This window comes from Nonomuraea sp. 10N515B (assembly GCF_052245915.1).
Taxonomy (GTDB): domain Bacteria; phylum Actinomycetota; class Actinomycetes; order Streptosporangiales; family Streptosporangiaceae; genus Nonomuraea.
In genome coordinates, this window is the sequence record NZ_JBQQBQ010000013.1 from 209,676 (window position 1) to 263,343 (window position 53,668).

Genomic DNA, 53,668 nt, shown 5'->3' on the forward strand with positions numbered 1-53,668 from the left:
AGCCGGTCGCCCCGGTGACGAACGCGTGCCTGTTGAGCGTGGCCAGCGGCACCCGGAACGTCCCGACGCCCCTGTCCTGCCCATCGAGGATCTCCCCCAGCTCCAGCTCGCCGCCCTCGGCCTCGGAGGTCACGTCGAAGAAGCCCGAGTCGAGGACGCGTACGCCGGGCACCTCCCGCCTGGGCAGCCCGGCCAGCGCCGCGAGCGCTCCCGCGGTGGCGGCGAACGGGGCGGCGGCGCCGTCGGCGGGGTCCTGCATGGTGATCGCGAGGGCCTCCGACAGCGAGTAGACCGCGCCGTGCGAGCTCCGCAGCCGGTATGGGTGGTGGCTCATCTCCACCGAGCCGACCAGCACGGGCGCGATCTGCCGCAGCTCGTCGGCGGTGGCCCCGCCGGCCAGCACCCGCACGTTCCAGAGCCCCGCCTCCCTGAACGCGTCCAGCTCCTGCATGCGCCGCTCGGCCCGCTCGGCGTCGAAGCGGGAGCGCTCGGAGGCGTCGCCGTACTGCCTGAGCACGTTGAGCTGGGTACGCAGGTGCGCCACCTCGGCGTCCAGCAGGTCCGTCGGCTCGGCCACCACCAGCCACGCGAACGGCCGGGACATGAGCGTGACCAGCGTCGCCTCGAAGAGCGTCGGCCGCGTCAGCTCGTCGGGGTCGCCCTTCTCCCGGCTGCCCAGCGGCGGCGCCTGGCGCCCCGGGCACGGCGTCCATACCAGGTCGGCGAGGTCGGCCAGGTATTCGTCCGACAGCTGCACGCCCCGGGCCCCGCCGGGGAACAGCAGCGGCTGCGGCCCGCTCGGGTTGCCTGGCGTGTCGGTGGCCCGGCGCGGCTGGCGCGGCGGCGACAGCGGGCCCGCGTTGGTGATGAGCTCGAGCGGCGCCCCGGAACCCCGTGACAGCCAGCCGATGACGAACGGCCGGTCGCGCTGCGCCGCCGACAACACGGCGGGCAGCACGGTGACGAAATCCCACTCCGCCGACGAGCTTCGCGAGGGCGCGGCGATGGACTGGATCCGGTACCAGGGCCCGCTCAGCGAGACGCTCGGCTGCATATTTCAATCCCCCACAGACGGTTTCTTTGTCAAACTCCGCCAACCGTCAGCTCGCCACGTCGTCATTGACCATGTCATTACCTGTCCTTTCGCCAGTCCAGGCGTGGCGGTGGTGGCCCGAGGTTCGGCGGTGGCTCCCCGTCGGCGTCCCGCGCGTCGGGGTCGAGCGCCAGCACCGCCTCGCGTACGTCCTCGAGCTCGCCCAGCGTGGTCTTGGGGAAGGTGAGGATGGCGGGGTTGGCGTCGGCGAGGCGGACGCGCCTGCCCTGGGCCGTGGCGTCCGTGACGATCACCGAGGTGGTGGGCAGCTGCTGGAGCTGGTGCGGCTCGACGAGGAACTCGCGCGAGCGCTGCAGCACCCGCTCCTTCTCCGCGATCTTGTCGGCGCTCCTGCCCCACTCGGTGGACGCCGTGATGTCCTCGGCGAGGTCGGCGCTGCCCTCCTCCCGCTCCTCCCTGGCATCGTCCACCTGCGAGATCGTCGAGGTGTAGCCGCCGTCGAGGCCCGGCAGCGAGTCGCTGATCGTCTCGGTGAGCTGGGCCAGCTCCAGGCGGTGCTCGGTCCCGACGTGCTCGCTGGCGACCCGCGCGTCCTCGGCGTTGCCCAGCCGCATGAACGCCACCGCCGCGTGCCCCCGGCCCAGACGCTCCCGCACGGTGGGAGTGAGCGACCGATAAGTCAGGACAAGTCCGGTACGGGAGGTCTCGCAGGCATCCATCAGCCGGTCGAGCACGTCGCCCCTGAGCTTGTCCGCGCCCGCCACGATGATCGTGTGATACCAGGGCCGGTCGGAGGCCGGCGACTGGCGCAGGATGTGGGTGAGCGCGGTGGCCACGTACGTGCCGAGCACGCGGTTGCCGAACACGCCCGCCTGCCGATCCATGCTCACCACCCGCAGCCGCGCGGGCGGCAGGCGTACGGCCTGCGTGCCGAGCGTTTCCAGCTTGCGCAGCTGGGACTCCAGCGCCCAGGCCCGCTCGATCACCACCCGGTCGCTCACCCCGCGCCCGAACAACGTCCCGATGCGCTCGAGCTGCGTCGCGGTGATAAGCCCGAACCGCAGGTCGTCCCGCGGGTCGCCCACCTGCGCCAGCGCCCGCAGCGCGGCCGTGACCTGGCTGATCGTGGCGTTGTCCCCGAGGACCTCCAGCACCCGCTCGAGGATGGCGTTGTCGAAGCTGAGGTCGCGGGTCGTGCGGTGCTCCTCGCTCACGCTCACCACATGCGCCAGCACGTCCGCGAACGCCTCAGGCTTCAGCGTGGCGCCCAAATCGAGCCGGGGTAAGTCGACCGGCAGCACCCAGACCAGCGGATCGTCACCGCCCTTGCGGGCCAGCTCGATCAGGTCCTTGGCGATCGCCCCCTCGGACAGGTCCAGCACGGTCAGGTGCCCGCCGCTGTAGAGCCGCGTGGCGCCGAGCAGGGTGACCAGCGCCGACCAGCCGGGCAATGTGCCGCCGGCCACGTCGATGCGGTCGATCTCGTGCGGTACGGCCACCGCGTACCACGTGAGCTGCTTGTCGTAACGCTCCTTGGACTCCTGCCACTCGCGGTAGCGCTTGGCGTGCTCCTCCTGGGCGCGGAACAGCTCCTTGTCACGTTCCTGGCGCTGGCGCTGATCCCTGGCCTGCTGCTCCAGCACCCGGTATTTGACCGCCCGATCACCCTGCAGCAGCGCATAACTGCAGATCCCCGCCACCCCACCGGCCGCGGCCAGCGCGACGAGCGCGAACGGCCAGGCGAGGTAGCCGGCGACGGCCACGGCCAGGATGAGCACGCTCAGCGCCAGCATGAACAGCCGGAAGATCCGTACCGGCCGGTTGAGCAGATCCTCCTGGAGCCGCTCGCGGCGCATCAGCTCGATCTCGGCGGGGTCGGGCTCGGCGGCGGCCGGCTCGTCGGCCGGTGAGGGGCGTTTGGGCGGCGGTCCCGGGTCGGCGTGCAGCAAGATGTACTGCCAGCCCAGGTAGATGCGGTCCGCCTGCAGCTGGGCATGATCGGGATGCACGTCTGTCACGTGACCCTCCGGCCGCGATATGTCGTTAGGTGTAGGGGCCAGCCCTTATCCGCTCCGTGACAGCGTATGAGCTTCAAGCCCTGAAGCGGCAGGGTTATCGGCAATTTCGACCAGCCCGATGGGAGCATTGCGGCAGATGGGACAAGCGATACCTACTACCATCCTTTGCCATGACGGAACCCTCCGGCGGCAGCACTGACAAGCCAAGACGCCCGGTAGTGGTGCCCGCACTGGCTCTGGTGGCGTTCACGGCCGTCGGCATCACCGCTCTCCTGGGCGGACTCAACGAACGACCCGATCCCCCACCAAAAGCGCTCAATCCAGGGCAGACGCTCGACCAGGGGCAGTTCGACACCCAGGTCGTGGAGTCGAAGGTCATTGTGGAAAAGGCGGAGAACCAGTTCGCCGAGGACAAGCGCTACCTCGACGTGGTGTTCAAAGTGACGAACAAGACCGACCAGACCGTCAGCGTGGGCGCCCTGCCCCACGACAAGAGCAGCGGCTTCTTTTTCGGCAGCACGTTGCTGAAGATGACCCCGCAGATCAAGACCGAGTTCGGCCCCGACTTGTTCGTCCTGTCCAAGGGCGTCACCTCCCGCCAGCTGCATCCGGGCATTCAATCCACGGTGGTCGCCCGCTACGAGCTCGACGCGGCCACGCAACCGCCGAAGCAGGTGAGCTATGACATGGGCGCCATGGAGCACCTCGAGAACCCGCTCACCGGCGTCAGCAATTGGTTCCTGGTCAGCGAGCCGGAGCTGCTCACCAACAAGCTAGAGAACAAGGTGGTCGCCAAGATCACCCTGTCCGTCGAGCCTCAGGGGGCGTGATGACGGCCACCCAGCAGCGCGCCGCGGCCCCGCGCCGCAACCACAACCGCAGGCAGGGCGCTCGTCGCGGCGGCTCGGGCTCCCGTGTCGTGCACATCGTCGCGGGCCTGATCCTGGTCGCCGGGGCGGTGGCGATCCAGTCGCTCGCGCTGTCGGCGGAGGACATGGGCATGCCGCTCACCTACACCGGTGCCAAGGGCCAGGACGTGGACGCGGGGCGGTTCTCCGTGCGCGTGCAGAAGGTCTCCTCGGCCAAGGCGCTCAAGGTCGAGAACAAGAACGTCCCGACCGAGCAGCTGTTCCTGGTGGTGGAGGCCGCGGCCACGGTGCCCGCCGAACCCGTGCACCTGGGCATGCCGAGCCTGCTCGCGGCCGACGGCAAGGTGTACGCCGCGAGCGACAAGATCGACAAATCCAAGACGCTCGCCAACCCGTGGATCCAGCCGGGCTGGTGGAGCACGGGCCGATTCGTGTTCGAGGTGCCGGCCTCGGCTCTGCCGGGCGCGCAGGCCGTGTTCCAGCTCCCGGTCTCCGGCCTCTACAGCGAGCCGCTGCCTCCGGAGGCGCAGATCGACCTCGGCATCGACGACGCCACCGCCAAACAGCTCACGACCGCGCCCGCAGCCGTCTTCGACCTGGACGAGAAGAAGAAGTAAGGCCATGACCAGGAACGACCCGAGCCGCGACTGGTTCGCCCCACCTCCCGGCCAGCCCGACCAACCGCCCGAGCCCGACCAACCGCCACAGCCCGACCGACCGGCCGACTCCGGCCGGCACCACCAGCAGGCACCGCCGCCGTACGGCCGGTCGGCGCACTCTGGGCAACAACCGAGCCACGGCCAGCCTCCCCCAGCGGGGCCGCCATCCCAGCACGACGACCATGGGCATCCGCCGCCATACGGCCAGCCCTCGCAGCATGGGCAACACCCGCAGTATGGGCAACCTTCACAGCAGGGGCGGCCGCCCCAATACGGCCAGCCACCGCAATACGGGCAACCCGCCCAGCACGGCCAGCCACCGCAGCATGCACGGCCACCGCAGTACGGCCAGCCACCAGAGCATGCGCGGGAGCCGCAGTTCGGTCAGCCGCCACAGCACGGAGAGCCGCCCCAGTACGGCCAGCCACCACAGCACGGACAGCCGCCCCAGTACGGCCAGCCACCACAGCACGGGCAGCCGCCACAGCAGGGGGAGCCTCCGCAGCACGGGCAGGCCCAGTACGGCCAGCCTCCGCAGCACGGACAGCCGGCCCAGTACGGCCAGCCTCCGCAGCACGGACAGCGGCCGCAGGGCGGCAGCCCCTCACACCCTCAGCCGCGCCACGGCCAACACCGGCAGCCGCCGGCTCCCGGCCCCAGGATGCCGCCGCGCCGCGGCCCCGATGCCTTCCCGGACCAGCAGGTGTGGCCCCCGGCGTCGCAGTCCGACCCCGTCGGCGGCGCCACGCAGCCCTTGCCCGTCGTCCCCGGTGGACCCGGGAATCCGTACGCCGCGCCCGGCGGGCCCGCGAATCCACCCTCCGCCTCCGGCGTGACGGCGCACCCCTCAGCCGCGCCTGGCGGAGGCGCGCCCCCAACTGTGCCGTCCCCCGCGTTCACGCCGCCGCAGCCGCCGGAAGCCCCCTCTCCGGCCGCGGAGGAGCCCGCGCCGCGCAAGCCGCGCACCCTGCTCCTCGGCGTGAGCGCGCTCGTGGCCTTCGTGCTGGCCTTGGGCATACCGACCGGTGACCATTATCTCTTCTTCAAGAGCGGCCAGCCCGACGACATCGTGCACGAGGTCCCCAAGGGGCAGGAGAAGGCCTTCGAGCACGTGTCATGGAAGACCTCGATCGAGCCCATGGTGCCCGCGCCGAGCAACACCACGCCCGACAAGCAGTGGCTCAAGATCACCATCACCAGGAAGGCCCTCGACGACACCGGCAAGGTGCTCACCGCCAAGCCGGAGCTGTTCCTGCGGGACAAGCAGGAGCGCACCTGGCAGGTGGAGGTCATGGACGACAACACCCCGGTGGGCGAGGACGGTGTGGTCGGCAAGCCGTACTCGTACACAGCAGGGGCCGTCGTGCCCAAAACGGTGGCCGGCGAGGTGGAGCTGCACCTGAGACCGAACACCACCTACCGCTCCGACACCCCCACGGACAAGCTCCTGGAGATCAAGCCGGAGGAAGAGGAGAAGGCCAAGCACAAGGACGTGCTGGTGTTCAAGCGGTGATGTCCTCGCCCTGCAGCCGCGCCCGGGTGGCCGCGATGTCGAACGTCGCGGCCAGCACGGAGTAGGCCAGGACGGTCACCACCAGATCCTTGACGAACTCGACGGGCCGGCTGACCACGAGCCACATGTACGGCACGTCGGAGCCGATGAGCGTGTTGACCACCCGCTCCAGGTAGTCCGCGCCCACGTGCAGCCCGACATACAGCAGGCACATGAGCCCGAACATCGTGATGCCGCCCTTGACGGTGATCCTGAAGGCGTTGACCACGGGCACCCAGCGCTCCTGGAAACCGCCGATCAGCCGGTCCGTGGCCCGCTGGGTGAGGTCGTGGCTGCCCTCCAGCCGGTCCATGCCCCGCTCCAGCCGGGTGCCGCGCAGCGCCCTGCGGGTGTCGTCAACCGTGCCCCCGAAGACCAGCACCGCGATCGCCAGCCAGGTGAGCGGCACGGCCAGCGCCTCGATGACGTGCGGCCAGACCTCGCCCGCCCATTTCCAGAAGGCTTCCCAGCCGGGCACGTTCTCCTTGGCGTGCTCCCACGCCTCGCTCGCGCCTCCTACGACCGCCCGATGGGAGGCCCAGTCCTCGCGTGCCTTGGTGACGGTGAAGATGGCGTTCAGGCCGCAGAACACGAACGCGAACTCCGAGAACGCCGCGGCGATGCCGGAGAACCTGCCCTTGCTCTTCTCGACGAGGTGGCCGAAGAGCATGCGCAGGCCGAAGGTCACGACCATGGCGCCGAGCGAGACCCGCCAGTCGAGGCCGACCAGCCCCATCCCGTACGTGACCTCTTCGTCGGTCCCGTTGGCCAGGTTGTTGAGGATGGGTGTGTAGAAGTTGTCGTCCAGGTTGTGGAACTGGTCCATCGACAGGAAGTCGGAGGCGTCCTTGAGGTAGAGCTCCCAGGCCAGGTAGACGAGCGCGAAGGAAGGGGCGATCCGGTTGAGCGACGCCCAGAACGGCTCGTCCTCCTGCCCATCCTGCTGACGCGCCCGCGTCTCCCAGAGCACCCGGCGCAGCGACAGGAACATGCCCGTGATGACGGTCATGGAGATCAGGATCACCACGGTCATCAGCGCCAGGGTCACGATCAGGCGGACTTGCCTGGCGCTCCCGTGCGAGATCTCCGTGGCCGCGTAGAGGAGCGCCCAGCGGGTCAGCTCGCCCGCTGAGAACCACAGGATCAGCGGCAGCGCGCACTTCCCCGCGAGGCGTAGTGCGTGCAGGGGCAGCGAGTACGGCGAGGGCATCCGCTGAGCCGGCGTGGGCCCTGGTTGGGGCGGCGCCATCACACCTGTCGAACCGGACATCTGTGGAATCGTATCGGTCTGTCCCTCGCGTCGCAGCCGCAACCCAAGAAAGCCGTATGGACCGTCCACGTCCCTGAGCAGTGACAAAAGAATTATCGGGAGGAGAATGCCCGCGACGCGGCGCGCCGTCTGTTGCACCATGACGGGTATGGAGCCGCTGCCCGCCTTAGACGCCGACCCTCGCGTGATGGGAGACCGGCTGCGGCGGCTGCGGCAGGAGCGCGGGGTCTCGCTGTCCGAGCTCGCCAAGCGGGCCGGCATCGGCAAGGCCACCCTGTCCGGGGTCGAGACGGGCACGCTCAGCCCGACCCTGGAGACGCTCTGGGCGATCACCGCTCAGCTCGGCGTGCCGATCGGGGCCATTCTCGAACCGCCGCCCGAGCCGCGGATCATGCGGGGCACAGCGATGGAGGCCGAGCTGCTCGAGGTGTTCGAGGACGACAGAGTCACGTACGAGCTCTACCGCGTACGCGTCCCGCCCGGCCTCACGCAGACCTCGCCCGCGCACCACGAGGGCGTCACCGAGCACGTGACGGTCTTCAGCGGCACGCTGAGCGCCGGCCCGATCAAGGAGCCGCTGACGGCCGGGCCCGGGGATCACATCTCGTGGCGCTCAGACGTGCCGCACGGCTACCGCGCGCACGGCCCCGACATCGTCCGCGCCACGCTGCTGATGCGTTACCCCGCCAAACCCTGAGACCCGGCCAGCCCCTGGGCGGGCCGGCAAGTGCGGCAGGGGCGGTAGCCGGCGGCCCTGGCCTGGGCGAGAGTGCGGAAGCCGTGCCGGTGTGCGGGCGTGATGCGCCTGGCGTTGTGGCAGGTCGGGAAGCAGACGATGCCCGTGGTGTCGCTGGCCAGGTAGAACACCCGCTCCCCGGCCAGGCGCCGCAGCCGCTCGAGATCGACGCCCTCGGCCAGCAGCAGCCGTTCCTTGGCCGCCGCACCGAAGACGTAGTCGCCTGCCACGCCGTCCGACCTGGTGACCCGGTGGCACGGGACCAGCAGCGGCACCGGGTTGGTCGCCAGGGCCGTGCCCACCGCGCGCACGGCCCTGGGCCGGCCGATTCGTGCGGCGATCCACGCGTAGGGGCGTACCTCGCCCCGGGGGATCGTGCGCGCCGCCTCCAGCACGTCGCGCTGGAAGTCGCTCACCCCGCGCAGATCCAGCCGCACCCCGGAGGCACGGCCGGTACGCAACGCGGGCAGCAGCCCGGCGGGCGGCCTGGCGCGAGCTCCGGCAGGCAGCAGCGGCCGGGCGAAGCTCGCGAACCGGGCTCTGTACGCCTCCGCGAAGCCAGGGCCCGCGTGCACATAGGCGACACCCTGATCGGTGAACGCGACGCTCAGCTCGCCCAGGGGACCCGGCACGCGCACCCAGCGGGCGGCGATCCTGCCGAGCAGCCCGTCCGGCGCGTCGACGGCCAGCGCCGCCAGCCCGGCCAGCAAGCGGTCCTCGGTCGACGGGCCGACGGGCCGACGGTCCTCGGTGGACGGGCCGACGGACATGTGGTCCTCGGTCATTGGGCACCTCCCATGGCGCGCAGCCGCCGCAGTCCTCGGGACACGTGCGACTTGACCGTGCCCTGCGGGATCTTGAGCACGGTGGCGATCTCGCTGACGGGCAGGTCGACGACGTGCCTGAGCACCACCGCGGCCCGCTGCTCCTCGGGCAACTGACGCAGCAACTCGGCCAGCTCGTCGCCGGTCTCGTGGCGCACCGCGGCCGCCTCGACGTCCTGGCCGGGATCGACGGCCTCCACCGGCTCGTCGCGCAGGTCGGGCGGTGGCGTGCGGGCCTTGGTCCGCGCCCAGTTACGCCAGAGGTTCATCAGCACCGTCATCAGCCACGGCCGCGGCTGCAGCGCGGCGATGCGGTCGCGGTCGTAGCCGGCCAGCGCCCGGTACGCCCGCAGGAACGCCTCCGCCGTCAGGTCCTCGGCGCAGGCCCACCGCCCGCTCAACCGCAACGCGGTCGAGAAGACGAGGGTGCGGTAAGCGGCGTACATCTCGGCGAACCCCTCGTCGAGGTCGTCGAGGAGCGCCTTGCACACCGGATCTATCGAGCTCACGTAACGTACAACACCGCCCAGCCCCGATCGGTTGCACGCGAAAGGGCCCGCGTCCGAAAAACGCGGGCCCTCACGATGCCGGTGGCGGTCAGACGGCGACGGCGAGCTGGGCGACCTCACCCAGCTTGGCCTCCACCTGGATGTCCCTGGTGACGCCGCCGCCCGCGATGATGCGGACGGTCCAGTCGCCGGGAGCGGCGAAGAAGCGGAAGACGCCGTCCTCGGACACGACGACCTCGCCGGTGAACTCGCCCGAGTGGTCGAGCAGCCGCGCGTAGGCGGTGCCCGCGCCGGTCACCACGCCCTGGATCACGGCCTGGTTGGACAGATCGATTCCGGCCGGCAGCGCAATGGTCTGCTCCGGCGCTCCGCAACCCTGTGCAGTCATTAGCGGGCCTCCCCCAGCTCGATCGGCACGCCCACGAGCGAGCCGTATTCGGTCCACGAACCGTCGTAGTTCTTGACGTTGTCCTGCTCGAGCAGCTCGTGCAGCACGAACCACGTGTGCGCCGAGCGCTCGCCGATGCGGCAGTAGGCGATGGTGTCCTTGCCGAAGTCGACCCCGGCCTCCTGGTAGAGGGTGCGCAGGTCGTCGTCGGACTTGAACGTCCCGTCGTCGTTGGCCGCCTTGGACCACGGGATGTTGCGGGCGGTCGGCACGTGGCCCGCGCGCTGCGCCTGCTCCTGCGGCAGGTGAGCGGGGGCGAGCAGCTTGCCGGTGAACTCGTCGGGCGAGCGCACGTCGACCAGGTTGAGCTTGCCGATGGCGCCGACCACGTCGTCGCGGAAGGCGCGGATCGCCGGGTCCTGCTCCTGGGCGACATACTGCGTCTTGGGCCGCTGCGGCACGTCCTTGACCAGCTCGCGCGAGTCGAGCTCCCACTTCTTGCGGCCGCCGTCGAGCAGCTTCACGTTCTCGTGGCCGTAGAGCTTGAAGTACCAGTACGCATAAGAGGCGAACCAGTTGTTGTTGCCGCCGTAAAGCACGACGGTGTCATCGTTGGAGATGCCGCGGTCGGACAGCAGGGCCTCGAAACCGGTCTTGTCCACGAAATCGCGGCGGACCGGGTCCTGCAGGTCCTGCCGCCAGTCAACCTTCACGGCGCCACGGATGTGGCCCTTGTCGTAGGCGCTGACGTCCTCGTCGACCTCGACGAGAACGACGCCGGGTGTGTCGAGGTTGGCCTCGACCCAGTCAGCGTCCACCAGGGCGGCGGAGCGGCTCATTTGGGTACCTCCATGTTGGCAGCGGGCAGTAGTCGGCGAATGAGCAGGTACATCTCGCAGCCAAGGCAGAATCCGAAGGCTGCGTTGAGGAAAGCGGCGAGGAGAGCCGCGGCCGTGGCCACGAGGGCCAGCGGCATGATCCCGGCGACATATCCGGCCAGGCCCGCGACCGCGAAGATCAGCCCCACCCCCTGCGCGAACCGCGGCGGGCGGGCGTCCTCGGTCTCCTTCGGAGCACTCTTGACGAGCGCCTTGAAGAGCATCGTGTACGGCGAGCGCCCCGCGACTCCGAGCGCGAAGACCACCGCCTGAGCGGCGAACAGCCAGGCACTCTGGGTCACCAGGACGAAGACGAGGACCACGGTTGTGATGGCCGCGCCGAAGCGCAGCGCTCTAGGATCGGCACGCATCGTGGGATGCTCCTGAAGGGGTCGATTTGGGGCGGATCCAGTCCGCGCGAGATCGTCCTCAGGCAGCGCGACAGAGCGAGGTGGTCACGCGGCAGAAATCAACCGCGCGCCGCTTCGTGAGCAGCTCTGTCGTTGGGTTCATGCGGATGACACTACTCGGCGTCTCGTCATCTGTCACATCTGGTCCGATTGATGAGACAACTCGTGAGACAACCGTTGCCGTCACGAGCCTGGTACGGCCGCCGCGAGCGCCGCCAGCACGTCGGTCTTGCGCGGCTGGCCGGAGGCCCTTTTCACGATATTCCCTGCGGCGTCGAGCACCAGGACGGTCGGCGTGCGCATGACGTCCAGCCGGCGCACCAGGTCCAGCCGCGACTCGGCGTCGATCTCGATGTGACTCACCCCCGGCACGAGCTCACTGACGTCGGCGAGGATCCGCCTGGTCGCCCGGCACGGCTGGCAGAACGCGGTCGAGAACTGCACCAGCGTCGCCCGCTCCCCCAACCCGGCCCCGAGATCGCCCGCGGACAGCCGATCCTGCGCGGAGCCCGTGTCACGCACTCGTCCGTTGCGGCGCAGGAACACCACCCCGATCACCGTTCCGAGCGCCAGCGTCACCAGCGCAACCCACAAACCCGTCACGCATGGTGCAACCGCCCACGGCCGCGGTTACTTCCCGGCGACCTTGACTCTGACGAGCAACGTGCCCGCCTGGTCGACGACGTCGAACCTCGCGATGTTCTTCATGGCCAGCGTGGTCGTGCTCTTGAACGGGGCATTGTCCGCGTAGGCCTCGCGGCTGAGAGTCCAGCTGTCCGTGAAGTCCTCGCGCCCGTCCTTGCCCACGACGCGCACGCGGCAGGTGGTGTCGACCGGCACGCCGATGACCTGGATGCCGAGCTCCGTGCCGCCGCCGCTGAGCGGCCAGGCCATCACGATGGCGTAGTACTTCTTGGCCTCGTTCTCCCCGGTGAACTCCTGGCCGGCCACCGCCTTCTTGGGTGTCGCCGGAGCCTTGGCCGATGCCCTGGGGCTGGCATCCCGCTGGGCATTGGTCGCCTCATCGCTTTCCATAGCCGCGTAGGGGTCAACCTTCTGCATCGGCGACGGGGTGGCCGAGGGCGCCTCGGCCGCCGACATCTGCGGCCGGTTCTCAGTCTCCTGAATGACCGTCCAGACCGTGCCGCCGAGCCCGAGCAGTGCGACGGAGGCCGCGGCCACCAGCAGCAGGCGGCCGCGCCTACTCCGCTTGGCACGGTCGTTGAGCAGCCGGTCGAGCACCTGGCGCGGGGGGCTGGCCACCAGCTCGACGTCGCGTTCTGACACTTTTCCCAGGAACGAGGCCACGCCGTCCAGCTCCAGCAGCTCGGCGCCGCACGCCTCACAGGTCGCCAGGTGGGTGTCGACCTCCAGCGCCTCGTCAGGCTCGAGCGCGCCCAGAGCGTGCGCGCCCAGGGCCAGGCGTACCTCCTCACACGTCATCACGGCGCCAGCCCCCGCTCCTCGAGCGCGAGCTTGAGCGCGCGTAGCGCGTAGTAGGTGCGCGACTTGACCGTGCCCGGCGGAATGCCCAGCGTCGCCGACGCCTCCTTCACCGATCTCCCCCGGTAGTAGACCTCCAACAGCACCTCGCGGTGCTCCGGCCGCAGCGCGGCCAGCGCCTCGGCCACCGCCCACGACTCGACCGCGCGCTCCAGATCGTCCTCGGCGGGCAGGACCGCCAGCGCCTCGTCACCGGTCTCCGGCGGCCTGGCCTTCTTGGCGCGAGCCTGGTCGACGACGAGGTTGCGGGCCACCGTGAACAGCCACGCGCGGATCGGCCGATCGGCGAGCGCGTCGGGGTGTCGCCAGGCCCGGAGCAGCGTCTCCTGCACGACATCCTCCGCCCGTCCCGAGTCACCGGTCAGTCGCAGCACGTATCCGTAGAGTGGCCCCGCGTGCTCGTCGAAGAGGGTCCTCACGAGTTCCTCGTCGGCGGTGCCCGCTGAGTTCACACCCCCATCACGTACGCCCGGGCGCCCCGGTTCAACCTCATCCACGAATCGGCACGTCAGACGCTTCGGCCGAGAACTCCAATCCTTCGGCCACGCTCTTCACCCCGGTCACCTTCACGTCGAAGGGCAGCTCCCCCTTGAACTGGATCGTGTAGGAAACGAACTGCGCGAGCTGGCTGGGCACGCCCTCGATCTTCTCGGCCTGGAGCCTGATGCCCCCGTTGGCCACCTCGACCCGCATCTCCGCGTTGAACTGCACTTTCTTCACCCCTACCGTCACCTCGCCCGACGCCGTGAGTCTCTGTCCGTTGCCGCCGATCTTGACGCCGCGGGGGGCGTATTTGTCGATCGTGGCCCTGGTGAGGGTCCCGCTGATGGTCACCCGACCGGCCCGGGCGGTGGCTCTGTTCTGGAGGACGTCGGCCAGGGGTGCTGTGACGTCGTAGGCCGCGCCCCGCAGGTTCTTGACCGGCACGCCGCCGTAGGAGAACGTGCCGAGATTGAACCGTACCTCCGGATAGCGCCCCGCGACGGCCTGCGTGAGAAAGGGGATGCCCTCAATGGTCACGGTGGGCGTTCCGGACAGGTCGGCGGCGGCGGCGATCCGGTTGGCCAGGTCGCGTTCCACTCCGGCCGCGGCGACCCTGTCCACGGCGACAAGGAGAATGACCAGCACGATCAGGAAAACGATCAGCTTGCGCATGGAGCTCCCTGTCTAGGAGGGGGTCAAGAGCCTATCGACTCCTTCCCCGGGAAGACGTCCGATCACCCGCCGGCGAACGGCGGGAGCACTTCCACGGTCGCGCCGTCACCGAGGATGATCTCGTCGTGGGGGCGTTTGCCGACAGGAGAACCGTCCACGAGGAACGAGCAGCGCCGCACCACGCGTGCCAAATCTGCACGATTTTGTGTGATTTTCGTCATTAGTTCGCCAAGTGTGACCGCTTCGTACGCTTCCTCCGCGACACCCGCCGCTTCCTTGGCTGCGGCCCAATACCGTATTTTTCCTGTGGCCATGCGATCCTCACCATCTTCCCTGGTCTATTGTGCGTCGCCCTTAACGATGTTGTTTCAAGAGACGCGCTGTTCACCTGCTGGACGCGCAATGGACGCGACGTACTCGTGGGATATCCTCACCTACAGGACCTGGGCGACGTAGCCCCCGGGTCCTTGCGCGTTTGAGGAGGCCGTAATGAGCAACCTGCTCCTGCTGACCAACGCCCTCGAGCCATCAGCCGAGGTGCTGCCGGCGCTCGGGTTGCTGCTCCACTCGGTCCGCGTCGCTCCAGCGGAGGCGTCCGCACTGATCGACGCACCCCCCGCCGACGCCGTCCTCGTTGACGCGCGCAAGGAGCTCGTGCAGGCCAAGAGCCTGTGCCGGTTGATCCGGACGACCGGCATCGACTGCCCGCTGCTGGTGATCGTGACCGAGGGCGGGCTGGCCGGGATGACCGCGGAGTGGGGCGCCGACGACGTGCTGCTCGACAGCGCGGGGCCGGCCGAGGTCGAGGCGCGGCTGCGGATGGCGACCGGCCGCATCTCGCAGGCCGGCGCGGAGGACGTGCCCGACGAGATCCGCAGCGGCGACCTGGCGATCGACGAGGCCACCTACACCGCCAGACTGCGCGGCCGGGTGCTCGACCTGACGTTCAAGGAGTTCGAGCTGCTGAAATACCTCGCCCAGCACCCGGGCAGGGTCTTCACCCGCGCCCAGCTGCTGCAGGAGGTCTGGGGCTACGACTACTTCGGCGGCACCAGGACGGTCGACGTGCACGTGCGGCGCCTGCGCGCCAAGCTCGGCACCGAATACGAGTCCCTGATCGGAACGGTCCGCAACGTCGGCTACCGCTTCGTCCCCGACCGCTCCGACACCGCCAACGTCTGATCTCTGATCTGGCAGGGTCCGAGCCGATGTGACACATTGGGTGTTCGGTTCGTTTGCATCTGTCAGGTCGAGGACACCGCCGTCCGTAGGGGGATGGTGTCGGGGTGGATTCGTTCAGGTCACTGGTGGATGAGGGCGCCCGCCCGCGCGTTTTCCGGCGTAACGAGACCATTTGCTCCCCATTGCGGCCGGCCAGCCGTGTTTACGTCATCGACTACGGCTACGCCCGCGAGTACACCCCGGCCGGCGAGCGCGAGGCCATCCACGACCTGCGCGGCGACGGCGACCTCATCGGCGAGCTGGCCTTCTGGAGCCCGGGCGATCGGGTCAGGGTGGACGCGCTGACCGAGCTGCGGGCCTGGCCCATCGACCTGCGGCGGCTGCGCGAGCACGCCTCGGCCAGCCCGGCCGTGGCCACGGCCCTGGTGCAGGAGCTGTTCGCCAGAAACATGGCCGCCCGCAGGCACGAGGCGCTCGCCCGCGCTCCCGTCGCCGCCCGCCTGGCCGTGTGGCTGCTGCACCTCGACGAGCGGTACGGACTGGCCGCGGAGTCCGCGCCGCCGCTGTCCATGGAGACCCTGGCCGACCTGGTAGGCAGCTCTCCTGACGTGGTGCAGCGCCAGCTCCAGCAGTGGGTCCAGCGCGGCCTGCTGGTACGCCCCGGCTACCGGCGGCTGCGCATCGAGGACCCGCCCGCGCTGCGTGCCGCCGCGGGCGACTGGGAGCAACTGTCGGCGCCCTGGACGGGCCGGGTGACGCCGTTCCTCACCCGCCCCGGCGCGCCGGCGGACCCGCTGCCGGTCGGCGAGCTGCCCAAACCCCGCCAGTTGCCTGCGGACGTGCCGGACTTCACCGGGCGGCAGCAGAGCCTCGACCTGCTCACCGCCTGGCTGGACCGGCCCCGCAGGACCAACACCATGGTCGTGCAGGGCTTACCGGGTGTGGGCAAGACCGCGCTGGTGACGCACTGGGGCCACCTGCACGCCGACCGGTTCCCCGACGGCCAGATCGTGATCGACCTGCGGGGCCAGTCGCCGAGCCAGCCCCCGATGAACACCGTCGAGGCGCTCGGCCAGATCCTGCGCTCGCTGGGCGTCGGCGAGCCCGCCTCCGACGAGGCCGAGCTGATGCTCCTTTACCGCAGCAGGATCGCCGGGCGCAGGCTGCTGCTCATCCTCGACAACGCCGCCGACCCCGGCCAGGTGCGGCCGCTGCTGCCGGGCAGCAAGGACTGCGTGGTGCTGGTGACCAGCCGGACGCGGATGGCGCCGCTGCGGGCCACCGGTCACGCCGACCTCATGGACGTGCCGGTGCTCGATCCGGGCAACGCGGTGGCGCTGCTGGTGGCGGTGCTCGGGGAGGGCTCGCGGCGGGCCGCCGACCGGGACGCGCTGGCCGAGCTGGCCAGGGTGTGCTCCTACCATCCGTTCGCGTTGCGGATCTCGGCGGCCAAGCTGGCCGAGAACCCCGGGCTCAGCGTGCGGTCGCGGGTTCAGGAGCTGCGCAGGCCCGATCGGCTGCTGGTGGGCGATCCCGAGGAGGCGTTCAGGTCAGCGCTGGACCTGGCGTACGAGTCGCTGAGCCCGGGGCAGCGGCGGGCGTTCCGGCACGTGGGGCTGCTGCCCGGGCGGGACTTCACGCCTGAGGTGCTGGCCGCGGCCCTGGGCGTGCCGGTGAGCGAGGCCGTGGTCGCGGTGGAGGGGCTGCACCGCGCCTACCTGGTCGAGCCGCTGCCCGGGCCGCGTTACCGGGTGCACGACCTGGTCAAGCGGCTGGCCAGGGAGCTGGGCAGGCACGCGGAGGCCGGCGTGCGCGAGGCCAGGGCACGGCTGCTCGACCACTACCTGGCGGTCGCAGCCGACGCCGAGACGCCGCGGGAGTGGTTCGAGGCCGAGCGGCGCTCGCTGGTGTCGGCGGTGCGGCTGGCCGAGGAGAGCGGCGCGCACGGGATGGCCTGGCGCCTGGCAGAGGCGGTGTTCGAGCCGTTCAGGCGGCTGCGTTTCTACGAGAACAACCTGGAGATCCAGCAGGCCGGGCTGACCTCGGCCATGCAGGTCGGCAACCGGCGGGCGATCGCGCTCATGCGCGGCAACCTGGGCTCCATCCACCGGGACATCGGGCCGTCGACGCTGGCGGCCAGGTTCATCGGCGAGGCGCTGGCCGACTACACCGAGCTCGGCGACAGTGTGGGGCGCGCCCGCGCGCTCAACGATCTGGCCGAGGTCCACGGCATCGCGGGCAACAGCGAGGAGGCGCTCACCTGCGCGGGCGAGGCGCTGGAGCTCTACCGGGAGATCGGCGACCTGACCGGGGTGGCCGGCTGCCTGCACACGCTCTCCCGGCTGCACCTGTCCCAGGAACGGTACGAGCTGGCGCTGCACTACGCCGGCCAGGCCCTGGATGTACGCGAGGAGCTCGGCGACCGCAGGGGCACCGCGCAGAGCCTGATCATCCTGGCCCGGGTCCAGCAGAACCTGGGCCAGCCCAACGCGGCCCTGGAGGAGGGCCTGGAGGCGCTGTCGATCTGCCACGAGCTGGGCGACGAGCACGCCGAGGCCGAGACCCTGCTCTGCCTGGCCGAGATCTACGACTTGCTGCGGCTGCAGCACGACGCGCAGCGCGACGCCGAGCGGGCGCTGGCCGGCTACACCGCCACCGGTGACCAGCACGGCTGCGGCCGGGCCCTGTGCGCGCTCGGGCGCATCGCACGCAACGGCTCCCGGTACGACGAGGCTCTCGCCTACTACGAGCAGGCCCTGGCCGTGCAGGTCGAGCTCCACCACGAGCAGGGCAAGGCCGAGACGCTCGGCGACATCGGCCTGGTGCACTGGAGGCTGTCGGACTACCTGCGTGCCGACGACTACCTGAACCAGGCGCTGACGATCAGCCGGGTGATCCACGACGAGCCCGTCGAGGCCCGCATGCTCAACAGGCTCGCCAGGGTGCGGCGCCGGCAGGGAATGCTGCAGGTGGCGTTCGTGTACGCGCTGGAGGCCCTCGACATCGTGCAGGGCATGGGTAACCGGCGGGCCGAGGCGGACGTGCAGGAGTCGCTGGCGTACACGTACCTGTCGCTCGGGATGCACAAGCCCGCCCTGCGGGCGGCGAAGGCGTCGTTGGCGATCAGGGAGGAGCTGCGCGACAACCGGGCCAGCGCGTTGTTGTCGATCGCGCAGGCGCTGCACACGGCGGGCCGGCCGGCCGCGGCGCTCGCGCCGGCCAGGGAGACGGTCGAGCTGCAGAACGAGACCGGCACCAGGGACCGGTGGGCGGCGGCGCTCACGACGCTGGCCATGGTGCTGCTGGACCTGGAACGTGTCGAGGAGGCGCTGGTCTACGCGCGGCAGGCCAGAGACGTGCACCTGGAGTGCGGGACCAGGCGGGACCTCGGGTGCGCGCTGCGGGCGCTCGGGCTGATCTCGGCCAGGCTGGGCAACCAGGGCGCGGCCGTCACCTATTTGACCGAGGCGGTGCGCACGCTCGAAGAGGTGGGCGACATCGTCGAGGTGCAGCGGGTGACGGAAGAGCTGCGGGAATTGGCGTGAAACGCCGCTAAAAGTCGTGAATTTTCGGGTGTAAGGTCGCAGATCTTCTCCGGATCCTCCCGTTAGCTGGTGCTACCAGCTCATCCACTCGGAGGTGATCCGGATGCTCAAGAGTCAAGTACGGCGAGATCTGAAGTGGCTCAAGCGACAGGCTCGCAAGGACAGACGGATCACCGTCGCACTGCTCGTCGGCGTGGTGGCCTTCTGGACCCGGCAACTGCCCTTCGACGAGGCGCCCGGCGACATTCTGCGCGGGCTGTCGTACGGGCTGGTCGCCGCCTCGGCGCTCACCTGGCTGGCGTCCGCGCTCCTCGCGGCCAGGACCGTCCGGACGCCGCAGGAGCCGGTGGCGGGGCTTCGCTGGGTGTCCAGGATCCAGCGGAGCAAGGAGTGGGCGTTCTGGTCGGCCGGCGCCTACGTGGCCTGGCACGTGCTGCAGTTCGTCACGGCTCTGGTGCTCGGCTGACCTCGGGCGGCGGCGGGGTGTCACCCAGGAATGGGGCCGGGTGACACCCCGCCGCTCTCTTCGCCCATCCCTGACCTCCTCGCCCGGGCGGAGGTCGCGGCACGCGGCCAGGGTGTACGGGCCGGTCCACCACAGGTTCGGGTCGCAGCTGTGGTTGCTCTTACCGATCGGCCGGCCCGGCGGCAGGACCAGATGGAGGTCGCCGTGCGCGGCGATGGTGTCGACATATGGGACCGCGGGGTCGGCGAACAGGTCTTGCAGCTCGCGCCACGTGACCAACCGCCCGCCGAGTCGCGACACGACGGTCCCGGCCGGGATCGCGGCGGTGGCGAACAGGCCGTCGCCGGCGATGGGTGAGGGCCTGACCTCGAGGTGCGGGTGCGACCAGCAGTCGGGCTCCGGTTCCACGCGCATGAGGCCAGGGTAGATCTGGGCTTACGGGGGTAGCGGCACGGCAGTGGGGGGAGGTGTGTCACGTGGCCGGCGATCTGATCATTCCTGATGCCGCTCAGGGGGTCGTGGTGTTCGTGCACGGCAGCGGGAGCAGCCGGTTCAGCCCGCGCAACCGTTATGTGGCCGGCGCGCTCAATCAGGCGGGGCTGGGCACGTTGCTGTTCGACCTGCTCACGCCGGAGGAGGAGTCCGATCGGGCGAACGTGTTCGACATCGGGCTGCTGGCCGAGCGGTTGCTGGAGCGGACGAGCTGGGTGCGGGAGCAGCCGGAGGCGGCGGGGCTGCCGGTCGGGTATTTCGGCGCGAGCACGGGGGCCGCCGCGGCGCTGTGGGCGGCCGCCGAGCCGGACAATTCGATCGCCGCGATCGTCTCGCGGGGCGGGCGTCCCGACCTGGCCGGGCCGCGGCTGGCCGCCGTACGGGCGCCGACGCTGCTCATCGTGGGCGGCAGGGACCCGGTGGTGGTGGAGCTGAACGAGGAGGCGCAGCGGCGCCTGCGGGCCGAGAGCCGGCTGACCGTCGTGCCCGGCGCCACCCACCTGTTCGAGGAGCCGGGGGCACTGGAGGCGGTGGCCGGGCACGCCCGCGACTGGTTCAGCACCCATTTCGCCGCGCCTCAGAAGCCAGAGTGAACCTCAAGCCGGTCTGAGCCTCAGAAGCCCGGCTGAGCCTCAGAAGCCCGGCTGAGCCTCAGAAGCCCGGCTGAGCCTCAGAAGCCCGGCTGAGCCTCAGAAGCCCGGCTGAGCCTCAGAAGCCCGGGTGAGGTGACGTGACGGGCGTCGCGCCGGTCGCCTCAGCCACCAGGCGTTCGTAGACCTCCGGCGCCGTCGTCTCGCAGCCCAGCCGGTGGCCGGTCAGCTCGCCGTGGTCGTCGCTCGACCCGGTCACCGCCAGCCCCAGCTCCCCCGCCAGTCTCCGTACGTGGACACGGGCGGGCGCTTCGTGGTCCTGATGATCAGCCTCGATCCCGAACAGTCCGGCCCTCGCCAACTCGGCGATCCACTCGTCCGGCACGACCGTGCCGCGCTTGGCCGCCTTCGGATGGGCGAGCACCGGGACCCCGCCCGCGGTGCGTACCAGGCGGACCGCCCTCTCGGGGTCCAGCGCGTAACGGGAGACGTACGCGCGGCCGCCCGTCCCGATCCATTCCGGTGTGAACGCCAGCTCCGGCACGGCGATCACGCCGGCGGCGACCATGGCCTGGGCGATGTGCGGCCGCCCCACCGGGCTACCCGCGGCCAGCGCGGACACCTGCTCCCAGGTGACTGGCGCACCCAGCTCCACCAGCCGCTCCACGGTCTCCTGCCCGCGCAGCTCGCGGGCCTCCCTGATGCGTACGCACTCGGCCGCCAAATCCGGCTCCAGCGGGTCGAACAGGTAGGCGAGGAGGTGGATGCTCTGCCCGGCGCGCCGGCACGACAGCTCCATGCCCGGCACGAACGTCAGCCCGGCAGGCAGCGCCTCGATCGCCGCGCGGTGCCCGGCCACGGTGTCGTGGTCGGTCAGCGCGAGCACGTCGAGGCCCCGCTCGCGGGCCCGGCGCACCACGTCGGCCGGGGGCTGCGTGCCGTCCGAGTCGCTGCTGTGGCTGTGGAGGTCGATGCGCATACGGGCATTACACCGCGATCGTGGCCAGCGTCCGGCCGTCGAAGGTCTCGATCGTGAAATGGTTGAGGTCGTCCTGCGGGAGGCTGGTGCCGCCGTGCAACACCAGGGGGTCGGGGGAGCCGGGCACGCCGTACCCCTTGTCGGGGACGCCCCAGCTGGCCACGACCTCGGAGCGGCCGTCGTCGCCGACCGCGAGCAGGCGGCACTGCAGCGGGCCCTTGACGCCCTTGAGCTCCAGCGCGACGTGCGTGCCCCAGCCCTTGTCCTCCAGGCCGACGACGGCGGTGGTGCCGGTGGCTCGGTCGGTGGCGGAGTAGGTGCTGCCGGTCATGAGCAGCTCGCGGGCCGGGCCGTGGATGCTGTCGGGGTTGGGGCCGCCGACGACCGAGTTGACGGCCAGGAAGACGCCGGCCGCGATCAGGACACACGCGGCGGCGGCCATGATCGTGCGATGGAAGCGGCGGCGCCGGCGTTCCGCGGCGGCGCGGCGTACCAGAAGCGACTCGACTTGCGGATCCGGCGGACTCGGCAGCAGGTCGTCCGGGTGCACGGCCCTGATCAGCTGCCCCATCTCGGCGAACGCCCCCACCTCGCCGGCGCAGGTGGCGCAGCCGGCCAGATGGCGTTCGAACGCGGCCCGCTCGTGCTCGTCGAGCAGGCCGAGCGCGTACGCGGCCACGTCTTCGTGATGCACCTCGCTCACGGTCGCACCACCCCCCTTTCCTCATGGTGACGCGCCTCCGTCACGGCAACATCACCCCCCTTTCCTCCAATGCGACGCGCAAGGCACGCATGGCGTAGTACACGCGGGACTTCACCGTGCCCATGGGCACGCCGATCGCCTCCGCCGCCTCCTGCATCGAGCGGTCGAGCAGGAACGTCTCCGTGAGGACCTGCCGATGGGCCGGGGATAACGAGAGCATCGCGTCGGTCACGACGATCTCGCGTAACAAGCGCTCGTCCTCGGCGGCCACGGGCTGGACCCGTTCGGGGATCTCTTCGACGGTGTCCAGGGGGCGCGTCCCGGTTCGGCGGCGGTCGTCGATGACGACGCGGCGCGCGACGGTCGCCAGCCAGGGCATGAGCGAGCCCGAGTCGGTACGGAGGTCGTGAAGGTTGCGCCAGGCGCGGACCAGGGTCTCCTGCACGACGTCCTCGGCCCACCGCCGATCGCCCCCCGTCAGCCGGATGGCGAAGGCCATCAGGGAGGCGCCGTATTCGCGGTAGAGGGCTCGGACCATGGCTTCATCGGTTACGCGGCGATTCACGGCGGGACGGGCTCCTCGCACTGCCGATATCGTGAAATATCGCGCCGATATGGGGATTCTTACTGTAGCCAGCGGCGAGGGCGGCGACCATGTACTTTGCCCCTCTGGTCGCAGAGTTACATTCAACCGATAAATCTGGCCACGGCGCATACGGTCGCGACCACACTGGGCCGCGACCGTACCCGTATGTCGATCGAGCTATTTCCCGCTGGACGTTCCGGCGACCAGCGGCGGCCTACCGAACCAGCCGGAGAGTGCTTGCCGCAGCGCGGGTTCGGCGGTGTCGGCGGGTTCGTCGGTGGTCGCGGCCCAGGCGATGTGGGCATCCGGGCGGATCAGCAGGGCGTCGGCCGGTCGGTGATCGGTCTTGGCGGTGTGGATGTCGACGCGGTGCTGCCAGTCTCGGGCGGTCTGGCGCAGGTCGGGGCGGTCGGCGAGGTCGAGGAGGATGGGCCGTGCGCTGTGCAGGAGCTCCGCGACGCTGGTCATGCCCTGGTCGGTGTGCAGGGTGAGGTCGGGGGCGAAGGTGCCGGCCAGCGGGTGGTGGCTCGAGCCGGGCATCGGGTAGCGGATGTCGGTGCCGGCGACCAGGGCTCCCATGCGGCGCAGCGGTTGTTCGTCGGCGAGCAGTTCCTGGAAGACTTCCCGCAGCGCTTCGGCGGCCGCATCGTGCCCGCGCCGCAGTGCCACCTGGGCTCGGGTGTGCAGCATGGTGCGGGCGCCGGCGAGGTGGCGTTCGTCGTGGTAGGTGTCCAGCAGGCCGACTGGCGCCCAGCCGTGGAGATCGGCGGCCAGCTTCCAGGCCAGGTTGACCGCATCCAGCATGCCGGCGTTGATGGCCACACCGGTGGCGGGAAACAGGTGCGCCGCATCCCCGGCCAGCAGGATCCGCCCGTGGCGGTAGCGGTCGGCCTGCCGGGCCTTGAAGGTGAACCGCGACAGCCGGATCGCCTCTCCCACCGGCAGGTTCACGCCGAGCACGCGGCGTAGGCTGTCCTGGAGTTCGGACACGGTCATCGGGGTGTCGTCGTCGTATTCGGTGCTCTCGTCCTCAATCGTGTAGAGCGAGACCACCTGGGAGTCGGGCGAGGCGCCGACGCCGAAGAGACCCTGATCCGTCCGGGTGAAACCTGCGCGGATCGTGCCGAAGCCGGGGACGTCGAGATCGCCGTTGCCGCTTATGGTCACCGTCTCGGGCAGGGTGACCTGGGCCAGCCGGTTGACCTCCGGATAGGTGGTGCCGGGAAACGCAATGCCGGCCCAGTCACGGACCCGGCTGCGCGCGCCGTCGCAGCCCACGAGGTAGCGGGCGCTGATGCGGTACGGCCCGTCCGGGCCGCGCACCTCCACGGTCACCGCGGCATCGTCCTGGCTCACCCCGACCACCTGGTGGCCGCGGCGGATTTCGACATCGAGTTCGCCGGCGCGCTCGTCGAGCAGCTGCTCAAGCCGTTGTTGCGGGAGCGGCAGGGCGTGCAGCGGAGGATCCGCGAGCTGGGTGAAGTCCAGATGCACACCGCCAAACGGGAACCGGGGAGCCGGGGCAGGGCCGGTGCAGGCTGCTTCGAAGCGCTCCAGCAAGCCTCGATAGCGCAGCAGCTCCAGGATCTGCCCGCCGAGACCACCCGCCTTCGGAGTGTCGCGGCGCCGCGGCTGCCGCTCCAGCACCAGCGGCCGCACTCCGGCCAGGCGCAGTTCAGCGGCCAGCATCAGGCCGGCCGGACCGGCACCCACAATGATCACATCGGCGTCCGTCATAATCCGCTCCTCTCGCGGGTTTTCGTCGTGTCCGCGCACGGCCCGGTCGCCGGCAACGTTTGCGTGGGTTTGAGCAAGGCCGACTTGGGCGTCGGATGAGGGACGACCGATGCGCCTATAAGCGTCAACCGGCCGTGCCGGGGGCGGGTACGGCGTGTTCGGCGGCGCGGCTGACCTGCTCCCAGGCGGCCCAGGTCTCCATCCGCCGGCGGGAGATGTCGAAGGCCAGGTCGTAGACCATGCTGCCGAGCAGCAGCCGCAGCGGCGGGTCTTCGCTGTCGACCAGCTTCAGCAGTGCCTCGGCGGCCAGACGCGGCTCACTGTCGATCGAGCCCTCGGCCCACTGCTTCTCCAACTCGGCGCGCAACGGACCGTACTCCTCCAACGGCGACGTCATCGTGATGCTGGTGTAGAGATCGGTCCAGTAGCCGCCCGGCTGGACGATGCTGAGCTTAACGCCGAACGACGCGGCCTCCATCGCCAGGGCCTCGCTCATGCCCTCCAGTGCGAACTTGCTCGCGCTGTACATGCCGGTGCTCGGGAAGCCGCCCAGGCCGGCGATGCTGGAGACCTGCACGATGTGACCGGATGCCTGGGCACGCAGGTGCGGCAGGACGGCCTGGCAGACCCACATCGCCCCGAAGAGATTGACCTCCAGCTGGGCGCGGGCCTGGGCCTCGGTGAACTCCTCGACCATGCCTGAGGACATGGTCCCGGCATTGTTCACCACGATGTCGAGCCGACCGAAGTGCTCGACGGCGGTGTTCACGGCGGCGAACACCGCGTCGCGGTCGGTCACGTCCAGGGGAAGGGCAAGGAGCCGATCTCCGTACCGCTCGTCGAAGTCCTGTCGCGTGACGGTGCGGGCGGCGGCGACCACTTGATCGCCGCGCTCCAGCGCGGCGAGAGCGAACGCACGGCCCAGGCCGCGGCTGGCTCCCGTGATGAACCAGGTGCGGGAAGGGACGGTATTCGGGGTGCGCATCTGCATAACTCCGATCGGTTGCTGCCTTGAATCGAGACGATCCGTCTCGTCTCGAATGGTGACGTTATCGGTTCCTCTTCGCCGCGTCAAGACGGACCGTCTCGTCTAGCTTGTTCGTTAGGTTGGCGGCATGACGACACAGCACAAGCCCCCTCCAGCACGACCCTCAACGGTCTGCGCCCGCGTCGCTGACGCTCGCGAAGCTGTTCCTCAGTCCGCGCACGGTCGGCCACCATCTCCCGGCTTGACCTTGACGCGACGTCAATGTGTGCAATTGGAGAGCGATCGGCGCCATGGGAGAGGAACGGGATGGTCAGAGCCGCGATACGGGTCCTGGGATTCGAGCTCAAAGGACTGGCCAGCATCGGCCTGTGGATCGTTCGCCGCCGGCACGGCGTGCCCGCGGGCGCGAGCGTCGTGTCGTACGCGAAGGAGCAGACGTTCACGTTGTGGCTGATGTTGTTCGCCATGGCGGTCGAGACCGTGGTCATCGACCTGCTGCTGGTCGCGACCGGCGTGCCGGAATGGATCAGGTTCACGGTGCTGATCGCCGACGTGTACGGGCTGCTGTTCGGGGTCATGCTGGCCGCGGGATGCGTCACCCGGCCGCACGTCGTCACGGCCGACGAACTGCGTATCCGCTACGCCGCGTACTTCGACGTGCGCGTGCCCCGCGACCTCATAGCCTCGGTGCGCTCGAGCCGCAACGACAACGAGGGCAGCATGGTCTCGGTCAAGAACGGGCACCTGAGGGTGGCGGTCGGGTCCCGGACCAACGTGACGATCGAGCTGACGGAGCCGGTCGCGTTCGTCCGTCCGCTCGGCCGCCGTGCGAAGGCCACCACGATCAGCTTCTTCGCCGACCAGCCGGAGCCGGTGGTGGCCGCCCTGCGATCCGATCGCCCCGTGCGTTCGTAGCCCGGCGGGGCCGGGCAGGCGGTGGATGGCCTGCCCGGCGAGGTGTGACGTGCCCTCAGCGGGCGGATGTGGTCAGCTCGCTGATTCCGCCGACAAAGCGGCGGCCGCGGCGGCCGTCCTCGGTGGGATGGAGCGGAGGTTGAACGCGTATCGGGCGACGGAGTCGGCGATGGCGTCGGAGTCCACGTCCAGCGCGGTCGCGTTCACGTTGGCGATCGTGTCGCACGCCTGGTGGTAGCACGCGTCGTACGCGACGCCGGCCGTGCCGCCGAACAACGCCGCCTCCTCAGCCGTCTTGAGGCCTTCGGCGCCGGTGAAGATGCCGCCGGCCGGGATGCCGATCTGGATGAACGGCCCGTAGTCGGAGCGGCCGTCGAAGTCGGTGCCGACGGTGGGCAGGTTGCGGGAGCCGTAGAACGCCGCGAGCTGCTTCTCGATCTCGGCCGATCCGGGCGGGCCGGCTGGGGAACCCACGTTGTCGGAGTTGTCCCCGTCATACAACTTGTAGGCGTAGTTCGGGGAGGCCACCATGTCGAAGTTGAGGTAGAGCTTGATGCGGTCCCGCTCCGCCTGGGACAGCGACCCGACGTACTGGTCGGAGCCCAGCAGCCCGATCTCCTCGGCGGCCCAGAAGGCGAAGCGGACCTTGTTCTTGATCGGGTAGCGCCCCATCTCCTCGGCGACCTCCAGGATCGCCGCGGTGCCCGAGCCGTTGTCGTTGATGCCGGGTCCCTCGGGCACGCTGTCGAGGTGGGCGCCGACCATGACGACGTTGCGCGGGTCGCCGAAGCGGCTCTCGGCGATCACGTTCTCGTCGGTGCCGAGCACGAGGTTGGCGTCGACCTTGAGCCGTACGGTCGCGCCGGCCGTGCTGGCGAGCTCGTTGCCCACGGCGAAGTCGGCGAACACCATAGGAATCCCGGCCCGCCACTCGCCGATGTCCAGCGCGAACGCGTCGGTACGCCCCGGCTGGCCCTCGTTGAACACGATGATGCCGGTCGCGCCGGCCGCGGCCGCGTTCTGGACCTTGTTGACGAACGCGCACGTGCCACGCTGGATGAGCGCGATGCGACCCGCCACGAACCCGGCGAAGTCGGCCGCCTCACAGCCGCTGGTCGAGCTCGGCGTGGGGGTGGGCGGCAGCGTCAGGTCCACACCCTGGACCTGCGCGGTCACGTCACCGGACGGGGAGGGCTGGAAGGAGAAGAAGTCCTCGTTGGGGACGTAGGTCTTGGCGCTGGGCGCGGTCAGGTTCAGCGTGGGCGGCGTGTTCTCGCTCCAGCTCTCGACGAAGTTGATCGGGTTCAGCGTGACCTTGTATCCGGCCTTGCGTAGCTTGTCCGCCACGTAGTCGCGGGAGGCGTCATAGCCGCTGGTGCCGGCCGCGCGGTTGCCGCCGTTGGCGGTGGCGATGTTTTGCAGGGCCTGGAGATGCTTGTGCACGTTCGTGCCCTTGACCTGCTTGACGAGCAGAGTGGCGAACGCGTCGTCCAGCCCGCCGGCGTTGGCGGGCGCCGCCAGGGCGAGCGGCAAAGCGAGCGCGGTGATGAGTGCGATGACGATTCTGCGCATGCGGGGTACTCCCTGTGGACAGAAAGGCGAGTAATGTCCCCCGAGCTTCGCCCGAACGCGAGATTATCCCGGCTTCGCACCGCCGGGAATGCCTACCAATAAACCAAAATCAGGGACTTTTACTCCGCATCCCGGCGGGCGCGACGGAGCTCGGCGCGGCGCTTGCCCTCGTGCATTGCCTGCACCCGGGCGATCGGGATCGTGTGCCCCTCCTCGATCAGATCGGCGGGCAGCCGCTGCGGCGCGGGCATGGCCTCCGCCCACGGGTCGGCGTCCTTGAGCAGCCCGGCCGCGGTGTGCACGGTGAAGTCGCCCGGCGCCACCCGGTCGAGGTCCGACCAGGGCACCGGGAAGGACACCGGCACGCCGGGACGCACCCGCGGGCTGTAGGCGGCCACGACGGTGGCGCCGCCCGCCCGGGTGGAGTCGATGAACACCTTGCCCGCGCGATCCTCGCGGATGAACGCCGTCGTGGCCAGTGCCGGATCCACCCGCTCGGCACGGGCCCCCAGCGCGCGGGTGGCCGCGGCCAGGTCGTCCACGGCGGTCCCCGGCACCACGGGCACGAACACGTGCACGCCCTTGGCCCCGCTGGTCTTCACCGCGCCCGCCAGCCCGCAGTCCTCCAGCGCCTGGCGGACCAGGAACGCGGCCCGCACGGCCAGCTGGAAGGACTCGCTGCCCTCGGGCGGGTCGAGGTCGAGCACCATGTGCGTGGGCTGGTCGCCGGCGAACAGCGACGGGTGATACTCGACCGCCCGCTGGTTGGCGAACCACACCAGCGTCCGGCGGTCGTCGCACACGGCATAGGTCACCTGCCGGCGCGACGCCTCGGCCCAGACGGAGAACCGCTTCACCCATGCGGGGGCGTATTTGGGCAGGTTCTTCTGCATGAAGGGCTCCTGCCCCGGGCGTACCCGGATGACGGAGAGCGCGCGGTCGCGCAGGACCGGGATGATCCGGTCGGCGACCGCGTCGAGGTAGTCGACCAGGTCACGCTTGGTCGCGCCCGCCCCGTCGAACAGCGGCTGGTCGAGGTTGCTCAGGGCCACCCCGTCACGCGTCTCATCGCTGCTCACCCGCCTCACCATATCGGGGAAGAATGGGCCAGACCATGACCCGTTACCTGTATCTCGCGCGCCATGGCGAAGCCACACCGAACGGCCACGCCCTGACCGACGATGGCCGCCGCCAGGCCGCGCTGCTCGGCGCGCGCCTGCGGGAGGTCCCCTTCGCCGCCATCCACCACGGCCCGCTCCCCCGGACGACACAGACCGCCCGGCTGATCGGCGAGCACCTTCCCGGCATCCCCCTGCGCGCCTGCGAGGTCGCCGGCGACTACATCCCGTACGTGCCGCGCGAGGAGGAGCTCGCCCCGGAGTACGCCGACCGCCTCCTCGGCTTCCTGGCCCAGTTCCCCGCGGACGAACGCGAGCGCGGCCCGGCCCTCGCCGCCGAGGCCGTGCGTGTGTTCACGGGCCCGGTGACGGAGGGAACCAGGCACGAGCTGGTGGTCACGCACAACTTCCTCATCGGCTGGCTCGTCCGCGCCGCGCTCGACGCACCGGAATGGCGCTGGCTCGGCATCAACCAGTGCAATGCCGCCCTGACCGTCATCAGGTACGCACCCGACCGCCCGTCCTCGGTGCTCGTCTTCAACGACATGCGACACCTGCCCGCCGAGCTCCGCTGGACCGGCTTCCCGCCCGAGCTGCGCGAGTGAGCCCTTGTTACAGTGGGCCCGTTGACGCGGGGTGCCCGGACGTCCGGGCTGAGATCACACCCGTCGAACCTGATCTAGTTCGCACTAGCGGAGGGACGTCATGTTCTGCGATGACATGTGGCTGCGCACGGCCGAGCTGACGAAGGCCATCCACGACCACCCCTTCAACGTCGCACTCGGCGACGGCACGCTCGACCGCGACCGGTTCGCGTTCTACATCGTGCAGGACGGCCGCTATCTGGAGGCGTTCTCCAAGGCGCTGGCCACGGCGTCGGCGCGGGCCACCGACCCGGCGGACGCGGCGTTCTTCGCCCAGAGCGCGCACACCGCGCTGGCGGCCGAGCGCCTGCTGCACGCCGGCTACGTCCAGGAGCTGGACGCCGACGCGGCCGGCATCGCCACGTCGCCGACCTGCCTGGCGTACGCGTCGTTCCTGCAGGCCACGGCGCTCGCCGCGCCCTATCCTGTGCTGGCCGCGGCGGTGCTGCCGTGCTTCTGGATCTACCAGGACGTCGGCACGGCGCTGCTGGGGCGCACCGGTGACGTGCCGGACCATCCGTACCGGAAGTGGATCGACACCTATTCGGACCCGGGGTTCGCGGCCTCCGTCGAGCAGGCCAAGACCATCGCCGACCGGCTGGCCGCCACCACGGACCCGGCGACCAGACAGGCCATGACCGAGGCCTACTGCACGGCGGCGGCGTACGAGTGGATGTTCTGGGACAGCGCCTGGCGGCGCGAGACCTGGCCGACGGCGGAGTGGCTCGCCCGCTGACCGCTACGGCAAGCGCGCGGTCAGCGCCGCCGCGCCCGCCCCGGTAAGGCTCGGCAGCGCGGCCGTACGCCCGCTCAGCAGCAGGAGCAGCGCCTGGATGGGCCCCTCCACCACCTCGCCGGCCCCGACCGCCCAGTCCACGTCGGTGGCCACGAGCCGGAGCCCGCGCAGCCGCCGCTGCGGGTAGAAGGGGAAGCCGCGCTCCCAGACGTGGGTGGCGCAGGTTCGTGCCGGACCGAGCGGCATGGCGCGCTCGATGCCGAGCGGCACCGTGATGTCCTGGCCGTGGACGAGCACGTCGAACAGCGGGTCGAGCGGCTTGGTCGAAGGTGCCCGGCGGCGCGAGCCGGCCGACTCGCGCACCTGCGCGACGATCTCGCCGATCGGCAGCCTGGCGTGCCGCACCGCCGAGTCGTGGACCATGCGGTCGAAGTTGCCGCGCGCCCTGACGAACTCGACCAGCGCCGACGCGAGCTTTATCCGAGTGGCGAGCGCCAGGTGGGCGGCCACGTCGCGCACCTGCCACCCGGCACACAGCGACGGCCGCTCCCAGTCCTGCTCCGGCAGCGAGTCGAGCAGGTCGGCCAGGCCGCGCCGCTCGATCTCGAGGGCAGCCCAGATCTCTTCCTGGTGCATCGCACACCCCCATTGCTAAGGTTGCCTTAATATAAGGCACCCTTAGCAGTTTGGAGAAGACCCGTGGCCGCCACTCATCCGCCGCACGTCGTGGCCCTGCTGTATGAGGCGTACCTGCGCCTGCAGAACATCGTGCAGGAGGCCGCCCATGCGTACGACGTGAACGTCCGGCCCGCCCACTCGGCTGTGTTCTTCCACATGGAGCACGAGGGCATCCGATTGAGCAGGCTCGCCGAGAAGGCCCAGATGACCCCTCAGGCCATGGGGGCGCTGGTGGACGACCTAGAGCGGCTGGGCTACCTGCGCCGGATGCCCGACCCGGCCGACCGCCGCGCCAAACTGATCGTCTTCACCGAGCGGGGCGATGAGGCGCTGAAGATCGGCTACGCCGCCATCGACGAGGTGGAGCGCCGGGTTGCGGCGTTGCTCGGCGAGGACGGCCTCGCCGAGCTGCACGCCACGCTGAGCCGCATCATCCAGGAGTTTTAGCCATCAGCTCGCGTTCCTCGCGGGTGGGGATGAGCCCGGACGGCGCCAGGAGCTTCGACTCCTCGAACGGCGCCTCCGTGGTCGGCAGCGGCTCCCGCGTCCTGATCGCCTTCACCCATACGCGGGCCGCGTCCAGGATCACGATGATGATCATTACGGCGAACAACGCGGCCAGGATGCCGTCCACGGTGGAGTTGATCACGATCTGCTGCATCGCGCCCATGGACTTGGCGGGCGCGAGCACCTGTCCCTGGTCGAGCGCCGCCTGATAGCGGTCCCGCTGGGCGAAGAAGCCGAGCCCGGGGTCGGGCGAGAACACCTTCTGATAGCTGGCCGTCAGCGTCACGGCGACATCCCAGGCCAGCGGCACCGCCGTCACCCAGGCCCATTTGAGCCGCCCGCTCTTGATCAGCAGGGTCGTGGCCACGGTGAGCGCGACCGCCGCGAGCAACTGGTTGGCGATGCCGAAGAGCGGGAACAGCTGGTTGATGCCGCCGAGCGGGTCGTTGACGCCCTGGTAGAGGAAGTAACCCCAGGCCGCCACGACCACCGCGCTGGAGGCCACCAGCCCCGGCCACCAGCTCACCCGCGCCATCGGCTTCCACAGGTTGCCGATCGTGTCCTGCAGCATGAACCGCCCCACCCGGGTGCCCGCGTCCACGGTGGTGAGGATGAACAGCGCCTCGAACATGATCGCGAAGTGGTACCAGAACGCCTGCAGCCCCGCTCCCCCGAGGAAGCCGGAGAAGATCTGCGAGATGCCCACGGCCAGCGTGGGCGCGCCGCCCGTCCGGGCGATCAGCGTCTCCTCCTGTACGGCCGCCGCCGCGGCCTGCAGCTCCTCGGGCGTGATCACGAAGCCCATGTTCGTGACCGCCTGGGCGGCGGTCTCCACGGTGGCCCCGACGACGCCTGCCGGCGAGTTCATCGCGAAGTAGAGCCCGGGGGTCAGCACACAGGCCGCGGTGATCGCCATGATGGCGACGAACGACTCCATGAGCATGGAGCCGTACCCGATCATCCGGACCTGGGTCTCCTTCTGGATCATCTTGGGCGTCGTGCCGGAGGAGATCAGCGAGTGGAACCCCGACAACGCCCCGCAGGCGATGATGATGAACACGAACGGGAACAACGAACCCGCGAAGACCGGACCCTTGCCGTTGAAGGCGAAGTCGGTGAACGCAGTGGTCTGCATAGGCGGCATCGTGATGGCGATGCCGATCGCGATCAGCACGATCGTGCCGATCTTCATGAAGGTGGACAGGTAGTCACGTGGCGCCAGCAACATCCACACCGGCAGGACGGCGGCGACGAAGCCGTACGCGATCAGCCACAAGGCCAGCGCCGACGGGCTCAGCGTGAAGAACGGCGCCCAGCTGGACTCCTGCACCCAGCCGCCCGCCACGATCGACAGCAGCAGCAGGCCGACCCCGATCACCGTGGTCTCGACGACCCGGCCGGGCCGGATCACCCGCAGGTAGAAGCCCATGAACAGGGCGATGGGGATGGTCATCGCGATGGAGAAGACGCCCCACGGCGACTGCGCGAGCGCGTTGACCACGACCAGCGCCAGCACGGCCAGAAGGATGATCATGATGGCGAAGACCGCGACGAGCGCCGCCGCCCCGCCGACGGGACCGATCTCCTCGCGGGCCATCTGGCCGAGGCTGCGGCCGTTGCGGCGCATGGAGAAGAACAGGATCACCATGTCCTGCACGGCCCCGGCGAAGATCACGCCCGCGATGATCCAGATGGTCCCGGGCAGATAACCCATCTGAGCGGCCAGCACGGGCCCGACCAGCGGCCCCGCCCCGGCGATGGCGGCGAAGTGGTGCCCGAACAGGATCCGCCGGTCCGTCGGCTGGTAGTCGATGCCGTTGTCGAGCCGCTCGGCCGGAGTGGCCCTGCGGTCGTCGGCCCGCAGCACCTTGCGGACGATGAAGCGGGCATAGAACCGGTAGGCGATGGCGTACGAGCCGAGCGCGGCGCAGAGCAACCACACCGCGTTGACGTTCTCGCCTCTGGACAGGGCGAGCACCGCCCACCCGGTGGCGCCCACGACGGCGACCACCGTCCAGATGATGATCGAGCGCAACTTCACCGGTTACCTCCCGTGCTGAGAGCCATATAGAGGGCGCCCGAGGCAGCAACGCAGCCCAGCGTCCGGCGGCAGATCGGTGGTGAAGCGCCGCCAGTGCCAGAGCGGACGGCAGTCGATCGTGACCGGAAGCTCGGCCAGATGCACCCAGGCGGTCGGATGGGCATACACCAGATCGGTTTCGAGGCTGCGCGCCCGCTTGGGCAGCCGGGAGCGGCGCAACGGTCTTACGGAGAATTCGCCGGCGTCCGCGCAGCACAGGCCGGTCACGTGCCAGTCGAAGAACACCACTTCGTCGTCGTGCAGCGCTTCACGAGCGGCGAGCGTGAGCGTGATACGGGACATCTGTGGCTCCTGAGTATCAGGCAGCTCAGAATTTTAACGTCGGCCTTACCCGCTGTAGTCGCCTTTGAAACGGGTATTGGGCTGGCTTTGACAGCACACAGACGCCCCCGGCCCGGACGAGCGGGCCGGGGGCGCCGGTTCCCTGTCAGGGCTTCAGGTCAGGGCGTCTTCCAGGGTTCGAAGTACGCCACCGTGCCGAAGTCCATGTCCAGCATGTCCGGCGGGAACCCGCCGGTCGCGGTCGACCCGGTCACGAAGATCCGCACCCCGGCCTCGGCATCCGCGTCCACAGCGAGGGCGGACGGGCTGTCCGCCGCCCCTATCGCGCCGTCGTAGTTCCCCGTCCAGACCGGCGTGCCGGTCGCCGCGTCGTAGGCCATGGTCACGTAGTCGGTGCCCACGGCCATCTCGTTGCCGACATGGCCGGTGATGACGACCTTGCCACCGTCCGGGGTCACGGCCACGTCCCAAGCGGTGTCCTCGTTGCCGGCCTTGCCGTTGTGGCGCTGCGCCCAGGATCTCTGGCCGGTCGCGGCATCGTACGCGATGGTGGTGAAGTCCGATCCCGTGCCCACGCCCTCGGTGTTGCCGGTGACGTACACCTTGCCGGACACCACGGTGATGTCCTGCGCGTTGTCACTGCCGTGTGCCGGGCCGTCGTAGCGGTCCGCCCACACCTCCGTTCCTGTGGCGATGTCGTAGGCGATGGTCGTCATATCGGTCTGTGTGCCGGGGTCGACGCTGCTCCCCGTGATGATGACGCTCGTGCCGGACACGGCCATGGCGGAGGGGACGTCACCCCCATGCGCGGGGCCGTCGTGCCGGGCCGTCCAGAGCTGCCGGCCGGTGCTCGCGTCGTAGGCGACGGTGCCCCAGTCGGACAGACCGGTGCTTTCCTCGCCGCTGCTCTGGCCGCTGACGAAGACCTTGGACCCGTCCGGGGTCACCGCGATCACCCCCGCGGTGTCGACGTGCGGACCCGCAGCGTCGTAGTGCGCCAGCCACTGGCGCTGACCGGTGTTCACGTCGTACGCGACCGTGAAGTAGTCCGAATCGGCGGACTCGCCCAGTGTGGCCATGCCGGCCACGTAAATGCTCTTGCCGTCCGGGCTGACCGCGGCCGCGTTGCCGCTGTCGCCGGCGGAGGAGGCGTCGGCGGTGCCGGTGTGCCGGGCGACCCAGACCTCATCGCCCGTCGCGGTGTCGTAGGCGATCGTGACGGCGTCGTTGCCGGTCTCCGTGCCGGTGCTGTCACCGATGACGAAGAGCTTGCCGCCGTCGGGGCTCACCTCCAGCGCGTGCGCCTCCTCCCAGATCCCCGCCGCCGTGTACGTCTTGCTCCACAGCTCTTCGCCGGTGCCCGCGTCGTAGGCGACGGTGGCGATCACCGGCTTGAGCTGACCGGGTGACTGCCCGTAGCTCATCCCGGTCACGTAGACCCGCTTGCCCTTCGGGTCGAGGGCGATGAGCTCGGCGGAGTCCCGGCCCATGGCGACGCCGTACGTGGCCGCCCACTTCTCCGGCACCGGGCGCACCAGGACTGGGACGCGTACGGTGTGGCGATCGTCCTTCCAGGTGAGCTGCCCGCTCTGGTAGGCGCCCATGGGCGCGGCGGCCCGCGTGAACTCGACCGTGAACGACTTGGTCTCGCCCCGCCGCAGGGTGAGCTTGCTCGGCCTGACCTTGGCCGTGATCCCGTCCAGCCCGCTGACGGAGGCGGTGTAGGTGGTGGTCGAGCGGCCGACGTTGGTGACCTCGCGGGTCACCTTTGCCGGCCCGTTCATCCTGCTGACGGCGATCGAGGGGGTGTTCAGGTCGCCCGGGGCGAGCGAGCGCCCCGTGCCGGCGAGCGTGTCGCAGTTCTCCTGCTTGACGCCCTTGGTGGTCCCGCACAGGAAGGCGATCCAGTCGTTGATGTCGCTGTCGTAGACCAGCCCGGGATCGGCGGCGTTGTTCGGGGTGACGTGGCCGGCGCCCTGTGCGAACGGGTGGGCGCCGGCGAGTACGTCCCGCGCGGTCGTCATCAGGGCCGACTTGATGGCCATCGGCGACCAGTCCCGATGCCGGTCCTTCAGCAGCGCGGCCAGCCCGGCGACGTGCGGGGAGGCCATCGACGTGCCACTGGAGAGGCCGAACTCGTGCCCGGCGCGACCGGGCGGCGCCACCGCCGCCAGGATGTCCTGGCCGGGGGCGGTCATGTCGGGCTTCAGCACGGCGCCGTTGCCCGCGGTCAGCGGCCCGCGCGAGGAGAAGGTGGCGACGTACGGCGCCGGGGCGTCAGTGATGATCTTCGCCTGCTCGATCGTCGCCGTCGCGTCTCCGGCGGCCGCGTAGTCCTTCACGGCCTGGCGGTCCTTGACGGCGAGGTGCACGGTGGGCACGGGGTGCAGGTCGGTGTCGACGGTGTTCTCGTCGACGTTCGTCATGATCATGCCGATGCCGCCTGCCTCGGCGACCGCGGCGCTCTTGTTGACCCGGGGCGTCTGGCCACGGTCACAGATGACGATCTTGCCCTTCACCTTGGCGGGGTCGAGCACCGCCTTGCCATTGTTGTCCTTGGCGGCCCAGCACTGCGTCACCTTCACCGGGTCGGCGCCGGTCATCCCCATGGCGGTGGCGTCCACGAGCGGCGCGGGACCGGCCTTCGTCTCGGTCACCGACGTTCCGCTGTACGCGGCGCCGTTGCCGAGCGTGACCGTCCCCTGCGCGACCCGGTTGTGCGTGCCGGCGGCGACCGTGGTGATCCACGGCGACGGGTGCGCCACGGTGGACGCGGTCGGGCCGTCGTTGCCGCCTGCCGCCGCGACGAAGACACCGGCCTCGGCCGCGGCCAGGAACGCCACCTCCACCGGGTCGAGGAAGTCGCTGCTCGTTCCGGAGACGGAGTAGTTGATGACGTCCACGCCGTCCGCCACGGCCTGGTCGATGGCGGCGACCAGGTCGGAGTTGTTGCCGTACGCGGTGCTCCCGTCCTGCTCGGACCAGAGCGCCTTGTAGGCGGCGATCCTGGCCCGCGGTGCGATGCCGCTGACCATGCCGAACGCACTGGCCGCCCCGGTCACGGGCACGCCGTGGTTGCCGGCCGCCGTCGCGGCCACATGCGTCCCGTGCCCGTTGTAGTCACGCGGCGACAGGAACTCCCACGGCAGGGCCTCCTTGATGGCCTCGTCCCCGCCGAACCCGGCGTTGTAGTGCCGGGCCGCCACCAGCTTCCCGTTGCAGGCGCCGGCACTCCACGAGTCGTCCGCGCCCGCCGCACACGTGCCGCGGAAGCCCCGGACGGAGTGGTACTTCTTGCCGTCGACGTCGGGGTCGGCGAAGCTCTTGCCGCCCGGCCAGATGCCGCTGTCGATGACGCCGATGACCAGGTCCTCGCCTGCGTCCTTGGTGCCGCCGAGCTGGTCCCACAGGCCGCCGCGGGCGTCGAGGCCCAGGAAGGCCGGCGTCGAGTCGGTCGCGGCCGACACCTTCTTGTCCTCGGTCACGGCCACGACGTCGGGCATCGCCCGCAGCCGCTCGGCCTGGGACTTGGTCAGCTGGGCCGCGAAGCCCTCGTAGGAGTAGACGTACTCGTAGAGCTTCTTGCCGCCGCCCACCTTCATCAATGCCACGTCGTGCCGGCCCTTGACGTGTTCGACGTATTTGCTCACCTCGGCGGACCGGGGATCGATCTTCTCGCCCCGCTTCGGCTTGGTCGCCGTCAGCCCGCCCACGTCGCCGGCGTAGGTCACAACGGGGTCCAGGGCCATTTGAACTATGTAAGTTTTCTGTTCCTCGGCGCCGCTCTCCGCGGCTGCCGGGGCGCCTATTCCGGTCGCCATTAGTCCGGTCAGGGCTAACGCCGCCGACCATCGTCTACCAGGAGATTTACCCACAACCATGTCGCCCCTTCGCACATGCCGCGGATCACGCGGTTGATCATCGAGGCTAAGGGCGCGCATTTGGGGCGGCATCCGTACCGCATACGGATTTTTGAGGACATCCGATAACGTGATGACGTGCTCATCGGCCGCCGAACGGAGCTTGCGCTCCTCCATACGGTCATCGCCGCTCCGCCGTCGCTCACCCTGATCGAGGGGGAGGCGGGCATCGGCAAGAGCCGCCTGGTCGAAGAGCTGTTATCGGGCCTGGAGGGAAAGCGCACGCTCGTGGGCCAGTGCGAGCAGCTCCAGGAGCCGCTGCCGCTGTCGCCGCTGCTCGACTCCTTCCGCCTGGCCGGGGACGAGCTGGCCGGATCCGGTCCGCTCAACCCGGTGACCGGCGCGCTGGCGCCGCTGCTGCCGGAACTCGCCGAGCACCTGCCGCCGCCCCTTCCCGCGCTGCCCGACCAGCGGGCCGAGCGGCACCGGGTGTTCCGTGCGGCCGTGGCCCTGCTGGAGCACCTGAGCCCCCTGGTCCTCGTCCTGGAGGACGTGCACTGGGCCGACGGCGGCACCCATGACTTCCTCGCCTTCCTGGCCTCCCACCAGCCGCGCGACCTCTCGGTGATCCTCACCGCCCGTACCGACCACGGCCGGCTCCCGCTTCGCGGGGCGCTCGCCCGGGCCACGTCGCGGTTCGTCAGCCTCAGCCCGCTCGGCCCGCCCGAGGTGGAGCAGCTCGCCGCGACCATCCTGCAGGGCGAGCTCCCCCGTACCTTCGCGGCCTCCCTCTACGAGAAGACCGGCGGCATCCCGTTCGTCGTGGAGGAGGTCCTCCGCACGCTCCTGGAGCGCCTGCCCGCCGGCGAGATCCCCGGCCGACCTGACATGCTGGCCGGCCTGGCGGTCCCCACCGTGCTGCGGGACGTCGTGCTGCAGCGCCTGTCCACCCTCGACGACGCCGCGCAGGAGATCCTCGGGGCCGCCGCCGTCCTCGGCACCACACCAGACGAGCGCATCCTCGCCGACGTCACCGGCCGCGACGCCGCGCGTATCGCCCGTGCGCTCGCCGCGGCGCAGGCGGTGGGACTGCTGCACGAGGAGGACGGGCAGTGCCGGTTCCGGCACGCGCTGGCCCGGCAGATCGTGTACGAGAACGTGCCGGTGTCCGCCCGGCGCTGGCTGCATCTCAAGACCGCGCGGGCCCTGGAGTCGGGGCCGGGTCCACGGCCGGTGGCCAGGCTCGCCCACCATTTCCGGCAGGCCGGCCACACGGCCGAGTTCGTCGACAACGCCGAGGCGGCGGCCGGCACCGCGCTCTCCCACGGAGACGACGCCACCGCCGCCCGGTTCCTGCTCCAGGCGCTGGAGGTCGGCGAGCTGTCCCGCGAGGCCCGGGTACGGCTGGCCGTCAAGCTGGGCCGGGCCGCGGTGGACGGGCTGGCGCACGCGGAGGCCGTGCCGATACTCGAACGCCTGCTGACGACCGAGCCGCTGCCGGCCCCCTTGCGCGGGGAGCTGCGTTTCGCCCTCGGCCGCCTGCTGCGCCAGCAGGGCGAGGCCCGGGCGGGCTACCTGCGGATCGAGGAGGCGGTGCGCGATCTCGGCGACCGGCCCCGGCTGCTGAGCCGGGCGCTGGCGGTGCTCGCCGCACCGGAGACCGTCGTGGACCGGCACGTCACCGAGCACGCCGCCCGCTGCGACCAGGCCGAGGAGGCCGCCCGGCGCAGCGGCGACCCCGACGCCGCCATCGCGGTACGCATCGCGCGTGCCTCGCTCCTGCTGGAGCAGGGCGATCCGGCGAGCTGGCGGCTGATCGACGACCTGCTGCATGACGAGCGCCTGCGTGCCGCGCCGCGGGAACACGCCCGCGCCTGCATCAACTGGGCCCAGGCCGCGCTGCACATCGGCCGGCTCCAGCGTGCCGAGGACCTGCTGGCCGAGGGGCGCCACGTCGCCGACCAGGCCGGATACCTGCGGGTGGCGGAGGTCGTCGAGCTCGTCACGGCCGCCGTGGACCGCGCCGCCGGACGATGGGACGGCCTGGCCGACCGGCTGCGCCGCCTCGGCGGGGCGACGGCCACCTTCGCCGCCGCCTCCCTGGACTCGCGTCTGCTGCAGGGCGTGCTGCTCGCCGCGACCGGTCCAGCCGAGGAAGCCGTCTCCTGCCTGGGGCAGGTGATCGCCGTCGCCGAGCGGGTGGGTGCGGTGTGGCCGCTCATCCCCGCCCGGACGGCGCTGTCGCGGCTGCTGCTGACGTTGAACGACGCGGCGGGGGCTGCCGGGCAGGCGTCCGCGGCGCTTGTCCAGGTCCGTGCCAAGGGGGCGTGGGTGTGGGGCGCGGAAACCACGTTGTGCCTGGTGGACGCCCTGGAAGCGGTGGGCGGGCTGGGCGGTGCCACTGAGGTCGTGGGTGAGCTGGCCGCCGGGATCGCCGGGGCCGACGCGCCGTCGGCCCAGGCCGCCCTGATGACCGCCCAGGCCGTGCTGGCCCGATCGCGCGGGGCGGCGGACGAGGCCGATCGCCTGCTGGACGCGGCGCGTACCACGCTGGAGGACGCCGGGCTGCGGTACGAGGAGGCCCTGGCCGCCGAGCGACTGGGCCGCTGGCGATGCGAGCGCGGGGCATCCGCCGGCGGCCGCCTGCTGGAGGACGCGCTGCGCTCGTACGGCTCGATGCGCGCCGACCGGGACATCGCCCGCGTCACCCGGATCATGCGACAGAACGGCGTCTCCATCCCGTACCCGTGGCGGGGCGGCCGTCCCTCCCACGGACGCACGCTCTCGTCCCGCGAACGCGAGGTGGCCCTGCTGGCCGCCGGGGGGAAGACGAACCAGGAGATCGCCACCGAGCTGTTCCTGTCCAGGCGCACCGTCGAGAGCCACATCTCCAGCGCGCTGCGCAAGCTCGGCTACCTGTCACGCAAAGAACTCGCGGCACTACAGCTCACTGCCGACGATTAGGCTGGCCGTCATGTCCGACTCAGACACACGGCAGGACGTCAGCGTCGAGATCACGATGACCATGTCGATCATCGACGCCCAGGCCCTCCGGGACGCGGCCATCGACGCGATCAAACGGAACGGCGTCTGGCACATCGGGCCGAAGGCGACAGATGCCCAGAAGCAGGCCGAAATCCACCAGATCATGGCCGACCCGGCCCACGCGGTGAGCAACCTGATCGCCTTCATGCATATCGACGACCTCATCGCGGCGCGCATCCCGGGCCTGGAGTCCGACAGCGCGTCCGTGCGCGCGAGAGTAGAGAGCTCCTAGATGCTTGGGCGCCGGCTACGCGACCGACGCCCTGCGAGTGATCTGCCGGTACGCGTTCGAGGAGATGGCCACACATGACAGGGACGACCCGGGCCTCAGGTGAGAGGAACCTTGGGCTCATCGTCCCAGTCGGGCGGGGTGACGGTCCCGGACAGCCAGTCGCGACGCAGGATCGCATAGCCCACCGCGTCGTGCCGCGTGCCGTCCGGGGCCGGCCATGCCTCCCGATAGTGCGCCTCCTTCGCGTACCCGCTCTTACGGAAGACCGCCCGCATCGCGTGATTGTCCTGGCGAGTCGTGCCCTCGATCCGCAGCACTTCGGGCAGCTCGGTGAACAGGTAGCCGGTCAGCCAAGCCACCGCCGCCGCGCCGAGGCCGCGTCCGCGCCACGCTTGGCGTACCCGTAGGTCGAACATGGGGGTGTCGTCGGCGAGGTCCTGCAGCTTGACCAGCCCCGCCCGCTCGCCGGCCGCGAGCACCCAGAACGTGCGCGTCTCGCCGTCGTCGTAGCGGCCCTCGGCGGCGAACCGCAGCACGGTCTCGCGGTCCTGCCTGCCCGCGTGGTACGGCCACTCCTCACCGGTCAGGAAGTCGGCAAGCACTTCTCCGTCGCCGGCGGAGATCCTCGAAAAGTCGATATGCATCCGTCGAGGATGATCGTCGGCCTTCGACCCCGTCAATCGGATTTCCCAATCCCGGCTCGTCCGCCCACCGCCGGGTAGCAGGAGAATCTCACGCATGCGACGGTTCATGATCGAAGAGGCGGGAGAGAAGCGTCCCTTGACCTGATTGCAGCACGTGGCCGTGCTCGAGCGGGATCCAGAAGCACTCGAACCGGATCGGCTCCCCCACTCCGTCGTTCTCTTCCTGGCTGGCCCAGCGGTCGGGGGTTCCCTGGTGGAGGACCAGCTGGAAGACGTGGCAACGGTGGATCTCGGGACGGTACGGCGTGATGTCGTACTCGTACGTGCCGAGCTTCCTGACCACGGTGAAGTCACGCAGCCCCGTCTCCTCCCGCGCCTCCCGGAGCGCGGCTTGCTCAGGCTCCTCCCCGGGCTTGACGGTGCCGGCGGGCACCTGGATGCCGACCTCCTCGAAGCCGTAGTCCACGTGCCGGAAGACCAGGAGGCGCCCGTCCCGGACGATGTAGCAGAGCGCCTTGTCGCGGATCGCCTTGCTGATGGGCATGTTTGTCTCCTCGGCGAGAATGCGGCAGACGCGATCATAACGATCCCAGCCACGACGGCACTCGCATGAACCAGCCACCGGGCACCCTCGTCGTTGGCCCCGCCACACGTGGTGGGGTCCTGATCGGCATTGACCTCGGTTTTCACCATAGAGGCGGATCGATTCCGGGAGCGGAACCCGTAATGTCATCTCAGTCCTGCAGAATGGTGAGCTCTCCCTCGTCAACGGGCTCCTCGAATCCAGCAAGATACTTGTTGAGGAGATCCTCGGACACGGTCACCGAGTTGGCCCCGTGCAGCTTGTTGCGCGCGGCGAGCCGCTGGCGCAGCGTTTCAGGGCTCGCCTTGAGATAGATGAGCTCCCACTGACATCCATGGCTCTCGATAAGGGCTTTGTAGCGGTCACGAGTCGACCGGCTCCAAAAGCTGTAGTCCAAGACCACCGGTCGTCCGGCTTCCATGAGCTCCACGAGCTGATTCCTCAAGATTTTCTCAACAGTAGTCTTGTGGCGCTCATATTCAGCCGGTTCGAACTCCGCCGCATCTCGACCGAACTGCATCCAGATCACTTCATCAATCGACAGCCGGACGTAGCCGCGCCGTTCCAGCGCCTGAGCGTAAGTCGACTTGCCCGACCCAGCGATCCCACACATCATCACGACGGACCGCGCCGACGGACCCTTTGGAAATTGTCCGTCTTCAACCCCATCAGCAATATGGCTCACGGCTGCGACCTTATCGCCACACTCGCGATCAAACCGCGCAGCCGCGCGCCCAGTCAGCCCTAGGAGACGGGCTCCTCCCAGTAGACCTCCACCACGTATCCGTCAGGGTCGAGGCACTTGAAACTGTCAAGCCCCGGCTCCGACCACCGCTCCACGATCGGAACACCATCACGCTCAAGGAGGGCCAGGCGCCCGGCGACATCGGGCGTCGTGAACCCGAAGTGCGCGAAGTCAGGCAGCTTGCGGGGATCGGGGTCAGGGTGGAGGGCGAGGTCGAACCCCTCCCCATCCCGGATGATCAAGGTTCCGTCCTCATACCTGCTCGCCGGGCCCGCATCGAAGCCGAAGTAGGTCTCGTAGAACCTGCGGGAGCGCTCGATGTCGCGTACGGCGAGAGCCAGATGATTCAGCCGCATGGCTCCAGACGGTAACCGGCGAGCGTCCACCGCGTCGATGCATTTATCCCCACTGATGAGCCGGGGCACCTGCACATGGGAGCGTCAGGGGGACCCTCGGCCAGGCCGTCGGCACCCCACCCGGTTTCGAACTTGCGGAAGCCGGACCTGGCACGGTGCGGAACGAGCTAAGAGTGCAGGCCGGAGCGGGCGGGCGATGGTGACGAGGACGATTCGCCCGGCCTGGTCCCTACCGAGTGATCCCGATCGCCAGGCGAAGAGGGGCGGCGCACCATGAAGACGTCCACCGCGTCCTCGCTCTCGACCGTGAACCCGTGCCGCTCGTACAACCGGCGGGCCGAACTGCCCTGCAGCACGTTCAGCCGAACCACGGCGTCTTCGCGATCACACCGTTCCAACAACCTGCTCAGCACGGCAGAACCGATGCCTCTGCCCTGCGAATCCGGATCCAGGTAGAAGTGCTCCAGCCAGTAGGCGGTTTTCGCCGGCCGCAGCGCCACACAGCCGGCCGGGGCGCCATCCACCTCGATCATCCACGTGTGCGCCGGCATGAACCCGTCCCGCAGCCGCTGCCGCACACGCTGCTCGTCGTACCTCCCGAGCCGCTCGAGATCCGGCCTCATCACCACGGCCCGCAACTCGGCCACTCCCTCGACGTCCGCCATCAACGCCGGCCGAAGCTCCCAATCCGTCATGATCGTGATGTTATCGGCCTCGCTTCCGCCAGCCTCGGGAGGCTCCTACCAGGCGAACCGAGCAGCTGATCGTTTGTCAGACAGACCCTCTTGGCACGCTGCTGGATGATCAGATCACTCTAAGGGAGCCGCACCTTTGGTGTTTGATTGACCGAGGTGGAGGCTGGTCACCGCACCGCGCCCCCGGCCTACGGCAACACCTCGCCGACCGAATCCCCGGTCTACATGGCCAGGATGGCTCTCTACTATTCGTCGGCCCGCTAGCTCCAGCGAGCGGTGGCCCGGCCCCCGCAAGAGGGAAGCCCAGGTGCCGAATCCATCGGTCTACCTGGGCTTTCGACATCCGGCCACCTCCAGATAGCCGATCCCGCCGGCGCCGTCCGGCCAAGAGTTCGTGGGCATACAGCCCTCATCCGGGCCGGAATCTCTCAGAAGTACGGTGCCCAGCCGGGACTGATCGCGGTGCCCGGGCCGAACTGGTTGGCGCCCTTGCCGTTCCAGACGGTCAGCGCTCCGGTCTCGCTGTGCACGGCGCCTATGTCGGTCCTGCCGTCCTGGTTGACGTCGCCCAGCGACATCAGCGTGTCCTCGTACGGGTTCCAGCCGCCCCCTAGCTCGGTGGCACTGGTGAAGTTGTTAGCGCCCTGGCCGTTCCAGACATGCAGCGTGTGGCTGTCCTTCTTGACCGCCGCCAGGTCGCTGATCCCGTCGCCGTTGAAGTCGCCGGCGATCGGCCGGGAGAAGGCGGCCCAGCCAGGGCCGATCGCGTCGCCCGGGCCGAACTGGTTGCCGCCCTTGCCGTTCCAGACGGTCAGCGTCCCGGTCTCGCTGTGCACGGCGCCTATGTCGGTCCTGCCGTCCTGGTTGACGTCGCCCAGCGACATCAGCGTGTCCTCGTACGGGTTCCAGCCGCGCCCAAGCTCGGTGGCACTGGTGAAGTTGTTGGCGCCCTGGCCGTTCCAGACATGCAGCGTGTGGCTGTCCTTCTTGACCGCCGCCAGGTCGCTGATCCCGTCGCCGTTGAAGTCGCCGGCGATCGGCCGGGAGAAGGCCGTCCAGCCGGAGTCGATCGCGGTGGCCGGGCCGAACTGGTTGCCGCCCTTACCGTTCCAGACGGTCAGCGTTCCGGTGGCGGCGGAGAAGAGGTCGCCCACGCCGTCGGCGTTGAAGTCCGGGGTGGCCGACGCAGTCATCCCGGCGCCGTGCGGGTTCTGCGCGTGGGTGAGGGTCTCCCAGCCCAGGAAGTGTGACACCCCGGCGGGGCGGTTCTGCTCGACCCACTGCTTGGCGTAGGGCATGTCGTCGTAACCGAGACGGTGGTGCAGCGCGTTGAAGCCGACCTCGAAGTGGTCCCCAAGGCCCTTGGTGACCTTACCGCCGCACAGCCACGACGGCACCGTCCCGCCCAGCTCCAGGCGGGCGTGGAAGTCCATCGCGAATCGCAGCCGGTGCTTGGCCGTGGCGTAGAGGTCCACGCCCTGGTGGCGGGCCGTCTCGGCGACGTGGGAGATGGCGGCGAGACCCCAGCCGGTGTGCCAGAAGTCCCGGCAGGTCTCCTGGGTCAGCCCGTCCACGAACGTGGTCTGCCCCTTCCAGTATTTGATGATCTCGGCTTTGGTGTCGTACTGGCTGTTCGGCGGCGCCTTAGGGTATGAGCCGTCCGTCTTGAGATAGATGTAGGCGGGCAGCCTGCCGCGCCAGGTCGTGACCGCCCGGTCGAAGGAGGCACGGTCGTCCAGATGCACGGCGATGCCGATGGCGGCATCGGTCATGATCAGTTCCCAGTTGCCGTTGTTGTTGGGCCTTCCGGCGATCAAGGTCGGGAGGTACACGGTGCGCAGCTTGCCGGCGAACCGGCCGGCCTGGGCCCAGCCGGTGTAGGTGTGCTTGATGAGCTCGGCGGCGCGGGAGAAGTTGGCGCCCGCCCAGCCGGTCTGCAGCGGCGCATTGTCCCCGGTGTGCTTGGTGATCACAGCTGACCAGGCGTCCATGATCTGGATCGCCTTCTTGGCGTAGCGGGAGTCCTTGGTCAGGTACCACTGCAGGGCATGCGTGTAGGCCGCCATGGCGTCCTTGCGTTCGTCCGAGCAGCCGTAGTCGGGATTCGACACCGGGCCGCACTCCACGACGGCGCGGGGCTTGGCCGTATAGGACAGCGAGGCAAAGGAATGGCTTCGCAGGGCGTTCCAGGCGGACTTCCACGGCTCGTTGCCGAGGTTGGCCCTGACGAAGTCGAGCTGAGCACGGCTGACCAGGACGCCAGGATGCTTGAACACGGCCGCCTGTGCAGGTTGTTGCGGCACGGCTAAGGCGGCGGCCATGAGCATGGTGACCGCAAGAGGACGAGCGAGACGCACGGGCTTCCTTCCAAGATCCGGACGCCCATTTCGCCAGGCGCCGGCTCAGCTGTCAAGGAATTCGTGCCGTGGAGGGGGCCGGATATACCCGCTGCATACCGTACCTACGGTTGGACCCCTGCATGCCGATCCAAGCTCATTCGCATGGCGGTTGCGGTTGGAGAGCGGCGAGGTCAGCGTGACGGAGACCAGGAAGATCTCCTGGATCGTACAGACCGATGTCTCACTGCTCGTACGCTCCAGCCGCCACGGCGCTGGACAAGATCAAAACGCAGAGGCTCGTGATGGCGTTGCTTCTCACAGGGGACTTCGGCGCTCACAGCTGGTTCTTGATGGGTTCCGGCGTGTCCGGGACGGGCTGCGCGAGGTAGGCCGCCACCTCGGCGGGGGTCAGGAGGCGGGCCTCGCGAAGCAGGTCGAGCGACTCCCGCCAGGAGGCCCACGCCTCCTCCCGTCGTCCCAGGTCGTTCAGGGTGTGGCCGAGCCACCAGCTGGACACGGCGGTGTAGAGCGTGAAGCCGACCTCACGCTGGAGCTTGATGGCGTGGCGGTATTCCTCTACGGCCTCGACGAGCATGCCGTTGGCCCGGTAGGCGTCGGCGAGGGTGTCGCGGGCGATGCCGAGGCTCCCGGTGTCGTCCAGTTCCTCCGTCATGGCCAGGACGTGCCGTGCTTCGTCGACGGCTTCCCCGAATCTCCCCTGACGGTAGTAGACGTGCACCCGGTTGTTGCGGACGTAGGACTCGTGGTCCCTGCGGCCGGTCCGCTCGATGACGGCGAGCGCACGCTCCAGCGCGGCCAGGGCGTCGTCATAGCGGCCCATCATGGCGTAGGTGGTCCCGAGGTCGTTGTAAATCCCCGCCTTCCGGTCCGGCAGTCCGGCCCGGTCCCAGCAGGCCAGCCCCTCCTCCAGCTGGTCCAGGGACTCCCCGAAGCGTCCGAGTTGCTGGTGGACGGAGCCGAGCCCCTGGTGCAGGAGCGCCTTGGCGGCCCAGTCCTCCAACTCGGCGGCACTTCGCAAGGCCTTCTCGCTCATCTCGACAAGCTCGGAGAACCAACCCCGCCGGTCGAACAGCCACTGGGTGACGTTCGCGAGAACGGCCGCCGTCTGATCGGTGGAGTCGCTGGCCGCCTGGCGGACCGCGGCCAGCAGGTTGTCCCGTTCACGCTCGACCCACTCGTTCGCGGCCTCCGCGGTGGTGATCTCCTCCCCGGGCTGCTCGGCGGGGAAGTGGTCGAAGTCCGTGGTGCGGCCACTCTCCAGGCCTTCAGCCTGAATCGCCGTGGCCAGGTAGTGGTGCAGAACGCGGCGGACCGCGCTTGCCCGCCCCTCCCCGGCAAGCTCCTGTTCCCGGGCGTAGAGGCGGACCAGGTCGTGGAACTGGTAGCGGTCAGGCCCTGCGGGTTCGAGGAGCCGGGCGTCAAGGAGGCGTTCCAGGGCGGCCTCTGCGCGGTGTTCCGGCCAGCCTGCCAGGGCGGCGGTAACGGCGGGGGTGTGCGTGGGCAGTTCAAGCAGGCCGAGCAGGGCCAGTAGGTGAGCGGCGTCCCGCCCGGCCGGCTCCTCGCGTAGGTGCTGGTGGCTGACCGCGATACCGGCGCGCACGGCCAGGTCGGCGTACTCCAGCAGATCCAGGCGCCGGGTGGCGTCGGCGAGCCGTACCGCCAGATCGGAAATCGCTCGGTCGGGGTGGGCCGCCAGCCGGGCGCCCGCGATCCGGAGCGCGAGCGGGAAGCCGCCGCAGAGCCGTACGATCTCCGCCGTCGCCTCCGGCTCGGCGCGTACCCGGTCGGCACCGACGACACGGGTGAGCAGCGCGGCCGCGTCGGAGTCATCGAGCGTGCCGAGGTGCAGGTGGTGGGCGTTGTCCAGAACGGCGAGCGGGTCGCGGCTGGTGATGAGGACCCGGCAGCCCGCCCCGCCTGGGATGAGAGGGCGGACCTGACGTACGTCGCGGGCGTTGTCGAGGATCACCAGCAGGTTGCACGTCGCGGTGAGCGATCGGTAGCGGGCGGCGGCCTCACTGGGGTCGGCGGGTACGGCACTGCCGTCGAGACCCAGCGAGCGCAGCAAGTGGCGCAGCGCTTCGATGGACGTCAGTGGGGCAAGCCCGGCGGTGGAGCCGTGCAGGTTGACGTAGACAACGCCGTCGGTGAAGCGGCCGCTGACGGCATGCGCTACGTGTACGGCGAGCGCCGACTTGCCGATGCCGCCGGGACCATCGATTACCGTGATCATGGAACCGCCGCCCGTGACGAGGGCGGCTCGCAGCCGCTCGATCTCGGTGGCCCGGGCGGTGAACGCCTGCGTGTCGGCGGGAAGCTCGGCAGGCACGACCGGCTCGGCCAGCGTGACGTCCTGCGCCGGAGCGCTGAGATCGAGCACGGGGTTGCGGCCGAGGATGGCCTGGTGGAGGCGGCGCAGCTCGTTGCTGGGTTCGATGCCCAACTCCTCCACCATGACCCGGCGGGTGTCCTGGTAGACGGCCAGCGCCTCGGAAGATCGCGCGTCGCGGTACAGGGCGAGCATGAGCTGGGCGGCGGGCCGCTCGCGCAGCGGGTGAGCCTTGACGTGCGCGGCGAGTTCGGCGGCCACGGCGCGGTGGTCCCCGGCGGCGAGCCGTAAATCGACGTGCTCTTCCAGAACAGCGAGCCGTTCCTCCTCCAACCGGCCAGCCTCGATCCTCGCCCAAGGCGCGTCCACCTCGGCCAGCGCCGGCCCTCGCCACAGCCCGAGCGCCTGGCGGAACAGCGCGTCGGCGGTCGCTGTCGCGTCCTGGGCGCGGGCGGTGCGCGCCCGCAGGGCCAGCCTGGTGAACAGGTGCGCATCGACGCGGTCACGGTCGAGGGTGAGCCGGTAAGCGCCGGGGACCGTCTCGATGATGTCCTCACCGCCGTGGGGAACAAGCGTCTCTCGGAGCTTGGAGATCACGATGTGGAGTTGCTTGGCCGCGGTCGCCGCCGAACTGCCCGCCCACACGTCGGAGAGGATGCGGTCGGCGTGGACGGCCTGGCCTGTGTCCAGAGCGAGCCTGGCGAGGACCCCGATCCGCCGCTGCCCGGCCAGCTTGACCACATGGTCATCCGTCGTGATCTGCCACGGACCGAGGAACCTGATCTCCAGACCCATGCGGAGCGCTCCCATTCGTCACCGGATCTAGAAGCGTAACGACGTCTTGATACGTCGAAGGCATGTTTTCGGGCCGTTTGCACCTGGGTCGTCGACGTCTGAAACGTTCACCCGCCACTTGGCTTCGCGGTGTTCTTGTCCTGAACCGTCCGAAGGGTACGCCTGAACCAGCCACCGCAGGTCCGCCACCGCACTCCTACCAGGCATTTTCAAGATCATGATCTTGAGAAGGGGAAACGCTGGCCTGGCTGTCTTACCGGAATCCGCCGCTGTACCCGCGCGCCTTCCGAGATCAGGGGCTACCAGCGTGGATCCTCAGCGATCGCTTAAGGCCACGCGCCCGCCCTCGCCGATGAACCGGCCGAAAGTATGATCTCGGGTGCTGCGGACCCTGCTTTCGACCGGTGCCGTCCCCCTGGGTAGCCCTGCAGGATGAGGCGCCATGCCACGCGAAGATCTCCCCCAGGAATCGCATCCCAAGGGTTCGGCCAGCCATCCCGGCCACCGTCTCCCGCACGACGGACCCGCCGCCGCCTCACCCGATCGGCCTCAGACCGCCGAGCATGCGTCCGGCCAGCCTCAGACCGCTGCGCTCTCCTCGGGTCGGCCCCGGATCATCGCGCTCGACGTGCTGCGTGGGTTCGCGCTGTGCGAGATCCTGCTCGCCAACATCCAGCTCATGGCCACCGGCAGCTCCGCCGTCGTGGCGCAGCCCATGGGCGACTGGGACCCCTGGCTCGGACTGCCGATCTTCTCCCTGCTGTTCGGCATCGGTTTCGCGCTGCTGCTGGACTCCGCCGCGAGCCGCGTCCCCCGCCCACGCCTGGTCCTGCTGCGCAGGCTTGGGGCGCTGCTCGCGATCGGCCTCGTGCACATGCTGCTATGGCCGGGCGAGATCCTGACCAACTACGCCGTCGTCGGCATACTGGTGCTGCTGCCCTCGACCTGGCTGCCGCGGTGGGCCATGGCCGGCCTCGCCGCCGCACTCATCCCGGCGGCGCTGATCTTCGGCGGGGGCGGGCCCCTGCTGATCGCCGGGCTGTTCTTGCTGGGCTCAGCACTGGTCCGCTACGGAGTGATCGAGCACATCGAGCGGTCCACCCGAGGGCCCCTCCTGCTGGGCCTGGTCTTCGCGGCGGGACTGGCTTCTGCCCTGTGGGTACAGGCCAGCATGCGGGCCGTGGGGGCCACGACGTACCTGTCCTCCACGTCCAGCCTTGCAGATCTGCTGCTCGTCGGTGTGTACGTGTGCGGCCTGCTGGTCCTGCTCAGAACGCCGCTGCGACCGGCGCTGCACTTCGTTTTCGCGCCACTGGGCCGGATGGCACTGACCAGTTATCTGACCGCCACACTCCTCGTTCTGGCGGCCAGTCGCATCCTCGGCCTGCCGATCGACCAATCCTCGACCGCGGCGTACTGGACTGCGGGAGCCATCCTGGCGGCCCAGTGGCTGTTCTCCACCCTCTGGCTGCGTCGCTACCGCCAGGGCCCCATCGAGTGGCTCTGGCGCTGGGCGACCTGGGCGCACCGCTCATCCCTGCGCATCCCCACGAGCTGAGCCCATCACCTTGACAACCGTAGACACAGGAGGCGGGGCCGTGAGCAGTCGGCGCGTCACCAATCGCGGGTCGCGACCAACTCTTCCCCGTCCGCGTCGGCGAACCCGTAGGCCGACGCCACAAACCAGAAGTCCTCAGCGATCACCTCGCGCGCCACGGTCTCGATCTCGCTGCCGGCCGCCTCGAACTCGGCCTCCAACTGGTTGAACTTCTCCGTCGCCGCATGGGGCGTACAGCGCCGCGAGGTCCGACGGCCGCTCGGCCTCGATGCGCTCGCACAGGCGCAGCAGAATCCCTCTGCCCTTGTCAACAACGTGGTCGGGGTAATAGCCGTCCTCGTACATACCCTTGAGGAACGCGTGGCCGGCTATCTGCTGGTTGGTGGGCGGCACACTGATCTCCTGTTCGCCGTGATCCGGTGAGCCGATACTGCACCACGTCACCGACATCGAAGGCTTGCTCGTCGCTCCGGCGGACGATGGCGGCGTGGAGTGCGCTGGCCGATGGCCACGCGGTTGCCGCACGCCTATCTAATGGGCCACTACAGGGCACGAGGACGATCCGCCTGGCTGCTCGTTCCCGCCGGACAATCGCCAATCGAACCCGCGCTGTCAGCTTGGGAACTCTTTCGCGATCACGGCCTCTGAGCAGGGGAAACGCTGACCTGGGCGTATGCCGGTCGATTGACCGTGAGTCCCCTTGAGTTTCCGTAGATCGCTCTGCGAACGGGCGCGGCCACCAGTCTGCGTCGCCTGCATAAATAGCCAGGGAGGCGAGCATGGGCGAGGCGTAGACTGCGAGCATGAGCGCGATGCGTGAAGAGTTGCATGCTCTAGTCGATCGGCTTCCGGAAGACCGCGTCCAGCCGGTTCTCGCACTTGTACGCGAGAACCTGGAGACAGCTGGTCGCCGTGAGCGAGCGCTGGCCATTATGGAGCGGGTTCAGGAGCGGATGCGCGGTGTGACGGGCGTCGACGAGGAGCTGGACCGTCTCCGAGAAGGCGCGCGTGGCTGACGCGTACGTTGTGGATACCGGCGTGTTCCTACGGTGGTTCGTCGATCAACCTGGCTTCGAGCACGCCCGCCAGATCCGGGACGACTTCCTGCACGACCGGGTAAGTCTGGAGACAGCGGACTTCGCGCGGATTGAAGTTGCCGGAGTGCTGCGAAAGAAGGTCTGCTCGCGGGTCGGCTATCCGCAGATGAGTCCATCGCGGCCGTTCGCATCATTGACGAACTCGGTGTTCGGGTCTATCCCGTGGACGCCGACCGGTTGGAGCGGGCCGCCGCTCTGGCGGTGCGGTTGACGTTGCGCATGTATGACGCCGTCTTCGCGCAGCTTGCTCTCGATCGAGAGATTCCGCTGTTGACCACCGACGCGAAACTCCACCGGGCGCTGGATGGCCTCGTCGAGACCGAACTCCTCAACGACTCAAGCCCCGAGTGATCATCGCTGAGTGGGGACTGAACACTGTTACACGAACGCTGGAGCGGGTGACGGGAATCGAACGCGCGCTGTCCGCTTGGGAACTGCAACGATTACTCGACGTCGCGGCTCTGACCTGGGAGGGAGATCGGTCTCGAGTGACCGTGGTTGACCCCTCGTCACTGGAGTTAACGGCCCGGCAATGGCCCGACAAATAGAGCCCTGACCTTGGAGGCTCGTAATGGGTACGCTGATCGTCATGGGAGACGGTGAGGCATTTCTGCGGCTGGAGGATGTAGCGTCGGCGTTAGAGACGACTCTCACCGCCCTGAGGGCTGTGGGGACCGACCCGATGTACCGCGTGGGTGGCACAGGTGCCGCTCTACTGCAAGGTGTTCATCTTCCTGTCGGGGATGTTGACCTCTTAGTGGCTCGGCGGAAGGACGTGGACGCGTTCGCTGCCGCCCTTTCGTCCTTCCCCTGCCTGTATACGGCATCTTGGCTCCCCGAGAGTTCGCAGTATTTCGCTAGGTACGAGGTGAACGGGGTCCATGTAGAGATCAGCACGGTTGAGCAGGAGACCGACTCCGATGGGATGGAGTGCATCGGCCGTGGCCCGTGGCAGCACTACGTCTTGATCAGGTGTGGCTCGCATCGCGTTCCTGTCGTGCGCCTGGAACTGCGGTTGGCCACAGAACTCTTGCGTGATCGGCCCGATCGATACGAACCTCTCCTCGACCACATGGCGGCGCACGGGTTCGATGCAGATCTTCTGCATAGGGCTATGACTGCTCGCGGTCTTTCGATGGAACGCCAGCGCTTGGTCAACGACCGCCTGGCCCATTCCCCTCCCCGCTCCCGATAGCTGCCAGGGACGGGCGACTCGCGCCCGTGATTCTGGTCAAGGGTGGCGCTTGCGCCATCGCGTATCGCTGCCTGCCACCACGGTGCTCGGCTGGCCAGGGCTGAGGAACGAAGCCCTGGCCAGCCGATCGCCCCCAGCCACCTTCGATGGCCGGCCAAGAACAGGCGATCATAAGGGCAGCATCTGTGCAGTTCTGGGCCAGGCCGCTGTTGCAGCTTGGCTGCCCGCACATCTGGAGCCGAGCAATGCTTGAGACCTGTGGATCAGCCGGGAAGGGGTGTACCTTCCCGGTGATCGTTTGAGGTCTCTCACGCATGGCCGACGCGCCAACGTCGGTCGGGAAGGCACACGCGATGCTCACCGTAGTCCCTGACCCCGCCGACGGCGACCACCGTACGGCTGGCGGCCCGGTCTCCGCCGCGCTGATCGACGAACTCGTCCGCGAAGGCGCCCGCCGGATGCTCGCCGAAGCGCTCAAGGCCGAGGTCGACGCCTACATCGCCGCGTTCGCCGACGAGCGTGACGAGG

The 53,668-nt window shown here is 69.5% G+C and carries 49 protein-coding genes, 3 pseudogenes and 1 riboswitch (1 of these 53 running past the window's edge); of the genes and pseudogenes, 18 read left to right on the plus strand and 34 right to left on the minus strand.

Annotated elements, in window-relative coordinates; all coding sequences use genetic code 11:
• Together ACTWQA_RS22295 and ACTWQA_RS22300 are read right to left on the minus strand one after the other, a co-directional pair.
• On the minus strand, positions 1-1,054 hold the 5' end (the start) of the coding sequence (locus ACTWQA_RS22295; protein WP_443161078.1) for an ATP-binding protein. It extends 1,916 nt beyond the left edge of the window; the window shows 1,054 of its 2,970 coding nt (coding positions 1-1,054); its start codon is at positions 1,052-1,054; its stop codon lies beyond the left edge, outside the window.
• Between the two features lie 77 nt (positions 1,055-1,131).
• Entirely contained in the window at positions 1,132-3,072 is a 1,941-nt protein-coding gene (locus ACTWQA_RS22300) for a hypothetical protein (protein WP_443161079.1), read from the minus strand.
• Positions 3,073-3,242: 170 nt separating this feature from the next.
• On the opposite strand from ACTWQA_RS22300, the gene ACTWQA_RS22305 reads away from it, so the two are divergent.
• Both ACTWQA_RS22305 and ACTWQA_RS22310 read left to right on the plus strand, forming a co-directional pair.
• Positions 3,243-3,902, plus strand: coding sequence for a hypothetical protein (locus ACTWQA_RS22305; RefSeq protein ID WP_443161080.1), 660 nt, complete (start codon positions 3,243-3,245; stop codon positions 3,900-3,902).
• On the plus strand, positions 3,902-4,558 hold the full coding sequence (locus ACTWQA_RS22310; protein WP_443161081.1) for a hypothetical protein: 657 nt from the start codon (positions 3,902-3,904) through the stop codon (positions 4,556-4,558). Before ACTWQA_RS22305 ends, ACTWQA_RS22310 begins: the two co-directional genes overlap by 1 nt.
• Positions 4,559-4,847: 289 nt before the next feature.
• On the opposite strand, the gene ACTWQA_RS22315 is transcribed toward ACTWQA_RS22310, so the two are convergent.
• A complete protein-coding gene (locus ACTWQA_RS22315) occupies positions 4,848-5,177 on the minus strand; it encodes a hypothetical protein (protein WP_443161082.1) in 330 nt (109 codons plus the stop codon).
• An 84-nt stretch (positions 5,178-5,261) separates the two neighbouring features.
• On the opposite strand from ACTWQA_RS22315, the gene ACTWQA_RS22320 reads away from it, so the two are divergent.
• Positions 5,262-6,113, plus strand: a complete 852-nt coding sequence (locus ACTWQA_RS22320; protein ID WP_443161083.1) for a hypothetical protein — start codon at positions 5,262-5,264, stop codon at positions 6,111-6,113.
• On the opposite strand, the gene ACTWQA_RS22325 is transcribed toward ACTWQA_RS22320, so the two are convergent.
• The gene (locus ACTWQA_RS22325; protein ID WP_443161084.1) at positions 6,103-7,422 is read right to left on the minus strand and encodes a hypothetical protein; all 1,320 of its coding nucleotides are present in this window, start codon (positions 7,420-7,422) and stop codon (positions 6,103-6,105) included. The genes ACTWQA_RS22320 and ACTWQA_RS22325 overlap by 11 nt on opposite strands.
• A 148-nt stretch (positions 7,423-7,570) precedes the next feature.
• On the opposite strand from ACTWQA_RS22325, the gene ACTWQA_RS22330 reads away from it, so the two are divergent.
• Positions 7,571-8,119, plus strand: a complete 549-nt coding sequence (locus tag ACTWQA_RS22330; RefSeq protein WP_443161085.1) for a helix-turn-helix domain-containing protein — start codon at positions 7,571-7,573, stop codon at positions 8,117-8,119.
• Here ACTWQA_RS22330 and ACTWQA_RS22335 read toward each other — a convergent pair.
• From ACTWQA_RS22335 to ACTWQA_RS22380, 10 genes are all read right to left on the minus strand, one after another.
• Positions 8,101-8,943, minus strand: a complete 843-nt coding sequence (locus ACTWQA_RS22335; RefSeq protein WP_443161086.1) for a methylated-DNA--[protein]-cysteine S-methyltransferase — start codon at positions 8,941-8,943, stop codon at positions 8,101-8,103. The two genes, ACTWQA_RS22330 and ACTWQA_RS22335, sit on opposite strands and share 19 nt — an antisense overlap.
• A complete protein-coding gene (locus ACTWQA_RS22340) occupies positions 8,940-9,491 on the minus strand; it encodes an RNA polymerase sigma factor (protein ID WP_443161087.1) in 552 nt (183 codons plus the stop codon). The genes ACTWQA_RS22335 and ACTWQA_RS22340 overlap by 4 nt, the downstream gene beginning before the upstream one ends.
• Positions 9,492-9,579: 88 nt before the next feature.
• Complete coding sequence (locus ACTWQA_RS22345) at positions 9,580-9,879, minus strand: DUF1416 domain-containing protein (RefSeq protein ID WP_327585883.1); 300 nt, start codon at positions 9,877-9,879, stop codon at positions 9,580-9,582.
• The gene (locus ACTWQA_RS22350; RefSeq protein ID WP_443161088.1) at positions 9,879-10,718 is read right to left on the minus strand and encodes a sulfurtransferase; all 840 of its coding nucleotides are present in this window, start codon (positions 10,716-10,718) and stop codon (positions 9,879-9,881) included. Before ACTWQA_RS22350 ends, ACTWQA_RS22345 begins: the two co-directional genes overlap by 1 nt.
• On the minus strand, positions 10,715-11,128 hold the full coding sequence (locus ACTWQA_RS22355; RefSeq protein ID WP_443161089.1) for a DUF4395 domain-containing protein: 414 nt from the start codon (positions 11,126-11,128) through the stop codon (positions 10,715-10,717). Before ACTWQA_RS22355 ends, ACTWQA_RS22350 begins: the two co-directional genes overlap by 4 nt.
• A gap of 222 nt (positions 11,129-11,350) precedes the next feature.
• Positions 11,351-11,770: a thioredoxin family protein gene (locus ACTWQA_RS22360; protein ID WP_443161090.1), complete on the minus strand. Its 420-nt coding sequence runs from the start codon at positions 11,768-11,770 to the stop codon at positions 11,351-11,353.
• Positions 11,771-11,797: 27 nt separating this feature from the next.
• Positions 11,798-12,610 carry an anti-sigma factor family protein gene (locus ACTWQA_RS22365; protein ID WP_443161091.1) on the minus strand — a complete coding sequence of 271 codons (813 nt, stop codon included), beginning with the start codon at positions 12,608-12,610 and terminating at the stop codon, positions 11,798-11,800.
• Positions 12,610-13,122: a sigma-70 family RNA polymerase sigma factor gene (locus ACTWQA_RS22370; protein ID WP_443161092.1), complete on the minus strand. Its 513-nt coding sequence runs from the start codon at positions 13,120-13,122 to the stop codon at positions 12,610-12,612. Before ACTWQA_RS22370 ends, ACTWQA_RS22365 begins: the two co-directional genes overlap by 1 nt.
• A gap of 37 nt (positions 13,123-13,159) precedes the next feature.
• On the minus strand, positions 13,160-13,825 hold the full coding sequence (locus ACTWQA_RS22375; RefSeq protein ID WP_443161093.1) for an LmeA family phospholipid-binding protein: 666 nt from the start codon (positions 13,823-13,825) through the stop codon (positions 13,160-13,162).
• A 62-nt stretch (positions 13,826-13,887) separates the two neighbouring features.
• A complete protein-coding gene (locus ACTWQA_RS22380) occupies positions 13,888-14,139 on the minus strand; it encodes a MoaD/ThiS family protein (protein WP_443161094.1) in 252 nt (83 codons plus the stop codon).
• A gap of 175 nt (positions 14,140-14,314) precedes the next feature.
• Between ACTWQA_RS22380 and ACTWQA_RS22385 the strand changes: the two genes are divergently transcribed.
• The 3 genes from ACTWQA_RS22385 (at position 14,315) to ACTWQA_RS22395 (ending at position 19,018) form a co-directional block, all read left to right on the plus strand.
• Positions 14,315-15,007, plus strand: coding sequence for a response regulator transcription factor (locus ACTWQA_RS22385; RefSeq protein WP_443161095.1), 693 nt, complete (start codon positions 14,315-14,317; stop codon positions 15,005-15,007).
• A 104-nt stretch (positions 15,008-15,111) separates the two neighbouring features.
• Positions 15,112-18,552, plus strand: a complete 3,441-nt coding sequence (locus ACTWQA_RS22390) for a tetratricopeptide repeat protein (RefSeq protein WP_443161096.1) — start codon at positions 15,112-15,114, stop codon at positions 18,550-18,552.
• Positions 18,553-18,655: 103 nt separating this feature from the next.
• Complete coding sequence (locus ACTWQA_RS22395; RefSeq protein WP_443161127.1) at positions 18,656-19,018, plus strand: hypothetical protein; 363 nt, start codon at positions 18,656-18,658, stop codon at positions 19,016-19,018.
• 84 nt (positions 19,019-19,102) lie between these two features.
• Here the strand turns inward: ACTWQA_RS22395 and ACTWQA_RS22400 are convergent.
• Positions 19,103-19,432, minus strand: a pseudogene (locus ACTWQA_RS22400) (SET domain-containing protein); the annotation flags it as partial.
• 62 nt (positions 19,433-19,494) lie between these two features.
• Here ACTWQA_RS22400 and ACTWQA_RS22405 point away from each other — a divergent pair.
• The gene (locus ACTWQA_RS22405) at positions 19,495-20,103 is read left to right on the plus strand and encodes a dienelactone hydrolase family protein (RefSeq protein WP_443161097.1); all 609 of its coding nucleotides are present in this window, start codon (positions 19,495-19,497) and stop codon (positions 20,101-20,103) included.
• A gap of 115 nt (positions 20,104-20,218) precedes the next feature.
• Here the strand turns inward: ACTWQA_RS22405 and ACTWQA_RS22410 are convergent, their stop codons facing one another.
• The 5 genes from ACTWQA_RS22410 to ACTWQA_RS22430 form a co-directional block, all read right to left on the minus strand.
• The gene (locus ACTWQA_RS22410; RefSeq protein WP_443161098.1) at positions 20,219-21,079 is read right to left on the minus strand and encodes a PHP domain-containing protein; all 861 of its coding nucleotides are present in this window, start codon (positions 21,077-21,079) and stop codon (positions 20,219-20,221) included.
• A 7-nt stretch (positions 21,080-21,086) separates the two neighbouring features.
• On the minus strand, positions 21,087-21,782 hold the full coding sequence (locus ACTWQA_RS22415) for an anti-sigma factor family protein (RefSeq protein ID WP_443161099.1): 696 nt from the start codon (positions 21,780-21,782) through the stop codon (positions 21,087-21,089).
• A 40-nt stretch (positions 21,783-21,822) separates the two neighbouring features.
• On the minus strand, positions 21,823-22,347 hold the full coding sequence (locus ACTWQA_RS22420) for a sigma-70 family RNA polymerase sigma factor (protein WP_443161100.1): 525 nt from the start codon (positions 22,345-22,347) through the stop codon (positions 21,823-21,825).
• Between the two features lie 198 nt (positions 22,348-22,545).
• Positions 22,546-24,105, minus strand: coding sequence for an FAD-dependent monooxygenase (locus tag ACTWQA_RS22425; RefSeq protein ID WP_443161101.1), 1,560 nt, complete (start codon positions 24,103-24,105; stop codon positions 22,546-22,548).
• Between the two features lie 124 nt (positions 24,106-24,229).
• Positions 24,230-25,090, minus strand: coding sequence for an SDR family oxidoreductase (locus ACTWQA_RS22430; protein WP_443161102.1), 861 nt, complete (start codon positions 25,088-25,090; stop codon positions 24,230-24,232).
• Between the two features lie 309 nt (positions 25,091-25,399).
• Here ACTWQA_RS22430 and ACTWQA_RS22435 point away from each other — a divergent pair, with 309 nt between their 5' ends.
• Positions 25,400-26,008: a hypothetical protein gene (locus ACTWQA_RS22435; RefSeq protein WP_443161103.1), complete on the plus strand. Its 609-nt coding sequence runs from the start codon at positions 25,400-25,402 to the stop codon at positions 26,006-26,008.
• A gap of 72 nt (positions 26,009-26,080) precedes the next feature.
• Here the strand turns inward: ACTWQA_RS22435 and ACTWQA_RS22440 are convergent, their stop codons facing one another.
• Both ACTWQA_RS22440 and ACTWQA_RS22445 read right to left on the minus strand, forming a co-directional pair.
• Positions 26,081-27,580 (minus strand): M20/M25/M40 family metallo-hydrolase, encoded by a 1,500-nt coding sequence (locus tag ACTWQA_RS22440; protein WP_443161104.1) that lies wholly within the window; start codon positions 27,578-27,580, stop codon positions 26,081-26,083.
• 119 nt (positions 27,581-27,699) lie between these two features.
• A complete protein-coding gene (locus tag ACTWQA_RS22445; protein WP_443161105.1) occupies positions 27,700-28,659 on the minus strand; it encodes a DNA polymerase domain-containing protein in 960 nt (319 codons plus the stop codon).
• A 35-nt stretch (positions 28,660-28,694) separates the two neighbouring features.
• Between ACTWQA_RS22445 and ACTWQA_RS22450 the strand changes: the two genes are divergently transcribed.
• Together ACTWQA_RS22450 and ACTWQA_RS22455 are read left to right on the plus strand one after the other, a co-directional pair.
• On the plus strand, positions 28,695-29,303 hold the full coding sequence (locus tag ACTWQA_RS22450; RefSeq protein ID WP_443161106.1) for a histidine phosphatase family protein: 609 nt from the start codon (positions 28,695-28,697) through the stop codon (positions 29,301-29,303).
• 17 nt (positions 29,304-29,320) lie between these two features.
• Positions 29,321-29,416: riboswitch (TPP riboswitch) on the plus strand.
• Positions 29,404-30,078, plus strand: coding sequence for a TenA family protein (locus ACTWQA_RS22455; protein WP_443161107.1), 675 nt, complete (start codon positions 29,404-29,406; stop codon positions 30,076-30,078). (Overlaps the previous riboswitch by 13 nt.)
• A gap of 3 nt (positions 30,079-30,081) precedes the next feature.
• Here ACTWQA_RS22455 and ACTWQA_RS22460 read toward each other — a convergent pair whose 3' ends face one another.
• Positions 30,082-30,714: a maleylpyruvate isomerase family mycothiol-dependent enzyme gene (locus ACTWQA_RS22460; RefSeq protein WP_443161108.1), complete on the minus strand. Its 633-nt coding sequence runs from the start codon at positions 30,712-30,714 to the stop codon at positions 30,082-30,084.
• Positions 30,715-30,777: 63 nt separating this feature from the next.
• Here ACTWQA_RS22460 and ACTWQA_RS22465 point away from each other — a divergent pair, with 63 nt between their 5' ends.
• Positions 30,778-31,203, plus strand: a complete 426-nt coding sequence (locus ACTWQA_RS22465; protein ID WP_443161109.1) for a MarR family winged helix-turn-helix transcriptional regulator — start codon at positions 30,778-30,780, stop codon at positions 31,201-31,203.
• Here ACTWQA_RS22465 and ACTWQA_RS22470 read toward each other — a convergent pair.
• The 3 genes from ACTWQA_RS22470 to ACTWQA_RS22480 form a co-directional block, all read right to left on the minus strand.
• Positions 31,187-33,304, minus strand: coding sequence for a carbon starvation CstA family protein (locus tag ACTWQA_RS22470; protein ID WP_443161110.1), 2,118 nt, complete (start codon positions 33,302-33,304; stop codon positions 31,187-31,189). The genes ACTWQA_RS22465 and ACTWQA_RS22470 overlap by 17 nt on opposite strands.
• A gap of 3 nt (positions 33,305-33,307) precedes the next feature.
• A complete protein-coding gene (locus ACTWQA_RS22475) occupies positions 33,308-33,646 on the minus strand; it encodes a hypothetical protein (protein ID WP_305914916.1) in 339 nt (112 codons plus the stop codon).
• 158 nt (positions 33,647-33,804) lie between these two features.
• Positions 33,805-37,683, minus strand: coding sequence for a S8 family serine peptidase (locus ACTWQA_RS22480; protein WP_443161111.1), 3,879 nt, complete (start codon positions 37,681-37,683; stop codon positions 33,805-33,807).
• Between ACTWQA_RS22480 and ACTWQA_RS22485 the strand changes: the two genes are divergently transcribed.
• Together ACTWQA_RS22485 and ACTWQA_RS22490 are read left to right on the plus strand one after the other, a co-directional pair.
• On the plus strand, positions 37,645-40,470 hold the full coding sequence (locus tag ACTWQA_RS22485) for an ATP-binding protein (protein WP_443161112.1): 2,826 nt from the start codon (positions 37,645-37,647) through the stop codon (positions 40,468-40,470). The genes ACTWQA_RS22480 and ACTWQA_RS22485 overlap by 39 nt on opposite strands.
• A gap of 10 nt (positions 40,471-40,480) precedes the next feature.
• Complete coding sequence (locus ACTWQA_RS22490) at positions 40,481-40,783, plus strand: hypothetical protein (protein ID WP_443161113.1); 303 nt, start codon at positions 40,481-40,483, stop codon at positions 40,781-40,783.
• 95 nt (positions 40,784-40,878) lie between these two features.
• Here the strand turns inward: ACTWQA_RS22490 and ACTWQA_RS22495 are convergent, their stop codons facing one another.
• The 7 genes from ACTWQA_RS22495 to ACTWQA_RS22525 all read right to left on the minus strand — a co-directional run bounded on the left by ACTWQA_RS22495 (position 40,879) and on the right by ACTWQA_RS22525 (position 49,290).
• Positions 40,879-41,427 (minus strand): GNAT family N-acetyltransferase, encoded by a 549-nt coding sequence (locus ACTWQA_RS22495; protein ID WP_443161114.1) that lies wholly within the window; start codon positions 41,425-41,427, stop codon positions 40,879-40,881.
• An 88-nt stretch (positions 41,428-41,515) separates the two neighbouring features.
• Complete coding sequence (locus ACTWQA_RS22500) at positions 41,516-41,971, minus strand: NUDIX hydrolase (protein ID WP_443161115.1); 456 nt, start codon at positions 41,969-41,971, stop codon at positions 41,516-41,518.
• A gap of 190 nt (positions 41,972-42,161) precedes the next feature.
• A complete protein-coding gene (locus ACTWQA_RS22505; protein ID WP_443161116.1) occupies positions 42,162-42,695 on the minus strand; it encodes an AAA family ATPase in 534 nt (177 codons plus the stop codon).
• A 59-nt stretch (positions 42,696-42,754) separates the two neighbouring features.
• Positions 42,755-43,111 (minus strand): VOC family protein, encoded by a 357-nt coding sequence (locus ACTWQA_RS22510; RefSeq protein ID WP_443161117.1) that lies wholly within the window; start codon positions 43,109-43,111, stop codon positions 42,755-42,757.
• 167 nt (positions 43,112-43,278) lie between these two features.
• On the minus strand, positions 43,279-43,806 hold the full coding sequence (locus ACTWQA_RS22515; protein WP_443161118.1) for a GNAT family N-acetyltransferase: 528 nt from the start codon (positions 43,804-43,806) through the stop codon (positions 43,279-43,281).
• A gap of 428 nt (positions 43,807-44,234) precedes the next feature.
• Complete coding sequence (locus ACTWQA_RS22520) at positions 44,235-46,163, minus strand: FG-GAP-like repeat-containing protein (protein WP_443161119.1); 1,929 nt, start codon at positions 46,161-46,163, stop codon at positions 44,235-44,237.
• A 316-nt stretch (positions 46,164-46,479) separates the two neighbouring features.
• The gene (locus ACTWQA_RS22525) at positions 46,480-49,290 is read right to left on the minus strand and encodes an AfsR/SARP family transcriptional regulator (protein ID WP_443161120.1); all 2,811 of its coding nucleotides are present in this window, start codon (positions 49,288-49,290) and stop codon (positions 46,480-46,482) included.
• A 442-nt stretch (positions 49,291-49,732) separates the two neighbouring features.
• On the opposite strand from ACTWQA_RS22525, the gene ACTWQA_RS22530 reads away from it, so the two are divergent.
• On the plus strand, positions 49,733-50,848 hold the full coding sequence (locus ACTWQA_RS22530; RefSeq protein WP_443161121.1) for a DUF418 domain-containing protein: 1,116 nt from the start codon (positions 49,733-49,735) through the stop codon (positions 50,846-50,848).
• Between the two features lie 56 nt (positions 50,849-50,904).
• Here the strand turns inward: ACTWQA_RS22530 and ACTWQA_RS22535 are convergent.
• Positions 50,905-51,298: pseudogene (locus ACTWQA_RS22535) on the minus strand (DUF5713 family protein).
• 353 nt (positions 51,299-51,651) lie between these two features.
• Between ACTWQA_RS22535 and ACTWQA_RS22540 the strand changes: the two are divergent.
• The 3 genes and pseudogenes from ACTWQA_RS22540 to ACTWQA_RS22550 all read left to right on the plus strand — a co-directional run.
• On the plus strand, positions 51,652-51,864 hold the full coding sequence (locus tag ACTWQA_RS22540) for a hypothetical protein (RefSeq protein WP_443161122.1): 213 nt from the start codon (positions 51,652-51,654) through the stop codon (positions 51,862-51,864).
• 195 nt (positions 51,865-52,059) lie between these two features.
• Positions 52,060-52,296 (plus strand): PIN domain-containing protein, encoded by a 237-nt coding sequence (locus ACTWQA_RS22545; protein ID WP_443161124.1) that lies wholly within the window; start codon positions 52,060-52,062, stop codon positions 52,294-52,296.
• Positions 52,297-53,493: 1,197 nt separating this feature from the next.
• Positions 53,494-53,668, plus strand: a pseudogene (locus ACTWQA_RS22550) (IS256 family transposase); the annotation flags it as partial.

Bases quoted from the DNA above. Each gene is read 5' to 3' on its own strand.
- ACTWQA_RS22305 (WP_443161080.1), top strand. From the start codon at position 3,243: ATGACGGAACCCTCCGGCGGCAGCACTGACAAGCCAAGACGCCCGGTA.
- ACTWQA_RS22310 (WP_443161081.1), top strand. From the start codon at position 3,902: ATGACGGCCACCCAGCAGCGCGCCGCGGCCCCGCGCCGCAACCACAAC.
- ACTWQA_RS22320 (WP_443161083.1), top strand. From the start codon at position 5,262: ATGCCGCCGCGCCGCGGCCCCGATGCCTTCCCGGACCAGCAGGTGTGG.
- ACTWQA_RS22325 (WP_443161084.1), bottom strand. From the start codon at position 7,422: ATGTCCGGTTCGACAGGTGTGATGGCGCCGCCCCAACCAGGGCCCACG.
- ACTWQA_RS22330 (WP_443161085.1), top strand. From the start codon at position 7,571: ATGGAGCCGCTGCCCGCCTTAGACGCCGACCCTCGCGTGATGGGAGAC.
- ACTWQA_RS22335 (WP_443161086.1), bottom strand. From the start codon at position 8,943: ATGACCGAGGACCACATGTCCGTCGGCCCGTCCACCGAGGACCGTCGG.
- ACTWQA_RS22345 (WP_327585883.1), bottom strand. From the start codon at position 9,879: ATGACTGCACAGGGTTGCGGAGCGCCGGAGCAGACCATTGCGCTGCCG.
- ACTWQA_RS22350 (WP_443161088.1), bottom strand. From the start codon at position 10,718: ATGAGCCGCTCCGCCGCCCTGGTGGACGCTGACTGGGTCGAGGCCAAC.
- ACTWQA_RS22355 (WP_443161089.1), bottom strand. From the start codon at position 11,128: ATGCGTGCCGATCCTAGAGCGCTGCGCTTCGGCGCGGCCATCACAACC.
- ACTWQA_RS22365 (WP_443161091.1), bottom strand. From the start codon at position 12,610: ATGACGTGTGAGGAGGTACGCCTGGCCCTGGGCGCGCACGCTCTGGGC.
- ACTWQA_RS22375 (WP_443161093.1), bottom strand. From the start codon at position 13,825: ATGCGCAAGCTGATCGTTTTCCTGATCGTGCTGGTCATTCTCCTTGTC.
- ACTWQA_RS22380 (WP_443161094.1), bottom strand. From the start codon at position 14,139: ATGGCCACAGGAAAAATACGGTATTGGGCCGCAGCCAAGGAAGCGGCG.
- ACTWQA_RS22385 (WP_443161095.1), top strand. From the start codon at position 14,315: ATGAGCAACCTGCTCCTGCTGACCAACGCCCTCGAGCCATCAGCCGAG.
- ACTWQA_RS22395 (WP_443161127.1), top strand. From the start codon at position 18,656: ATGCTCAAGAGTCAAGTACGGCGAGATCTGAAGTGGCTCAAGCGACAG.
- ACTWQA_RS22410 (WP_443161098.1), bottom strand. From the start codon at position 21,079: ATGCGCATCGACCTCCACAGCCACAGCAGCGACTCGGACGGCACGCAG.
- ACTWQA_RS22425 (WP_443161101.1), bottom strand. From the start codon at position 24,105: ATGACGGACGCCGATGTGATCATTGTGGGTGCCGGTCCGGCCGGCCTG.
- ACTWQA_RS22430 (WP_443161102.1), bottom strand. From the start codon at position 25,090: ATGCGCACCCCGAATACCGTCCCTTCCCGCACCTGGTTCATCACGGGA.
- ACTWQA_RS22435 (WP_443161103.1), top strand. From the start codon at position 25,400: ATGGTCAGAGCCGCGATACGGGTCCTGGGATTCGAGCTCAAAGGACTG.
- ACTWQA_RS22440 (WP_443161104.1), bottom strand. From the start codon at position 27,580: ATGCGCAGAATCGTCATCGCACTCATCACCGCGCTCGCTTTGCCGCTC.
- ACTWQA_RS22450 (WP_443161106.1), top strand. From the start codon at position 28,695: ATGACCCGTTACCTGTATCTCGCGCGCCATGGCGAAGCCACACCGAAC.
- ACTWQA_RS22455 (WP_443161107.1), top strand. From the start codon at position 29,404: ATGTTCTGCGATGACATGTGGCTGCGCACGGCCGAGCTGACGAAGGCC.
- ACTWQA_RS22460 (WP_443161108.1), bottom strand. From the start codon at position 30,714: ATGCACCAGGAAGAGATCTGGGCTGCCCTCGAGATCGAGCGGCGCGGC.
- ACTWQA_RS22475 (WP_305914916.1), bottom strand. From the start codon at position 33,646: ATGTCCCGTATCACGCTCACGCTCGCCGCTCGTGAAGCGCTGCACGAC.
- ACTWQA_RS22480 (WP_443161111.1), bottom strand. From the start codon at position 37,683: ATGGAGGAGCGCAAGCTCCGTTCGGCGGCCGATGAGCACGTCATCACG.
- ACTWQA_RS22490 (WP_443161113.1), top strand. From the start codon at position 40,481: ATGTCCGACTCAGACACACGGCAGGACGTCAGCGTCGAGATCACGATG.
- ACTWQA_RS22495 (WP_443161114.1), bottom strand. From the start codon at position 41,427: ATGCATATCGACTTTTCGAGGATCTCCGCCGGCGACGGAGAAGTGCTT.
- ACTWQA_RS22500 (WP_443161115.1), bottom strand. From the start codon at position 41,971: ATGCCCATCAGCAAGGCGATCCGCGACAAGGCGCTCTGCTACATCGTC.
- ACTWQA_RS22510 (WP_443161117.1), bottom strand. From the start codon at position 43,111: ATGCGGCTGAATCATCTGGCTCTCGCCGTACGCGACATCGAGCGCTCC.
- ACTWQA_RS22515 (WP_443161118.1), bottom strand. From the start codon at position 43,806: ATGACGGATTGGGAGCTTCGGCCGGCGTTGATGGCGGACGTCGAGGGA.
- ACTWQA_RS22525 (WP_443161120.1), bottom strand. From the start codon at position 49,290: ATGGGTCTGGAGATCAGGTTCCTCGGTCCGTGGCAGATCACGACGGAT.
- ACTWQA_RS22530 (WP_443161121.1), top strand. From the start codon at position 49,733: ATGCCACGCGAAGATCTCCCCCAGGAATCGCATCCCAAGGGTTCGGCC.
- ACTWQA_RS22540 (WP_443161122.1), top strand. From the start codon at position 51,652: ATGAGCGCGATGCGTGAAGAGTTGCATGCTCTAGTCGATCGGCTTCCG.